Annotated in this window: 49 protein-coding genes, 1 tRNA gene and 2 pseudogenes (2 of these 52 cut by a window edge); 26 read left to right on the top strand and 26 right to left on the bottom strand. The window is 52.1% G+C overall.

Annotation, left to right across the window (positions count from 1 at the left end):
- From ruvB to glnE, 6 genes are all read right to left on the bottom strand, one after another.
- Positions 1-690 carry the 5' portion of a Holliday junction branch migration DNA helicase RuvB gene (ruvB, locus tag E3U44_RS05280; protein ID WP_134356998.1) on the bottom strand. 357 nt of this gene lie to the left of the window's left edge, so only the first 690 of its 1,047 coding nucleotides appear in the window; its start codon is at positions 688-690; its stop codon lies beyond the left edge, outside the window.
- On the bottom strand, positions 687-1,286 hold the full coding sequence (gene ruvA, locus E3U44_RS05275; RefSeq protein WP_134356997.1) for a Holliday junction branch migration protein RuvA: 600 nt from the start codon (positions 1,284-1,286) through the stop codon (positions 687-689). The genes ruvB and ruvA overlap by 4 nt, the downstream gene beginning before the upstream one ends.
- Positions 1,283-1,807 carry a crossover junction endodeoxyribonuclease RuvC gene (ruvC, locus tag E3U44_RS05270; protein ID WP_134356996.1) on the bottom strand — a complete coding sequence of 175 codons (525 nt, stop codon included), beginning with the start codon at positions 1,805-1,807 and terminating at the stop codon, positions 1,283-1,285. The genes ruvA and ruvC overlap by 4 nt, the downstream gene beginning before the upstream one ends.
- 96 nt (positions 1,808-1,903) lie before the next feature.
- Complete coding sequence (locus E3U44_RS05265) at positions 1,904-2,650, bottom strand: YebC/PmpR family DNA-binding transcriptional regulator (protein WP_134356995.1); 747 nt, start codon at positions 2,648-2,650, stop codon at positions 1,904-1,906.
- 31 nt (positions 2,651-2,681) lie between these two features.
- Positions 2,682-3,611 (bottom strand): branched-chain amino acid transaminase, encoded by a 930-nt coding sequence (locus E3U44_RS05260; RefSeq protein ID WP_134356994.1) that lies wholly within the window; start codon positions 3,609-3,611, stop codon positions 2,682-2,684.
- 31 nt (positions 3,612-3,642) lie between these two features.
- Complete coding sequence (gene glnE / locus E3U44_RS05255) at positions 3,643-6,564, bottom strand: bifunctional [glutamate--ammonia ligase]-adenylyl-L-tyrosine phosphorylase/[glutamate--ammonia-ligase] adenylyltransferase (RefSeq protein WP_134356993.1); 2,922 nt, start codon at positions 6,562-6,564, stop codon at positions 3,643-3,645.
- A gap of 626 nt (positions 6,565-7,190) precedes the next feature.
- On the opposite strand from glnE, the gene E3U44_RS05250 reads away from it, so the two are divergent.
- The 3 genes from E3U44_RS05250 to cueR are packed head-to-tail and all read left to right on the top strand — an operon-like array spanning position 7,191 to position 10,367.
- Positions 7,191-9,650 carry a heavy metal translocating P-type ATPase gene (locus E3U44_RS05250; RefSeq protein ID WP_134356992.1) on the top strand — a complete coding sequence of 820 codons (2,460 nt, stop codon included), beginning with the start codon at positions 7,191-7,193 and terminating at the stop codon, positions 9,648-9,650.
- A gap of 42 nt (positions 9,651-9,692) precedes the next feature.
- Positions 9,693-9,902: a heavy-metal-associated domain-containing protein gene (locus tag E3U44_RS05245; protein WP_134356991.1), complete on the top strand. Its 210-nt coding sequence runs from the start codon at positions 9,693-9,695 to the stop codon at positions 9,900-9,902.
- An 18-nt stretch (positions 9,903-9,920) separates the two neighbouring features.
- Entirely contained in the window at positions 9,921-10,367 is a 447-nt protein-coding gene (gene cueR / locus E3U44_RS05240; protein ID WP_134356990.1) for a Cu(I)-responsive transcriptional regulator, read from the top strand.
- A 107-nt stretch (positions 10,368-10,474) separates the two neighbouring features.
- Here cueR and groL read toward each other — a convergent pair whose 3' ends face one another.
- The 3 genes from groL to E3U44_RS05225 all read right to left on the bottom strand — a co-directional run bounded on the left by groL (position 10,475) and on the right by E3U44_RS05225 (position 13,170).
- On the bottom strand, positions 10,475-12,127 hold the full coding sequence (groL, locus tag E3U44_RS05235) for a chaperonin GroEL (RefSeq protein WP_134356989.1): 1,653 nt from the start codon (positions 12,125-12,127) through the stop codon (positions 10,475-10,477).
- A 68-nt stretch (positions 12,128-12,195) separates the two neighbouring features.
- Entirely contained in the window at positions 12,196-12,486 is a 291-nt protein-coding gene (groES, locus tag E3U44_RS05230) for a co-chaperone GroES (protein ID WP_134356988.1), read from the bottom strand.
- 225 nt (positions 12,487-12,711) lie between these two features.
- Positions 12,712-13,170, bottom strand: a complete 459-nt coding sequence (locus E3U44_RS05225) for an FxsA family protein (protein ID WP_134356987.1) — start codon at positions 13,168-13,170, stop codon at positions 12,712-12,714.
- A gap of 133 nt (positions 13,171-13,303) precedes the next feature.
- On the opposite strand from E3U44_RS05225, the gene E3U44_RS05220 reads away from it, so the two are divergent.
- From E3U44_RS05220 to E3U44_RS05210, 3 genes and pseudogenes are all read left to right on the top strand, one after another.
- Positions 13,304-13,379: transfer RNA gene (locus E3U44_RS05220), tRNA-Phe, on the top strand.
- Positions 13,380-13,680: 301 nt separating this feature from the next.
- Positions 13,681-13,974: pseudogene (locus tag E3U44_RS05215) on the top strand (transposase); the annotation flags it as partial.
- Between the two features lie 267 nt (positions 13,975-14,241).
- A complete protein-coding gene (locus tag E3U44_RS05210) occupies positions 14,242-14,454 on the top strand; it encodes a hypothetical protein (RefSeq protein WP_134356986.1) in 213 nt (70 codons plus the stop codon).
- Positions 14,455-14,698: 244 nt separating this feature from the next.
- Here the strand turns inward: E3U44_RS05210 and E3U44_RS20545 are convergent.
- Positions 14,699-14,988 (bottom strand): annotated as a pseudogene (locus tag E3U44_RS20545) (IS982 family transposase); the annotation flags it as partial.
- Positions 14,989-15,120: 132 nt separating this feature from the next.
- Positions 15,121-16,053 (bottom strand): hypothetical protein, encoded by a 933-nt coding sequence (locus E3U44_RS05195; RefSeq protein ID WP_134356984.1) that lies wholly within the window; start codon positions 16,051-16,053, stop codon positions 15,121-15,123.
- Between the two features lie 181 nt (positions 16,054-16,234).
- On the opposite strand from E3U44_RS05195, the gene E3U44_RS20540 reads away from it, so the two are divergent.
- Positions 16,235-16,309 (top strand): hypothetical protein, encoded by a 75-nt coding sequence (locus E3U44_RS20540; protein ID WP_206054956.1) that lies wholly within the window; start codon positions 16,235-16,237, stop codon positions 16,307-16,309.
- Between the two features lie 384 nt (positions 16,310-16,693).
- Here the strand turns inward: E3U44_RS20540 and E3U44_RS05185 are convergent, their stop codons facing one another.
- Together E3U44_RS05185 and E3U44_RS05180 are read right to left on the bottom strand one after the other, a co-directional pair.
- Positions 16,694-17,137: a DUF29 domain-containing protein gene (locus E3U44_RS05185; protein ID WP_134356983.1), complete on the bottom strand. Its 444-nt coding sequence runs from the start codon at positions 17,135-17,137 to the stop codon at positions 16,694-16,696.
- Positions 17,138-17,307: 170 nt separating this feature from the next.
- A complete protein-coding gene (locus E3U44_RS05180) occupies positions 17,308-17,526 on the bottom strand; it encodes a YybH family protein (protein WP_134356982.1) in 219 nt (72 codons plus the stop codon).
- 411 nt (positions 17,527-17,937) lie between these two features.
- Here E3U44_RS05180 and E3U44_RS05175 point away from each other — a divergent pair, with 411 nt between their 5' ends.
- The 7 genes from E3U44_RS05175 (at position 17,938) to E3U44_RS05145 (ending at position 26,163) form a co-directional block, all read left to right on the top strand.
- Complete coding sequence (locus tag E3U44_RS05175; protein ID WP_134356981.1) at positions 17,938-18,231, top strand: RNA recognition motif domain-containing protein; 294 nt, start codon at positions 17,938-17,940, stop codon at positions 18,229-18,231.
- A gap of 265 nt (positions 18,232-18,496) precedes the next feature.
- Entirely contained in the window at positions 18,497-20,356 is a 1,860-nt protein-coding gene (locus E3U44_RS05170) for a peptide-binding protein (protein WP_134356980.1), read from the top strand.
- 18 nt (positions 20,357-20,374) lie between these two features.
- A complete protein-coding gene (locus tag E3U44_RS05165; RefSeq protein ID WP_134356979.1) occupies positions 20,375-21,754 on the top strand; it encodes an ABC transporter permease in 1,380 nt (459 codons plus the stop codon).
- A gap of 3 nt (positions 21,755-21,757) precedes the next feature.
- Positions 21,758-22,942, top strand: coding sequence for an ABC transporter permease (locus E3U44_RS05160; RefSeq protein ID WP_134356978.1), 1,185 nt, complete (start codon positions 21,758-21,760; stop codon positions 22,940-22,942).
- Between the two features lie 23 nt (positions 22,943-22,965).
- Entirely contained in the window at positions 22,966-24,624 is a 1,659-nt protein-coding gene (locus E3U44_RS05155) for an ABC transporter ATP-binding protein (RefSeq protein WP_134356977.1), read from the top strand.
- An 833-nt stretch (positions 24,625-25,457) separates the two neighbouring features.
- Positions 25,458-25,742: a hypothetical protein gene (locus E3U44_RS05150; protein WP_134356976.1), complete on the top strand. Its 285-nt coding sequence runs from the start codon at positions 25,458-25,460 to the stop codon at positions 25,740-25,742.
- A 151-nt stretch (positions 25,743-25,893) separates the two neighbouring features.
- Positions 25,894-26,163, top strand: coding sequence for a hypothetical protein (locus E3U44_RS05145; protein ID WP_134356975.1), 270 nt, complete (start codon positions 25,894-25,896; stop codon positions 26,161-26,163).
- 40 nt (positions 26,164-26,203) lie between these two features.
- On the opposite strand, the gene E3U44_RS05140 is transcribed toward E3U44_RS05145, so the two are convergent.
- Positions 26,204-27,781, bottom strand: coding sequence for a bifunctional GNAT family N-acetyltransferase/carbon-nitrogen hydrolase family protein (locus E3U44_RS05140; RefSeq protein WP_134356974.1), 1,578 nt, complete (start codon positions 27,779-27,781; stop codon positions 26,204-26,206).
- A gap of 339 nt (positions 27,782-28,120) precedes the next feature.
- On the opposite strand from E3U44_RS05140, the gene E3U44_RS05135 reads away from it, so the two are divergent.
- Both E3U44_RS05135 and E3U44_RS05130 read left to right on the top strand, forming a co-directional pair.
- Positions 28,121-28,405 carry a hypothetical protein gene (locus E3U44_RS05135; protein ID WP_134356973.1) on the top strand — a complete coding sequence of 95 codons (285 nt, stop codon included), beginning with the start codon at positions 28,121-28,123 and terminating at the stop codon, positions 28,403-28,405.
- Positions 28,406-28,766: 361 nt separating this feature from the next.
- Positions 28,767-29,930, top strand: a complete 1,164-nt coding sequence (locus tag E3U44_RS05130) for a DesA family fatty acid desaturase (protein WP_134356972.1) — start codon at positions 28,767-28,769, stop codon at positions 29,928-29,930.
- Here the strand turns inward: E3U44_RS05130 and E3U44_RS05125 are convergent.
- Positions 29,902-31,239 carry a thiol-disulfide isomerase gene (locus E3U44_RS05125; RefSeq protein ID WP_166804997.1) on the bottom strand — a complete coding sequence of 446 codons (1,338 nt, stop codon included), beginning with the start codon at positions 31,237-31,239 and terminating at the stop codon, positions 29,902-29,904. The two genes, E3U44_RS05130 and E3U44_RS05125, sit on opposite strands and share 29 nt — an antisense overlap.
- Positions 31,240-31,456: 217 nt before the next feature.
- Between E3U44_RS05125 and E3U44_RS05120 the strand changes: the two genes are divergently transcribed.
- The gene (locus tag E3U44_RS05120) at positions 31,457-32,335 is read left to right on the top strand and encodes an SDR family oxidoreductase (RefSeq protein ID WP_134356970.1); all 879 of its coding nucleotides are present in this window, start codon (positions 31,457-31,459) and stop codon (positions 32,333-32,335) included.
- 143 nt (positions 32,336-32,478) lie between these two features.
- Here E3U44_RS05120 and E3U44_RS05115 read toward each other — a convergent pair whose 3' ends face one another.
- Complete coding sequence (locus E3U44_RS05115; RefSeq protein ID WP_134356969.1) at positions 32,479-33,765, bottom strand: flavohemoglobin expression-modulating QEGLA motif protein; 1,287 nt, start codon at positions 33,763-33,765, stop codon at positions 32,479-32,481.
- Between the two features lie 219 nt (positions 33,766-33,984).
- Here E3U44_RS05115 and E3U44_RS05110 point away from each other — a divergent pair, with 219 nt between their 5' ends.
- Positions 33,985-37,353 carry a hybrid sensor histidine kinase/response regulator gene (locus tag E3U44_RS05110; RefSeq protein WP_134356968.1) on the top strand — a complete coding sequence of 1,123 codons (3,369 nt, stop codon included), beginning with the start codon at positions 33,985-33,987 and terminating at the stop codon, positions 37,351-37,353.
- A 91-nt stretch (positions 37,354-37,444) separates the two neighbouring features.
- On the opposite strand, the gene E3U44_RS05105 is transcribed toward E3U44_RS05110, so the two are convergent.
- A complete protein-coding gene (locus tag E3U44_RS05105) occupies positions 37,445-38,563 on the bottom strand; it encodes a hypothetical protein (protein ID WP_134356967.1) in 1,119 nt (372 codons plus the stop codon).
- 354 nt (positions 38,564-38,917) lie between these two features.
- On the opposite strand from E3U44_RS05105, the gene E3U44_RS05100 reads away from it, so the two are divergent.
- Complete coding sequence (locus E3U44_RS05100; protein ID WP_134356966.1) at positions 38,918-40,588, top strand: hypothetical protein; 1,671 nt, start codon at positions 38,918-38,920, stop codon at positions 40,586-40,588.
- 604 nt (positions 40,589-41,192) lie between these two features.
- Here the strand turns inward: E3U44_RS05100 and E3U44_RS05095 are convergent.
- Positions 41,193-41,651: a hypothetical protein gene (locus E3U44_RS05095; protein ID WP_134356965.1), complete on the bottom strand. Its 459-nt coding sequence runs from the start codon at positions 41,649-41,651 to the stop codon at positions 41,193-41,195.
- A gap of 601 nt (positions 41,652-42,252) precedes the next feature.
- Between E3U44_RS05095 and E3U44_RS05090 the strand changes: the two genes are divergently transcribed.
- The 5 genes from E3U44_RS05090 to E3U44_RS05070 all read left to right on the top strand — a co-directional run bounded on the left by E3U44_RS05090 (position 42,253) and on the right by E3U44_RS05070 (position 45,887).
- On the top strand, positions 42,253-42,717 hold the full coding sequence (locus E3U44_RS05090; protein WP_134356964.1) for a hypothetical protein: 465 nt from the start codon (positions 42,253-42,255) through the stop codon (positions 42,715-42,717).
- 95 nt (positions 42,718-42,812) lie between these two features.
- The gene (locus E3U44_RS05085) at positions 42,813-43,142 is read left to right on the top strand and encodes a hypothetical protein (protein WP_134356963.1); all 330 of its coding nucleotides are present in this window, start codon (positions 42,813-42,815) and stop codon (positions 43,140-43,142) included.
- A 54-nt stretch (positions 43,143-43,196) separates the two neighbouring features.
- Positions 43,197-43,559, top strand: a complete 363-nt coding sequence (locus E3U44_RS05080; protein WP_134356962.1) for a hypothetical protein — start codon at positions 43,197-43,199, stop codon at positions 43,557-43,559.
- A gap of 332 nt (positions 43,560-43,891) precedes the next feature.
- The gene (locus tag E3U44_RS05075; RefSeq protein WP_134356961.1) at positions 43,892-44,578 is read left to right on the top strand and encodes a C39 family peptidase; all 687 of its coding nucleotides are present in this window, start codon (positions 43,892-43,894) and stop codon (positions 44,576-44,578) included.
- Positions 44,579-44,618: 40 nt separating this feature from the next.
- Positions 44,619-45,887, top strand: a complete 1,269-nt coding sequence (locus E3U44_RS05070; RefSeq protein ID WP_134356960.1) for a transporter — start codon at positions 44,619-44,621, stop codon at positions 45,885-45,887.
- Positions 45,888-45,955: 68 nt separating this feature from the next.
- Here the strand turns inward: E3U44_RS05070 and E3U44_RS05065 are convergent, their stop codons facing one another.
- From E3U44_RS05065 to E3U44_RS05030, 8 genes are all read right to left on the bottom strand, one after another.
- The gene (locus E3U44_RS05065) at positions 45,956-46,138 is read right to left on the bottom strand and encodes a hypothetical protein (RefSeq protein WP_134356959.1); all 183 of its coding nucleotides are present in this window, start codon (positions 46,136-46,138) and stop codon (positions 45,956-45,958) included.
- A 6-nt stretch (positions 46,139-46,144) separates the two neighbouring features.
- Positions 46,145-46,750 carry a Uma2 family endonuclease gene (locus tag E3U44_RS05060; RefSeq protein ID WP_134356958.1) on the bottom strand — a complete coding sequence of 202 codons (606 nt, stop codon included), beginning with the start codon at positions 46,748-46,750 and terminating at the stop codon, positions 46,145-46,147.
- Positions 46,751-46,852: 102 nt separating this feature from the next.
- Positions 46,853-47,638 (bottom strand): DUF427 domain-containing protein, encoded by a 786-nt coding sequence (locus tag E3U44_RS05055; RefSeq protein WP_134356957.1) that lies wholly within the window; start codon positions 47,636-47,638, stop codon positions 46,853-46,855.
- Between the two features lie 26 nt (positions 47,639-47,664).
- Positions 47,665-53,226 carry an excinuclease ABC subunit UvrA gene (gene uvrA / locus E3U44_RS05050; protein WP_134356956.1) on the bottom strand — a complete coding sequence of 1,854 codons (5,562 nt, stop codon included), beginning with the start codon at positions 53,224-53,226 and terminating at the stop codon, positions 47,665-47,667.
- Between the two features lie 132 nt (positions 53,227-53,358).
- Positions 53,359-53,964 (bottom strand): DNA-3-methyladenine glycosylase, encoded by a 606-nt coding sequence (locus E3U44_RS05045; protein WP_134356955.1) that lies wholly within the window; start codon positions 53,962-53,964, stop codon positions 53,359-53,361.
- Positions 53,965-54,017: 53 nt separating this feature from the next.
- Positions 54,018-54,566: an IS630 family transposase gene (locus E3U44_RS20295; protein WP_134356954.1), complete on the bottom strand. Its 549-nt coding sequence runs from the start codon at positions 54,564-54,566 to the stop codon at positions 54,018-54,020.
- Positions 54,567-54,571: 5 nt separating this feature from the next.
- Positions 54,572-55,006: an IS630 family transposase gene (locus E3U44_RS20290; protein WP_134356953.1), complete on the bottom strand. Its 435-nt coding sequence runs from the start codon at positions 55,004-55,006 to the stop codon at positions 54,572-54,574.
- A 393-nt stretch (positions 55,007-55,399) separates the two neighbouring features.
- Positions 55,400-56,383, bottom strand: coding sequence for an integron integrase (locus tag E3U44_RS05030; protein WP_134356952.1), 984 nt, complete (start codon positions 56,381-56,383; stop codon positions 55,400-55,402).
- 268 nt (positions 56,384-56,651) lie between these two features.
- Between E3U44_RS05030 and E3U44_RS05025 the strand changes: the two genes are divergently transcribed.
- Positions 56,652-57,257: a hypothetical protein gene (locus tag E3U44_RS05025; RefSeq protein WP_134356951.1), complete on the top strand. Its 606-nt coding sequence runs from the start codon at positions 56,652-56,654 to the stop codon at positions 57,255-57,257.
- 311 nt (positions 57,258-57,568) lie between these two features.
- Positions 57,569-57,671: the beginning of a BrnT family toxin gene (locus tag E3U44_RS05020; RefSeq protein WP_134356950.1), read on the top strand. It continues 176 nt past the right edge of the window; the window shows 103 of its 279 coding nt (coding positions 1-103); it begins with the start codon at positions 57,569-57,571; its stop codon lies off the right edge, out of view.

The following is a 57,671-nucleotide window of genomic DNA, read 5'->3' as shown; positions in this document are numbered from 1 at the left end:
CACCCGCCGCAGCAGGCGATTGGCAATCCGCGGTGTCCCCCGAGAGCGGCGGGCTACCTCCAACGCCCCTTCCGCTTCCATTACCATGCCAAGAATACGGGCCGTACGTTCTACAATCAAGACCAAATGTTCGACCTCATAGAATTCCAGGCGCTGGACGATACCAAAGCGATCCCGTAAAGGAGAGGTCAGCAATCCAGCCCGGGTGGTGGCCCCCACCAAAGTAAAGGGCACCAAATCCAATTTAATGGAACGTGCCGCCGGACCTTCGCCTATCATGATATCGATCTGGCGATCTTCCATGGCCGGATAGAGCACCTCTTCCACCACGGGGCTCAAGCGATGAATTTCATCGATAAAAAGCACATCTCGTGGCTCTAGATTGGTCAGCAGGGCGGCCAAGTCGCCAGGACGCTCCAATACCGGCCCAGAGGTTTGGCGCAGATTGACCCCCAATTCATTGGCAATGATGTGGGAAAGGGTGGTCTTACCCAGCCCTGGAGGCCCAAAAATGAGCACATGGTCAAGGGCCTCTCCCCGAGCCCGGGCAGCAGGAATAAAAATTTTCATCTGCTCCTGCACTTGAGGTTGTCCCACATAATCGGTCAGCTTGGCAGGGCGCAGGGAAGGTTCGATGACTGCTTCATCGCTAGCCCCTTGGGGGGAAACCAAGCCCCGGCTTAGAGTCATGATTTCAGCATCCTCTGTAGGGCCTGACGGATGATCTCTTCGGTTGCCAGTCCTTCGGTATTCAGTTGGCGCACTATTCGGCTGGCTTCTTGGGGTTTATAACCTAGGGCCGTCAAGGCACTGACCGCATCGGATACCGGCGCCTGGCCAGAGCCCACCTGAGAGTATCCCCCTACCAGCCCCTCTCTGGGACCCTCGAAGAGCCGATCCCGCATCTCCACGATAAGGCGTTCTGCCGTTTTCTTACCCACGCCCGGTAACCGTGTCAGACTCGCCGTATCTCCTTCATGAACGCAGCGGGAGAAGGATTCGACCTCAATGCCAGAAAGAATGGCCAATCCCAACTTAGCGCCCACACCATTGACCCGAATAAGATTGCGGAACAGCCCGCGCTCCTTTTCGCTGGCAAAAGCATACAGCAAATGGGCATCATCCCGCACCACCAAATGAGTGTATAGAATCACTTCAGCACCCATTTCAGGAAGAACATAAAAAGTGGACATAGGCGCTTCCAGCTCATAACCCACGCCCTGAACGTCTAATAGCAAAAAAGGGGCCCGTTTTTCCAATAAAACGCCCCGCAAGCGTCCAATCATCGGTAATAGCGCCCCCGCCGCCGACCTCTTACCTGCCCAGCCAATCCAGCCAACAGGGGGCCTGCATGACCATGACAAAGGGCACAGGCCAAAGCATCGGCGGCATCCGTCGCCGGCTCAGAAGGCAGCTTAAGCAATAACCGTATCATATATTGAATTTGAGACTTGGCGGCATCACCCCGGCCCACCACCGCTTGTTTCACCTGGGAGGGCGTATATTCAAAAACCGGGAGCACCACATTCACAGCCGCACAGATAGCCGCACCCCGAGCATGCCCCAACTTGAGGGCAGACCCTGGATTTTGATGCATAAAAACTTGCTCCACTGCCACTTCATCAGGATGGTAGTCCTCGATGACTGCGGTAATTCCCCTAAATATCCGCCCCAGTCGTTCCGCCAGTTCCCCATTCCCCGCCTGAATACAGCCAGCGGTGATATAGGCCGCCTCCTTGCCATTGGTTTCAATCAACCCATAGCCGGTGATACGAGAGCCAGGATCGATACCAAGGATTCGCACCATAAACAGACTAGAGCATTCTCTGAAAAAGAAAAATTTCGCCAGGCGGTAACATCCGTCTTTCCCACCTAATCGCCCCCCCTTTGCAAGGGCCAGGCCCTACCCCAATTGGGCCAGAGTCTCCTCGGAAAAGTCAGCGTTGCTGTAGACCTGCTGGACATCATCTAGATCTTCCAAGGCCTCCAGAAAAGTCAACATTTTCTTGACGTCTTCTAATTCCAAGGACACGATGGTGGAAGCATATTGTGTCACGTCCGCCTGGGCCGGCTTTAGATCAGCCTCCTCTAAGGCCTTCTTGACAGCCGAAAACTCCTCCGGCTCGGTAAACACGTCTATTGAACCATCCTCGTTAGTCACCACATCTTCGACGCCGGCTTCAATCGCCACTTCCATAATGGCCTCTTCATCGCTCCCTTGAGGATAGCTAATAATGCCTTTTTTACTAAACAAATAGGCGACCGACCCATCTGTGCCTAAATTTCCGCCCCATTTACTAAAGACATGACGGACCTCGGCCACGGTACGGTTCCGATTATCGGTCATACAGTCTACCATTACCGCTACTCCATGGGGGCCGTATCCTTCATAACGGATCTCTTCATAGGCCACTCCTTCCATATCGCCGGTGCCCCGCTTGATAGCCCGCTCAATATTATCTTTGGGCATATTGGCGGCCAGCGCTTTGTCAATGGCAACGCGCAAGCGGGGGCTTGCTGCCGGATCGCCTCCCTCCAGGCGGGCTGCCACCGTAATCTCGCGAATAAGTTTGGTAAAGAGTTTGCCACGCTTGGCATCTTGGGCACCCTTGCGGTACTGAATATTGGCCCATTTACTATGTCCTGCCATAGATCTCCTTTCGTTTAATCAATCAACACTCTCAATCGGATATCAGGGTTAACCACTCTGGGTGGGTTTCTCGACGACCATGAACCTGATCGAAATACAGAGTCTGGAGACGCTCCGTAATAGGTCCTCGGGCCCCATTACCAATCCTACGGCCATCCAACTCTCGGATAGGGGTAACCTCCGCCGCCGTCCCGGTAAAGAAAGCTTCGTCCGCCACATAGACTTCATCCCGGGTGATCCGTTTCTCCCGTAGAGGCACCCCAATCTCCCGAGCCAACTGATAAATGGTGTCCCGAGTGATTCCCTCCAGGGCCGAAGTGAGATCCGGGGTATAGAGCACCCCATTGCGGGCAATGAAGATATTTTCCCCACTGCCTTCGGTAACATACCCTTCCGAATCCAACAACAATGCCTCATCGCAGCCGGCAGCCAGGGCCTCTTGCAAAGCCAACATGGAATTCATGTAATTGCCGTTGGCCTTGGCCTTGCACATAGTGATATTTACATGGTGCCGGGTATAGGAGGAAGTTTTCACTCGGATTCCCCTTTCCATATTCTCAGCGCCAAGATAGGCTCCCCAGAGCCAGGCTGCGACTACCACATGGACCCGGAGATTGTCAGCTCGCAACCCCATACCTTCGGAACCATAAAAGCACATGGGACGGAGGTAAGCGGTGTCTAAACCGTTCTCTCGCACCACCAGGCGCTGGACTTGATTCAAGGTTTCCCTGTCATAGGGAATGAGCATATTGAGGATATGGGCGGAGCGGAACAAACGGTCAGTATGCTCCTGCAGCCGAAAGATAGCGGTGCCTTGAGCAGTTTTGTAGGCACGCACCCCCTCAAACACGCCCATTCCATAGTGTAAGGTGTGGGTTAATACGTGGACCCGGGCTTCGCGCCAGGGCACCAGTTCGCCGTCTAACCAGATGACACCGTCGCGGTCATCCATAGTGCTCATTTCATTTTGTCTCCTTCACTGACTTCGTTATTCATTTAGGAGTCATTGGGGCAGCCTCATCCTCTAGCAACACAGACCACAACCTCTGGACGGCGGTACGCTCCTGGCGAAATTGCTCTTCCTCCACCAGAGCCTTCTGCTCCTGTAAGGTGAGTCGATTAGCCGCTGCCCGATAGGCGCGATAGGCATCTGCTAGCAGCAGACTTTCTTCTGGCGCCATCAGCCCAGCCTGGGCACAACCTTCCAAAATCCGAATATTATCCGGGTATTCTAGCAATTGTGGGTAAGCATGGGCCCAGGCAAGTACACCATATTGGACCATAAATTCTATATCGGCGATACCACCCCTGCCCTGCTTAAGGTCAAACCAGCCCGGCCGACTCCGGTCCAGTTGATTCCGCATCTTGGTGCGCATACCACGGACTTCCTCCCGTAACCTTGCCAGATCCCGCTGACGCCCCAAGACTTCCCGCCGCATAGCGGCAAAAGCAGCGCCGAGCCTTTCATCACCTGCCACAAAGCGGGCCCGAACCAGGGCTTGATGTTCCCAAGTCCAAGCTTGAGTGCGCTGGTAATCACTATAGGCCTCCAGGCTACTGACCAGCAGCCCAGAGGCCCCGCTGGGGCGCAGGCGAGTATCGACTTCGTAGAGCTTTCCGGAAGGAGTCAGAGTCTGCAAGATATGAATTAGGCGCTGACCCAAACGGCTATAAAACACAATAGGATCCAAGGTTTTTTCACCGTCAGTGGGGGGATCACTAGATTGGGCAGCGTGGAGGAAAACCAAGTCTAGATCGGAACCATAGCCTAACTCATACCCTCCCAACTTACCGTAGCCAATGACAGCAAAGCCGTATTCTCCTGGCTGGTCTCCGCTACTGCGGTGAGGTCGGCCATAGCGATGGGTCAAGTGCTGCCAGCTAAGCTCCAGGACCTTTTTTAGGATCACCTCCGCCAAATGAGTTAAGCGATCACCCACTTTCATAAGGGGCAGGGCCCCGGTCACATCGGCAGCCGCTACCCGCAATGTCTGGCGCTGGCAAAAGTGGCGCAGCAATTCCATCTGTTGCTCCAAATCATCCTCGGGAACAGCCCCCACTAATCGCTCCATCTCCTTGACCAAGGAATCATAGTCCGGCACTCGGTACAAGGAACGGGGATCCAACAACTCATCCAGCAATAAGGGATAGCGGGTAAGCTGACGTGCAATCAGAGGGCTGGCCGCACAGAGCTTAACAAGCTGGGATAAGGCCATGGGATATTCTGCCAACAAGGCCAAGTAAGCGGTGCGTTGCGCCACGGTCTCCAACAAGGCCACCACCCGCTGCAGGCACTGCTCTGGTTGCTCGGTACGGCCAACCGCTCCCAGTAGCAAGGGCATCAACTGATCCAAACGAGCTCGGGCCTGAGCACTGAGGGTGCGCACCGTATAAGACTGACGTAGATGGGCCAGGATCTGTACCACCTCTTCCGGGGAATCATAACCTGCAGCGTTTAAAGCGCCTAAGACGAGCTCTGTCGGATCACTCCCTGACCAGACCTCGGCAAGCCTTTTCTCCCGCGTCATCTGGCCAGCCGTGTCCATATGGGGCGCGGCGAATAACTGCTCAAAATGCCCTTGGACCCGGCGCCGGTGCTCGTCGAGCTTACTAGCAAACGTTTCCCAGTCCCCATAGCCCATGGCAAAGGCCAAGCGGGCACGCCCCTCCGCTGAGGTTGGCAAATTATGGGTTTGTTCATCCCGATAAGCTTGCAGGCGGTGCTCTACCCGCCGCAGAAACCTATAGGCGGCGCATAGTTCTTCTTTGACATAAAGGGGCAAGTGGCCCTTTTCCGCCAATAAGGCCAGCACCTGGAGGATGCCCCGCTCCTGAAGCACCGGTTCCCGCCCTCCTCGGATCAACTGAAAGGATTGCCCAATAAATTCGATCTCGCGAATCCCCCCAGGTCCCAGTTTGATATTCGCTTTAATCCCCTGCCGCCGCAGTTCCTGGGCAATCATCGCCTTCATGCTGCGTAAAGATTCAATGGCACCAAAATCCAAATAGCGGCGATAAGTGAAAGGCCTCAGCATGGCCATCAAACGGGCTCCGGCCCGGCGATCACCGGCCACCGTGCGGGCCTTGATCATGGCATACCGCTCCCAGTCACGACCCTGATGCTGATAGTAGTTTTCCATGGCATCGAAGTTCGCCACCAGTGGTCCCGAATCCCCATCAGGCCGTAGGCGCATGTCAACCCGAAAGACAAATCCCTCCGCCGTATGCTCTTCAAGGACCCGGATTAAGCGCCGCGCCAGACGGGTGAAATATTCTTCGTTGCTCAAGGTCCGCCGTGCGCCACGGGTCTCTCCCGATTCGGGATAAGCGAAAATAAGATCAATATCCGAAGATAGGTTGAGTTCCCAAGCTCCCAGTTTCCCCATGCCCAGCACCACCAAGGACTGGGGCTGACCCGAAACCGAGCCGAGGGGGATGCCTAGCTCATCGTTTTGCCAGCGATGGAGAAAAGTCAAAGCACTGTCAAGGCACGCCTCAGCTAGCTGGGAGAGCTCCTCCAGTACTTCCTCAAAGCTAGCCCAACCCGCCAAATCACGCCAAATGATACGAACCATCTCGCGGCGGCGAAAACGTCGCAAAGCAACCATCAGCGCTGCTTCGTCAGCAAGATCAGCGAGTTGCCGTTCCAAAGTCTTGGCGTAGTCGTTAGGTTCGTAGGGACGAAAAAGATCGCCACTTTCTTGCAATTCCAGCAACAAAGAAGGCTCACAAATACAAGTATTTGCCACAAATTCACTGGCCGCCCAGACTGGACAAAGGGCTGCTATTGTTTTCTCTTTGAGGACCGCTTCCAGCCCCCTCTGTCCGAGCGCTTCCTGAAAACGAGCCAAACTGTTTTTAACCCGTCCTTGGAGAAGGGAGGGTAACTTATGGATATTGGCTTGCCAGTCCATGCTTACTTGTCAAATCCTCTGCTTCTAAGCAGTCAACGGCCATTTCTAGGTTAAAATATACCAGGGGGTAAGGTTCATATCCTAATTCCAGTCTAATATGCCTCCTTTCAGCACCCTAACCTGAATTTTTCACCACCAAGACACAAAGGACACAAAGGACACAAAGGACACGAAGGTGAGGGAATCTCAGTCAGTGGGGAGAAATTGATGGATAGGCTCATTGCTAACGAAGCAAATTATTTTAATCTATTTAACTTTTTGATTTCTTCGTGATCTTAGTGCCTTTGTGGTGATCTCATGAATTATCCAGGCTAAAGCCCTAAGTAGAAACGTCGTCTCGGCATGAGGAAGTGCTGCCACGAGGAAGAAAATATCTGTCCTATTTCTCCCCCTTGACCTTCCAGTGACTGGAAGGTAGATAGTAATACTCATTCAATCAGGATTTACGCAAAAGGCACGGCATCATCATCCTCGCAAAGGCAGATATCCAGTTTCTTCCGGCAGTGATTAAATTCCCGCCTACCTGGAAACGACAAACATAGATAAGTCCAGTGAGTAAAAGAACGTAATTCATGAAGGCTGTAAGTGATTGTTTATACTAAAACTTATAAAATTGGTATAAGCCTATGCTAGAAATATCAAATTTAGATTCGGTTAACGAGTCCTCCCCCACGGACTCCCTTACCGGGACGGCCCAAACATTGGCTTTGCCCATCAAGGGCATGACCTGCGCCACCTGCTCAACCCGCTTAGAGCGGGTGCTCAACAAAGTCCCCGGGGTGATAAAATCCCAAGTAAACCTGGCCTCGGAACAAGCCAGCATTGCCTTTGATCCGCAACAGGCGTCCCCGGAGCAATTCTACCAGGCCATTGTTCAAGCGGGCTTTACAGTGCCCACGGAAGGGATGGAATTTCGCATCGGAGGAATGACCTGTGCAGCCTGCTCAGCTCGGCTTGAAAAGGTGTTCTCGCGGCTCCCTGGAGTCAACAAGGCAACCGTTAATCTGGCCACAGAGCGGGCGGTGGTTACAGCCCCTGCAGGAGTACTCAGTCCCGCGACTGTTATCGCCGCTGCCCAGCGGGCTGGCTTCACCGCAGAACCCCTCTCTAGCTTGGCAGAGCGGCGCGCCCAAGAAGAAGCTGAGTCCACCGCCCGGGAACGGCATGAGGGGAGGCAGTTGCTGCTGGCAGCCCTGCTTACCTTGCCCTTAGCCCTGCCTATGCTGCTCATGCCCTTTGGTATCCATGTCAGTTTACCTGCCGAAATCCAATTCTTATTGGCCACGCCAGTCCAGTTCTGGATCGGCAGCCGCTTTTATGTGGGGGCTTACAAATCCTTGCGGGGTGGGGCCGGCAATATGGATGTGCTGGTCGTCCTGGGAACCTCCGCCGCTTGGGGGTTAAGCACCTGGAATACCCTCCTGCCCGGCACCGGCAGTCACCTGTACTTTGAGGCCTCGGCCATGGTGGTAACCTTAGTCCTGCTGGGTAAATGGTTGGAAGGGCGGGCGAAACGGAGCGCAGCCTCAGCCATCCGCGCCCTGATGGCACTCCGGCCAGCAACCGCACGAATAGAGCGGGAAGGGAAGGTGGTTGAAATTCCCGCCGAGCAGGTAGCTGAAGGCGATATCGTCCTGGTACGGCCAGGAGAGCGAACGCCTGTTGACGGCTTTATTCTAGAAGGTAGCAGCCAACTGGATGAATCTCTTATCACCGGTGAGAGCCTGCCGGTAACCCGGGGAGAAGGGGAAACTGTCACTGGCGGCTCAGTGAACGGGGAGGGGTTATTGCGTATCCGCGCCACCACCGTAGGGGCTGAATCAACCCTAGCGCGCATTATCCGCCTGGTGGAAGACGCCCAAGCCAGCAAAGCCCCGGTTCAAAAACTAGTCGACCAGGTGGCGAATATTTTCGTTCCGGTCGTGGTGGCGTTGGCCTTCCTGACCTTTGCCGGCTGGTGGTTATTAGATGGCGCTGCCGATACCGCCTTTAAGGCAACCGTCTCAGTACTGGTCATTGCCTGTCCTTGTGCCCTGGGCCTAGCAACTCCTACTGCCCTGATGGTGGGGACTGGCGCTGCCGCTCGCCATGGCATTTTGATCCGTGATGCGGTGGCGTTGGAACGGGCTCAGGACAGCGATACGGTAGTCTTTGACAAAACAGGAACACTCACGGAAGGTCAACCGGCAGTCGCTGAGATACTTCCGCTCAAAATCAATGGTGAGCAATTACTGCAGTTGGTGGCTTCCGCCCAACAGGGCAGTGAACATCCCCTGGCCAAGGCGGTACTGACTAAGGCTCAGGGTCTCCCCTTGAGCCAGCCCCAAAATTTCCGCAGTCTTCCCGGACGGGGTCTCAGCACTCAAGTGGAGGGACAAACCTTGCTCGTGGGCAACCTTCGATTAATGCGGGAAAATCAGGTGGATCTCACCTCTCTGTTAACCCAGGCCCAAACACTGGAGGAAAGTGGTCATACCCTGATGTGGGTGGCAGAGGTGACCTCAGCGCCCCAGCTGCTCGGTGTGTTAGCCGTCACCGATCCCATCAAAAGTGTCACTCCCCAAGCGGTAGCCGCATTACGAGCCCAGGGCCTAACTACGGTGATGCTGACTGGGGATAACCCCCGCGCCGCTAAAGCAGTGGCTGATAAAGTAGGTATCGACCACGTCATCGCCGAAGTATTACCTGAAGATAAGGCGGCGCAGATCCAGGCATTGCGCGCTGAAGGCCGTCACGTGGCCATGGTTGGCGATGGTGTCAATGATACCCCCGCTTTGGCCGCAGCAGACGTGGGGATGGCCATGGGCACGGGGACCGATGTGGCCATGGAAGCAGCGGGGATCACCCTCATGCGCGGCGATCCCACCTTAGTGGCGGAAGCCTTGTCTATTTCTCAGGCCACCTACCACAAGATTCGCCAGAATCTTTTCTGGGCCTTCATTTACAATGTGGTAGCCATTCCACTAGCGGCCTCGGGAATGTTGAACCCGGTGGTGGCAGGAGCAGCGATGGCCATGTCCTCAGTAAGTGTGGTTTCCAATTCCTTACTTTTGCGACGCTGGCGTCCAGGAACCCAACTGAAATAAGCCACTTTACTAAAGCAAATGATGACTGAAAGGAGAGTAACCATGGAAAAAACTTATAAAGTGGAAGGCATGACCTGCGGGGGCTGTGCCCAATCGGTGGAAAAGGCAATCAAAGGGATAGCCCCTACTGCAACAGTTAAAGTGGATTTGGAAAATAAACAGGTTACCGTCACGGGAGTCGAGGACGATGCTTTAGTCGCTCAGGCCGTGGAGGGCGCTGGGTTTGATTACGAAGGCCCGGTCTCACCTTGAATGACGAGGGTAGCTCCAATGATCAATATCAGTAAGGCTTCCAGCCAATCCGGGGTGCCGGCTAAGACGATACGCTATTATGAAGACATTGGCCTAGTCTCCTCTCAGCGGGCAAGCAATGGCTATCGTTGCTATGACCAGGAGACTGTCCGCACCCTCCAGTTTGTCAAGCGCGCCCGCAGTCTTGGCTTCAGTATTGAGGAATGCCGTAATCTGCTGTCTCTCTATAAAGACCAAAACCGCGCCAGCGCCGAAGTCAAACGATTGGCCAAGCAACGAGTTGCGGATATTGATATCAAAATTGCCGAGTTAACCGCTATGCGCGCCACCCTGGTCCAACTCATGGAACGCTGCCATGGCGACCAACGGCCGAGTTGCCCCATCCTAGAGGATCTTGCCCAATCTGTGGCACCTCCCCCTCTTGATAACACCGCAGTAGAGCCCATGGCCAGCGAGGTAACCTAAATTCTAGATAAGCGAGGGGCGACTCTGGTGGTTAATGCTATAAAAAAAAGCCCCGATCTTTAAGGTCGGGGCTTTTTTCTCAATGGTAGAGAGTGGGTCTGGGCGCTTTACATCATGCCCATATCACCCATGCCGCCCATACCCGGCATGCCGCCGCCACCGGCGGGTACGGGCTCCTCTTCCTTCGGCGACTCAGCAATCATGGCTTCGGTCGTGATCATCAGACCCGCTATACTAGCCGCATTTTGCAAGGCCGTCCGGGAGACCTTCGTCGGGTCCAGAATACCCATGGCAATCATATCGCCAAATTCACCCGTCGCCGCATTGTAACCGTAGTTACCTTCTCCTTCTTTCACGTGGTTGACGATGACAGAAGCTTCTGCACCGGCATTGGTCACGATCTGACGCAGCGGCTCTTCCATGGCCCGACGGGCAATGTTAATGCCCACATCTTGGTCATGGTTAGCGCCCTTAAGGTCCTGAATACCCTGTAAAGCCCGGATTAAGGCCACTCCACCCCCGGGAACGACCCCCTCTTCCACCGCAGCACGGGTGGCATGCAACGCATCTTCAACCCGCGCCTTTTTCTCTTTCATTTCTACCTCGGTGGCCGCGCCCACTTTAATGACTGCTACCCCACCGGCGAGCTTGGCCACTCGCTCCTGGAGCTTCTCCTTATCATAATCCGAGGTGGCTTCTTCCATCTGAACGCGGATTTGCTCCACCCGGGCCTTGATGTCCTCAGCACTGCCCGCACCATCCACAAGGGTGGTATTTTCCTTGTTAACGCTAATCTTCTTGGCTCGCCCCAAATCATCCAGGGTCGCTTTCTCCAGAGAAAGGCCGACTTCCTCGGAGATCACGGTACCCCCAGTCAGCACGGCAATATCTTCCAGCATCGCTTTACGGCGATCCCCAAAACCCGGCGCCTTGACCGCGCAAACCTTGACGATACCCCGGATGGTATTGACCACCAGGGTCGCCAGGGCTTCACCTTCCACATCCTCAGAAATAACCAACAACGGCTTGCCCGCTTTGGCCACGTTTTCCAGCACCGGTAGCAGATCGCGGATATTGGAGATCTTTTTATCGTGGATAAGGATATAGGGATCATCCAGCTCCGCCGCCATGGTTTGCTGATCGGTAATGAAATAGGGCGAGAGATAACCCCGATCGAACTGCATCCCCTCAACTACTTCCAGTTCATTCTCCAGGCCAGAACCTTCCTCGACCGTGATCACGCCTTCCTTGCCGACTTTCTCCATGGCCTCGGCAATGATCTTACCCACGCTCTCTTCTGCATTAGCCGAGATAGTCCCCACCTGACCAATGGCTTTGCTATCTTCACAGGGCTTAGACAGCTTTTTCAGCGCGTCAACAGCGCCAACGACGGCTTTATCGATGCCCCGCTTCAGGTCCATGGGATTCATGCCGGCGGCTACCGCCTTCATCCCCTCGCGCAGGATGCCCTGAGCCAATACGGTGGCCGTGGTCGTCCCGTCACCGGCCACATCCGAAGTCTGAGACGCCACTTCCTTAACCATCTGGGCACCCATGTTCTCGAACTTATCCTTAAGCTCAATCTCTTTGGCGACACTGACCCCGTCCTTAGTAATGGTGGGCGCACCAAAGCTTTTCTCCAACACCACGTTCCGTCCTCTGGGACCCAAAGTCACCCGCACCGCATCAGCCAAAATGTTCACGCCATGGATCATGCGATGGCGCGCATCTTCGCTAAACCTTACGTCTTTAGCTGCCATATTATCTCCATCCTCTGTTACTGAATTTGTTGATTGCTTCAAGACCTTGTCGCGTTGTCAGCCGCGTCTTAACCCTCGAGCACTGCCATGATGTCGTCTTCACGCATCACCAGCAGTTCTTCGTCTTCGACCTTGACTTCGGTGCCAGAATATTTGCCAAAAAGCACCTTATCCCCCACCTTCACGTCAAGGGCACGAACTTCTCCACTTTCAAGGGTCTTGCCATTACCGACGGCAATGACCTCACCGCGGATAGGCTTTTCAGCCGCTGTGTCTGGAATCACAATGCCGCCAGAAGAGGTTTTTTCTTCCTCCATGCGACGAACGATAACGCGATCATGAAGTGGGCGAATCTTCATCAACTTCTCCTCGTTACTTTTAATGTTGATATAGGGAAATCTACGAATGCTGTTATGGGGATGACCCCTCTGGGTTTCAAGGGCGATGCCCAAAAAATTATTAGCACTCACCTCTAGTGAGTGCTAATAATAGCAATATCAGCAAGCGAGTCAACAGGGAACCCCTTAGAGACCCGTAAAGGGATTAAGAATTACAGGAGGTTAGCGACGGTAGACTAGAATGCTTTATTCATCTTCCCGTTTGGCGCGGCCTTCAATCACCCGAGGCCGGTGGTGGCGACCTGAGTCATCCGGTCCCTCGCGATATACCGTCACTTCGAATTCATCACGTTGCAGGGCACGCTTTACAGCCCAGAGCACGAAGGCCCGGCGAAGGCTTGGAATAAGCCCTAAAAAGCCCAAAGTATCGGTAAAAAACCCTGGGGTCAGGAGAAAAATCCCGCAAGTCAGCAGCACAGCACCTTCTAGCATCTCCAACGCAGGGACTTCGCCGCGGGCCATGGTTGTCTGAACCCGGCTTAAAGTGGAAAAGCCTTGCTGGCGCAATAAAGCCGCACCCACCACGGCTGTGAGAATACATAGAAACACAGTCAAACCGGGGCCGATGGCACTGCCAACACGGATCAGCAAATAGATCTCAATCAGAGGAAAAGCAAGGATAAGAAAAAAGAGTAAGCGAAACATTCGTAACCGGAATTCTCAAATTCTCAGCAATTCATCATCAGTATACGCGACCCAGCTTACAATGTCGCCTTGACTTATGGTCGCTAAATCGTTTTAATGGCGACCGAAACAAGTTATTATAGACAGTTTTCAAGGCCAGGTAGCTCAGTCGGTAGAGCAGGGGACTGAAAATCCCCGTGTCGGCAGTTCGATTCTGTCCCTGGCCACCAAATAGAACAATAACTTAAGAACACCCCCTCCGATGGGACAAGCTGAACTGAAATGTCCCAATTTTGTCCCACTCACAGAAAAAAAGGCATTCACGGTGCCCTACCGACCTCACCATCACCGACCATCGGAGGGTCAGTCATGGCTACCTTCAAACGTCGCACAAATGCCGCAGGCAAAATAACCTGAGTTCTGGATAAGAGAGGGGTGTCTCCTGGACCAGGGATCTGGGAAACTCCTGGTGATGATGAGAGAAAACAACCAGGAGACACCCGTGATGAGCTTAGAGGCTTTGTTTTGTGATTTGGCGATAAAGGCTACATTTCAACACACTTATTCCAAGTGCTCTTTGAAAAGGGGCTTCAGCTCATGACCCCCATCCGCAAAAATAAGCTCTTGCTGCGCAGGCGCTCTCTCATTGAAACCATCAATGACCCGCTTAAAAATATCTCTCAAATTGAGCACAGCCGCCATCGCGGTATCGCTAATTTCATGGTCAACTTGGTTGCGGGGCTTATCGCCTACACCCATCAGCCGCTTAAGCCCTCACTTAACCTGACTAACCACCCACTCCTGCTCCTGGAGAAGCCCGTGTAATTATCCAGAACTGACGTTTGATAGGCCCGGCGCTTGCCGAAAAGAGTCTGCCCCGGCACGAATTTGCGGGTGAATAATGACTAAGTTTTTATGTCTCATCGTGCCAGGCATTGGCTTGAACCGCTCTAGGCAAAAGGTTTTTAGCACTGGGGCAATATTGACCAGGTGGCAGGTGTAGTTATCGCGCCCCCTGATCACATAGGCGGCAATCATAGGCGCAGATATAAGCTATATTGCTCACTAATAAAGTTTAACGGAGATTTCAATATGCTCGAAATCCACAAACAGATCCTGGTAGACGAAAATCAGAAACCAGTGGCCGTTGAAATTCCCTTTGATGAATTTCAGCGGATCGAGGAAGTCCTCGAGAATTTTGGATTGGCTAAGTTGATGGATGAAACGGAAAACGATGAACGGTTCTCGGGGGATGCGGCCAGGGAATATTATGAATCATTAAAGGCCGGTGATGTGGAGGATTGAATACACCAAGCGTTTCTTGAAAGAACTTGCCTCCTTACCAAACCCTGTTCAACAGCGGGCAGAGAGGATTACTTTTCAAGAGTTGAAGTCCACCCACCCTTTCGAATTGGGATATCTTGAGAAAATGACGGGCTATCCAGATATAAATACAAGATTCGCGTGGGTGATTATCGAATCGGGATTACAGTAAATAAGTAAACCCAAACGATTATTTGCCAGCGAATCAATTTCTCCTTGTGCCAACCAAGTCACTGTACAAGGGAATCAATGCCGAGCCCATCAACTCCACAAAGCGGATATTGCTGACCCGAGTGAGAAACGCTCCCTGCAAGTCTTTGACTACATAGTCGGTGTAATCATGCTTAAACATCCGATAATGGGAGCTGTAAAAAGCAATAATAATTGTCATCATTTCCCTATTTCCCTGAGGGAAAGGCTGGAGCATTTTCGGCGCTTTATTTCGCCTGGGTTTATAAGATTCTGATTCCGCTGGGTTTTAAATGCTTGGCAAAAATCATCCACCTCACAGAAGATTTTTTCTAAATCTAGATCACCAGCGCTCCACTTTCGATATCACACTCTCAAGCAAGCCCATCTTATATCCGGTTCAGCACAACGGGAGTAACCCTTGGCTTATGTCGAACTGACGTTAACAAGAACGTTTGGCTAACGGGAAGCATTTTGGTGCTGTAGCGCTTTTTGCTGTTTATATTCTTGCTGCTTTTGCTGCAAGTAAGTGTTTTCGTCAAGTTCCCGCAGCTGGCGAGGATAGTGCTCGGTAAGGGCGAACCATCGGTGCAACCGCGCTTCAAGACGATGAGCTTGGGGAGTGGAGAGGGTATCCAGGTAAGCCCGAAGCCCCAGGTAGACTCGCATCACGTTGCGTTCCATGATTCCACGCAGGCCGCGCACATAGACGGGATCGCCCGCGCGATCCACACCCTCGACGCTGAAGCCGACCCGGTGGCGGCCGGCCAGGGTAAGATAGAGGCGAAGGGCAAGCCGGGCAAGGCTTCCATAAGTAAGGGAGAAATGCACGTACAGCAAACTTCGGCGCTCGTTGAGCGGCACCGTCTGCATGCGGATCCGATAGTCGCGGCTACGGTAGGGTCCACGATCGGCATGCAACTCCAGTAGAAGTTGATCTTCCCGGCGGGCGATGAGGCGGAACTGGAGATCAGTGCGCTCGGCCTTTTCTGGAGGCTGGTAGCTTTTTTTGCCGAGATAGAGAGTAAGGATAGGGGTTTCCCCCTCATCGCTCAGAATACAAGCCTTGACGTTGAGGTGCAGGAAAATGATACCGCACCAAGCCGAAGCGGTTTGCAACTCTTGCACGAGGCGCTCAAAGGGGTAATCGATGAGAGCGTAGAGGTCGCCCCGGACAGTACCGTCTTCCTCCGTTGACTCGAGATAGATCGGTTCCGGAAAGGGGGAGCGGCGGATCTGTTCCTTAATCTCAGAAGAACGCTCCAAAAGGCTGTCAGTAAGGGGTTCGGCTATTGCCCGCTGCCAGGCAGTATAGCAAAGGAACACCACACTCAGAGTGACGCAAAGGAGGCCGATGGATAAAGCCAAAATGACTTTTCGGGTACGAAACATCGGTGCCTCAAGCGATCCTCAGGCTAGGAAGAAAGGAGCCCTTTCCGGCCATGGCTGCTGAATTTAAGTACCACTGAGCTACTTATTTTTAGCATAGCCCCAGAGAGAGATTCTGTCACGGTGGGCTACAGATCTGCCGAGGCGAGTTCGAGCAGCATCCCGTAAAGACCCACTGTGGCAAATGGCTGTTCAAATTCCCTTTGATGAGTTTCAGCGGATCGAGGAGATCATCGAGAATTTTGGATTACTAAGCTAATGGATGAAACGGAAGACGATGAACGGCTTTCGGGGGATGCGGCCAGGGAATATTAAAGGCCGGTGATGTGGAGGGTTGAATACACCAAGCGTTTCTTGAAAGAACTTGCCTCCTTGCCAAACCCTGTTCAACAGCGGGCAGAGAGGATTGTTTTTCAAGAGCTGAAGTCCACTCATCCTTTTGAATTGGGATCGACATCGCAAAACAAAGTCTCTAAACTCATCACAGCTGTCTCCTAGTTGTTTTCTCTTATTCCACACCAGGAATTTTTCCGAATTCCTGGTCCGGGAGACACCCCTTTCTTATCTAGAACTCAGGTTCTTGTAAGCTAAAAGTAAGCACCAGACGAAAAAAACGGGCTACCCCCCTGAAAGGGTTGTGAAATTATTCCGGCAAAAATTCCGAATTCAACATCTGCTCCCACGTCCAACCGGTTTGCTCGAATGTAGCGGGAAAAATGTCTTCATCTAAGCCGGTTTCCCGTGCCGCGTTAATCACTGCGCTTTGATAGGCGATTTTACCTATTAGCGAAAGTTGCGGTTTAAAACTGGGGTTGTCATTGATGACTTCACCCACATTGAGCCGCTGATCTTTGATAGTTAAACGCCAACGCCAATTCCGACCCCGGCGCTCCGGCTGATATTGCCACTTGAGTAAGTGAATTAGTAGTACGGTTAAGCGGTTTTTAAGCTCCCGGCGCTCGCTTTTTCCCATGTCTTCTATTTCTTCTATCAGGTGGTCAATGTTGATCTCGTTAAATTTTCCCTGGCGTAATTTCTCAACGGTTTCTTGAGTCCAACCATAATAATCTTTGTTGGGGTCAATCATCGTCCTTAACTCCAGTAGAAATCCCACCCAAGCAAACTCAGGCGGAGTATGGGGTTAGTGATCAAGCTTCTGCCGCTCTAGTAAATAATCCCGAAACTCTTCGTCCAACCAGAAAACTTCAATCCCGCCATGCTCAGCAGCCGAATCCTTAAATATTCTCAACTGCAGGATTAATTGAATGCTGCTGGTTGCTGCTCCTTGATGCAGGCTATTTCTGCACGACCAAACTCGATTTTGAACATCTCTCGAATGGCCTCGCACCCACGAAGTGGCTCTGAGAAGACCACCTGGTCGTTCACTGCATCCGGGGCGTACAGTTTAGCGAGACCATCGACATCAGCAGCATTAAATCGGGATATCCATTCGCGGACAAGCGCTTTGGGAGTCATTTCCGTTACCTTTCTTCTTTAGGATCAAACATCTTGCTAAAAATCTATTCCTTCAAGGCGCAAGTCCGAACAGCCAAGCTCACTAGCAGCGATACGCCGCCGGCCGAACGGCTAGGCGTAAATAAGGACTCCTAGGGTGGAATGCTTTTGCATGCCGGAAGATGGCCTCAGCCATGCTTCAGCCTGATTCCAAACTTTGGAGCTTAATCACCGATAAGAAAATATTTTTGCTTCCCTATAGAATTTATTTGGCAACCTTCTTGTCTTAGACTACTATATGTGTAAAGGATAGCCTTGGCGAGCGGAAGTCCTCTGCTTGCCCCCATCAGGTCTTGATTTATGTGCCATTAGTTAAGATTTTGATGATATTACCAATAAATGGCACAGTTTTTGACCTCAGGAATATCTATAGTGAATATTTATGTTGGAAATCTCTCCTATCAAGTAACGGACGAAGACCTAAGAGCAGCATTTGAGAACTACGGTGAGGTTTCCTCAGCTAAGGTGATCGTAGACAAGTTTTCGAACCGCTCCAAAGGATTTGGCTTTGTTGAAATGGTTAGGCAAGAAGATGCCGAAACAGCCATAAAAGAGATGAATGACTCTGATCTCCAAGGACGGCAAATCATAGTCAACCAGGCCCGCCCCCGCAATGAAGGTTTTCGCCGCAACGAAGGTTTTGGTGACCGTCAAAGACGCTTCTAACTAGCAGTTTTATTTAGCTATTTAGAAACAGACCGCCCGCTGCAACCACAGCGGGCGGTTTTTTATGCACGCTTTCATCAGAGCATATCCCTTGCCATCCCTATGGCAATGGGTCACAATCACGCTCAGACAGACAAGAAGATTACTTAGTTTTTTGTGATTTTTAACCACTCTGTATTATCTAATGACTACCCGGCAAAGATAGCGCTAGCGCTGTCTTCAAACTGTCCCATGGTCACCTGAAACCCATCTGCAGAACGCTCTCATGGCACGACGATTCACGGTCAAAGATTTTTTTCTTTTTCTGTTTTTGAGCCTGCTGTTCATTCTTATCCTGCTTGCCATGTACATGGTCGATCGGCAATGGCTTAAGCTTGCCGAAATGGAGCGAACCCTGACCGAGCAGGCCCAGGATTTGCGCGGGCTGCGCGATTTGATACGTAGCACCGGCAGCGGCGGCCTCACTCTCGCCCCTACCGAAAGCGGTGGTACGGCCGATATCCCGCCGGCATTCCGTCGCGCCTATACCGCCACCCAGCAGTCTGACTATCGCCCTGGCGACTGGCTCGTACAGGCCTTCGGCACAGGACTGAAAACCTTGACCCCCCTGGTTTCCACCGACGCCTATGCCGCCGAGGTCCAGGGCTATGTGCTGGAAACATTGCTCACACGCAACCCAGAAACCCTGGAATGGCAAGGCCTGCTGGCCCGGGATTGGGAAGTCAGCGAAGATGGGCTGACTTTCCGTTTCCGCTTACGGAAAGGTATCACCTTTTCCGATGGTGAACCCCTCACCGCCGAGGACGTGGCTTTCTCCTTCGCTTTTATCATGAATCCGGCCATTGCCGCGCCGCGGGAGCGAGCTTATTATGAAAAGATTGAGCAGGTCACTGCCCTCGGCCCCTATCAGGTGGAATTTAAATTCAAGGAACCCTATTTTAACAGTCTGGCCCTGGCAGGGGGCCTGACCATACTGCCCCAACATTTTTATGGACCTTACCTGCAACAACCGGAAAGCTTTAACCAATCCAAGGGGTTGCTGCTGGGATCAGGCCCCTACCGCCTTCAGGACCCCAAGGGCTGGACTCCGGACCAGGGCCTGGTGGAACTGGAGCGCAACCCCCGTTACTGGGGGCCGATACAACCCTCTTTCGATAAACTGCTATGGAAGGTCATCGCCAATGACAGCGCCCGCCTGACCACCTTCCGCAATGGCGACATTGATATCTACGGCGCCCGTCCCCTGGAGTATCATCGGTTGCTGGAAGATCAGGCCCTTGGGGAGCGTACTCAACACTTTGAGTATATGAGCCCCACGGCCGGCTACAGTTACGTGGCGTGGAATCAGGAACGTGATGGTAAACCCACCCGTTTTGCCGACAAGCGGGTACGTCAAGCCATGACTTTTCTCACCGACCGCGCCAGCATTATCGAGCAAATCATGCTAGGCTACGCTGAGCCGGCGGTCAGTCCCTTCAGCCCTCGCAGTCCTCAGCACGACCCCACCTTGACTCCCCGGCCTTTCGATTTGGCCAAAGCCAAGGCACTGTTGGCGCAAGCAGGCTACGCGGATCGGGACGGGGATGGAGTCTTAGAGGATGCCAACCACCAACCCTTCCGCTTTGAACTGGTGTTTTTCCAGGATGCCGATGACACCCAGCGCCTGGTGCTATTCCTCAAGGATCTATACGCCCGCGCCGGAATCCTGCTAGAGCCTAAGCCCACGGAATGGTCGGTTATGTTGGATCGGATTAACAAAAAGAACTTCGATGCCATTGCCCTGGGCTGGACCAGTGGGGTCGAGATCGATATCTATCAGATGTTCCATAGCAGCCAAACCATCCCAGGCGGCGATAATTTCATTGCTTACCGTAATCCAGAACTCGATGCTCTGATCGAGGAAGCCCGGGCGACGGTGGATGAAAACAAGCGCATGCCCCTGTGGCAAGCCTGTGAGCACATCTTATATGAAGACCAGCCCTATACTTTTCTGATGCGGCGGGAATCACTATTGTTTGTGGATCAGCGCATGCGCAACTTGGAAATCACTCGCCTGGGCTTGAATTTAGGCGTGACCCCGGTGGAGTGGTACGTCCCGGAACCTGAGCAGAAATACACCTATTAATTCAAGGCACCCGTCGCGATGTCTACTTATGTCATCCGCCGCCTGCTCTTGATGATCCCCACCCTGCTGGGGATCACTTTAGTGGTATTTACTGTCATGGCGGCTTCCCCCGGTGGCATCAGCGCCCAAAGCCTCATCGAGGGCCAGAACCTAGAGCCCCAGGCCAAGAAGGCATTGGAAGATTATTACAATCAACTTTACGGCCTGGACTCGCCACCGGCCGTCCAGTATCTGCGGTGGCTGAACAATGTCTCTCCGGTGGGGTTCACCTTTGATGAGGAACGTCACATTAGCGGCTTTTCCTTCTGGAAAGGCTCCGATTTAGGTACCAGCTTCCGCTACGGCCGCCCGGTACTGGACCTGCTGGAAGAGCGGGTCCCCCTCACCTTGCTGCTCAATGCCCTTTCCCTGCCCCTTATCTATACTTTGGCGATTGCCGTCGGGGTGCGCGCCGCCACCGAGCGGGGCAAGGTATTCGATGTGAGCTCGAGCGCCCTGATGTTAGGACTATGGTCAATCCCCACTATGTTGGCCGGCGTCCTGTTGATTGGCTTTTTTGCCAGCGATCAATATTGGCACTGGTTTCCCACTGCTGGCCTCAACACTCGCGAAGCCCTGGATATGCCCTTCCTGCCCCACTGGGGCTCCCTACAGGAAGTGGCCCTCCTGTTCGGCACCGGTGCGGTAGGCACTATCATGGGAATAGGATTGGCCCTGAAAGTCCCCCGTCTACTCCGAGTCGGCTTGCTGGCCGGGTTAGGCTTGAGTCTAGGTCTCTGGATGGGGGCTAACTTACCTGGCCCCCATCTGGGGGTAACGGTCCTCCTTAGCCTGCTCCTCATCGTGGCCGTCGGGGGACTAGGCTATACAGATTACACCGGCTTACGGGTAAGTCTGCTGGGGTTGTTGGGCGCAGGGCTGGGCCTAGCTGTGGGCACCCACTGGGGAGGCGGGGAGTTTGTCCGCGGCTTTCTGCTGGACCGGCTCTGGCACCTGGTGCTGCCTGTCCTCTGCCTGACCTATAGTGGTTTTGCCTTCCTCTCCAAGCTTACCCGCACTGCTGTGCTAGAAAACCTTATGGCTGACTATGCCCGCACCGCCCAGGCAAAAGGCTTGGCCGAAAAGGTAGTCCTTTGGAAGCACGTATTCCGAAATAGCCTCTTGCCCCTGATCACGGTCTCGGCGACTCTCCTTCCTGGCCTATTGGCCGGTTCGGTCATCGTGGAATCCATCTTTTCCATTGAGGGGATGGGCAAGCTGGCGGTGGAAGCGGTACAGACTCGAGACCGGGAATTGGTACTCTCGATTACCCTCATCAGCGGCCTATTGACTCTGGTCGGCTATCTTATCGCCGACCTTTGTTATGCGATCGCTGATCCCCGCGTGAGTTATGACTGAACCATGATCCGCACATTGTCACCACCACGGCGGGGCCGCAGCTATGCTGTCCAAGTAGCACGGGAGGTGCTGACCCAATGGGGCGCACGACTGGGGTTGGCTTGGATTGGGTTGTTGGTCTTTCTGGCCGTGTTCGCTCCTTTCTTGGCCAACAGCCACCCCTTGTTGCTTAGCCAAGACGGTCAGCTCGACAGCCCTCTGGTGCGTTATCTCACTCCCGCCGATGTCACTTTGTTAGCCCTATTTTTCACCGGCCTGCTTCTGGCCCTGAGCCGGGCTTCGCTCCGAACCTGGCTGGGGGGACTAGGGAGCGTGTTGCTCCTGGCCGGGACCCTTAGCGCCGCGTGGGTACAGCCGCCAGCCCTGGCTATCTATGAGCAGTACCGGCAGCAGGAAGCGGCTGGAGAATACGATTGGGTGGTGTACGCCCCCATCCCCTATTCCCCCAAGGACTATCAACGGGATCGGGGCGAGACCGGGCTACAACCGCCCCTGGCTTCCCCTAAAAAGGATCACTGGTTTGGCACCGAGGAAAACGGCGCTGATGTTCTGGCGCGGATGGTCCATGCTTCGCGGATCGCCCTCGGGATTGGCTTTATCGCCACCGGCATTGCCCTGGCCCTAGGGATCCTCATTGGCGGCTTGATGGGCTATTTTTCCGGGGCGGTGGATATCATCGGCATGCGCCTGGTGGAAATCTTTGAGGCGGTGCCCACCCTGTTCCTGTTGCTCACCTTTGTGGCTTTCTTCGAGCGTAGCCTGTACCTACTCATGGTGATCATTGGCATCACCAGTTGGTCAGGTTATGCCCGCTACGTGCGGGCCGAGTTCTTGCGCCTACGGCAGCAGGACTTTGTCCAGGCCGCCCTGGCCTGTGGACTGCCCCTACATTCCATCCTCTTTCGGCACATGCTGCCTAACGGTATCGGCCCCATTTTGGTGGCCGCCAGCTTCGGCGTAGCCTCCGCCATTCTTGCGGAGGCCGTGCTGAGCTTTCTGGGTCTAGGCCTGGTGGATGATCCCTCCTGGGGCCAAATGCTCAACCAAGCGGTGAGATCCTCCACCTTCAACTGGTGGATGGCGGCCTTCCCCGGTGGGGCCATTTTTCTCACCGTGTTTGCCTACAACCTGGTGGGTGAAGCCCTCCGTGATGCCATCGATCCCTACCTAAAAAAATCCTTAAGATAGAATTTCAGAACTGACTGAGAACCGTGCTACTCCAAGTCGAAAATCTGAAGACTTACCTCCAAGCCGGCGGCGAAACCGTCAAGGCAGTGGATGGAATAAGCTTTGCCATCGGAGGGGGGGAAACCTTCTGTTTGGTAGGCGAGTCGGGTAGCGGCAAATCGGTCACCGCCCTGTCGGTGATCCAGTTACTGCCCCGAGACATCAGCAGCCATCCCCAAGGACGCATTTTGTTTGACTGGCGCCAAGATCACCGCCATGAACAAGTGGACCTGTTGCGCCTGCCAGAAGCCCGCCGGCAGGAAATCCGCGGTGCCCGCATCGCCATGATTTTCCAGGAACCCATGACCTCCCTCAATCCCGTATTCACCGTTGGCGAGCAGATCATGGAAACCCTGCAGCTCCACTTCCCCGGCATGGATGAGAGTGAGGCCCGAGAGCGCACCGTGGCAGCCCTGGCCCAGGTACAAATTCCTGAGCCTGAACAACGGGTCGACGAGTACCCCCATCGGCTCTCCGGCGGCCAACGCCAGCGGATCATGATTGCCATGGCCATGGCCTGCGAACCGGATCTACTCATTGCCGATGAGCCGACCACGGCCCTAGATGTCACCGTTCAGGCCGAAATCCTGCGCTTGATGCGCGAGTTGCAGGCGCGACGGGGCATGAGCATACTCTTCATCACCCACGACTTCGGGGTAGTCTCCCAGATGGCCCACCGGTTGGCAGTAATGCGGCTAGGGCAAATCGTCGAATCCGGCACCCTAAACGAGATTCTGCACCGTCCGCAGCACGCCTATACCCGCCAGCTCCTGGCTGCCCTGCCCGAAAATCTCAAGCGCCAACGAACCGCAGCAAAGGGAGGCCCACCCCCCAAGACCGGCATCCAGCAGCCGCCACTGCTAGAGCTGCGCAACCTGGAGGTGCACTTCCCCATTCGCAAAGGGGTACTGCGGCAGGTGGCTGGCTATGTACGCGCCGTGGACGGGGTCGATATGGTTATTCCAGCAGGACAGATCCTAGCGTTGGTAGGCGAATCGGGCTGCGGCAAAACTACCCTGGGCCGAGCCATACTCCGCCTAGTAGAGCCTAGCGGTGGCCAAATCCATTACGCGGGCACCGATCTGACGACATTGAAGCATAGGGAATTGCGCCGCTACCGGCGAGAGCTGCAAATCATCTTTCAGGATCCCATGTCGTCGCTCAACCCGCGCCTTTCCATTGCCGCGACCCTGACCGAACCCATGGCGGTTCACGGCATCGGTCACTCCCGCGAGGAACGCCTTGAGCGGGCCAGGGCCGTGCTTGAGCGGGTCCAACTCGAGGCCGATTATCTGTGGCGCTACCCCCACGAATTCTCCGGCGGCCAACGCCAACGTATTGGGATTGCCCGAGCCCTGGTGCTGGAACCCCGCTTCCTGGTCTGCGACGAAATTACCAGCGCCCTGGACGTATCCGTACAAGCTGAAATCCTCCAGCTACTGCTAGATCTGCAACGGGAACATCATCTCACCTTGCTGTTTATCACCCATAACATTGGTGTGGTGGAATATCTCAGCAATGAGATCGCCGTCATGCATAATGGTCGCATCGTTGAACAGGGCCCCACAGACCACGTCTGCCGAGCCCCCACCCACCCCTATACTCAAAAACTGCTGGCGGCAGTGCCCCGAGTTCCCTTATAAAACTAGCGGGGGGGCTTAGGCCCCCCTCAAGGTGTTCCACAAACCCCTTTTTCCTCCCTGAAAAAAGGGTTTGTGGGGACTTCCCTGTCCCCTGGCTCCACGCCACCGGCTCGCTCCAGAAATACTGCAAAACTTTTACTAGCTACTTATCCTCCCCCGAGGTGCATTCGTGGTTCACAGCAAGCAGAGCACGGGAACTTTGCCACTGAGGCAAACGAGGAAGCATCATGCCGAGCATAAATGGGGCCCAGGGGCCTAACTCTGCCCGCCACCTAGATTGACTGCACGTTGAGCGAAACTTGGCAGAGGGTACCAAAGCACAAGGTCACAATTGAAACCGAATTGCTTTGACTGGGCGGTTGGAGTTTGATTATCAACATCAATAGGACAAAAAAATGGCCCGGTAGACTGACCAGGCCGTGTGCCAAGTGGAGAAGAACGCCACAATCTGCTGTGGCTTGCTGGCTTAAAAGTGCTAGAGGTTCAAACCATCTTTAATTGCTAATGATAATTATTAACATTAATAATTATTTTGTCAACTTTCTGGGCTTTCTATTGACAACATTAACTCCCTTCAGGTGCCGGAATTAAACCAACATCCTTATTTTTTTTGTTGCTTCATGACAAACTTCAGAGGCCGCTTTTTTCCATGAAACGGCACAATAATCCCTGAGAGAAAAAATATGATTTTTAAAATCAAAAGATTGAAATTTTAATTCTCCTCAAGTACCCACTTGGCACGGCACCTGCAATCTGTTAGGCGAGCACCGAGAAAATTTCGGTTCCCAATTCAAAATTGAATGACCAACTTAACTTAACGAGGAGAAAACACCATGAGCAAACTCATCATCACTGACCTAGCCGAGAACAAAACCCTAGACCGTGCCGCCATGACCTCCGTCCGCGGGGGAGTGCGCGCCTACCGCTCCCTCTCCTGGGGATCTATTGGCGACCAATTTTTAACCGTCAATCCGGCCCAGTCCATTGAACAGTTCCAGGGCATTGAAAATGCGGTGGGCAACAACGTGGCCAACTTTGGGTTCTCGGATCTCCGCAACACCAATACCCAGAACCAAAGCGCCCAGAACAATGTGAATGTAGGTGGGTTTATCCTCTAATTCCCCTTGATACCCCTTCCCTTCCTTCTCCCAGGGCGGGAGAAGGCGAGAATGAGGGGGAAAACCTCAAGGAAGGAAATAGACTACTTCACCACTTCACCAGCATCCACCGGGGGGAACATTCAGCCCCTATTGGTAAGAGGAAAGAAACATGGCATCGATTACTATTGCCGATTTACCCGAAAGCAAGACCTTGGATTCCCAGCAGATGACCACTCTGCGGGGCGGTAAAGCCCTCAGTCCTTCCGGCTTGAGCTTTGCCAACGTGGCCATTGATATTAATCTGAATCAACAAATTAATCAGTTTCAGTCCCTGGATATCAAAGCGGCCAATAATGTAGCCAACTTTGGCTTGTTTGCCCCCAACATCAGCCCTAAGCTGAACCAAAATGCCCAATTGGATACCAACCTTTTTACCTAACCTCCCCCACCGCTTAGCCCCCTCCGGGGGCTTTGCTTTTCTATGATGCTAACTTGCCGTTACCTACTTTCTTACGGGTTTTCTCCGCCACCCAACGCAATTGGTAGAGATCGGGGCGGCGATCCTTGCGATTGGTGACTGAGCCCTCGTATCGCAGCTGCATTAACTTGTCGAGATCCAGATCAGCAATCAACGCCATCTCGGTATTAGGAGTGCTTTCCGCGATGATGGCATCGTGTGGAAAAGCAAAATCCGAGGGCGAATAGATCGCCGACTGGGCATATTGAATATCGACATTCTCCACCTGGGGCAAATTGCCAACACTGCCGCCGATAGCCACATAGCATTCATTTTCAATGGCACGCGCCTGGGCGCATCGCTGTACCCGCAAAAAGCCATTCTTGGTATCGGTCCAAAAAGGCACAAAAAGAATTTCCATGCCTTCTTCCGCAAGTAGCCGTGACAACTCTGGAAATTCCACGTCATAGCAAATCAAAATACCAATGCGTCCCGCATCAGTATCGAATACCTGCAGGGTATTTCCCCCTTGAATCACCCAGTCACGGCGTTCATGGGGGGTGATATGGATCTTGGGCTGCATATCCACCGTGCCATCACGGCGACATAAGTAGGCATTGTTATAAAGCGTATCACCCTCCAGAACCGGAAGACTGCCAGCAATGAGATTGATATTATAGGTAACGGCGAAATGGGATAGAGCTTCCAAACTGGGCGCAGCATACTGGGCCAGGAACCGAATGGCACTAAATTGATCCTTCTGATCCCCCATGCCCATAAGGGGAGCATTGAAGAATTCCGGAAAAAGCACAAAATCGGCTTGGTAGTCCGCCATGGAGTCTACGAAAAACTCCACCTGATCCAACCAAGCTTGGAAAGAATCGGTCAACCGCATTTGCCATTGCACGATCCCGATCCGCACCACCGACTTGCGGATCTCCTCCGCCGCTAATCCCTCGGGCTCATAAAGAATATTATTCCATTCCAGCAACGTAGCAAAACCGCAGGATTTCTCGTCCTCGGGCAAGTAGTTCTTCATCAACCGCTTGACTTCAAAGTCATTGGCAAGCTGAAAACTTAAGATGGGATCGTGAACCTCCTTCCGACGTACCGCCTCGATATATTCCGTAGCGGTCAGTTTTCCTGCGTAGCGATGGTAGTTGATGATACGCCCACCCGCCAAAATCGCACGCAGATTTAAGTTTCGGCATAACTCTTTACGGGCATCGTAGAGTCGACGACCAAGTCGCAGCCCCCGGTGGTCAGGATCCACAAATACATCCATGCCGTAAAGGGCATCCCCTTTTGGATCATGGCGAATGCGCTCTCGCCGCCCAATTAAGTCCTGGTAGGTATGGGCCCGGCTGAAACGCTCATAACTACAGCGCACAGTCAAAGCGACAGCAATGACTCGGCCATTACCCTCGATGCAAATTTGGCCCTCAGGGAATTCTCTAAACAAAGCCAGGAGGGTTTTCCGGGGCCAGGCACCGCCAATGTCGGAATAGACCTTTTCCATCAGCTCCTCAAGCTGATCGAGATCATCCACTCCAAGATTACGCAACTTAAGATGGAGATCAGAGGAAATTTCAGCGCTCATGGGATTAGTAGCCAATAGTCAAGTGATTAAAGCCAGTAGGATGACAATCCAACGAATACGAAGCTATTAGAAATTTAGTTTTTTATAAGCCAACATTTTTCCTATTTTGTTCCCCAAAAACATTCATAAAAAATACCTGCTTTTAGAAAAAAGTTGATAGCCAGTCCCAACTCAAAAAGATAATCATTATCAAATCATAATGTTACAAACTCCATACTACTTTATCCACTCGTTTGGCACGGGAGATGCAATATATCGGGCAAGCACCGAAAAAAACTTTCAGTTCTAAATTTAAAGCTTAATAAACTACTTAACTAAGTTAACTAAGGAGAAAACACCATGAGCAAACTCCTTATTGCTGACCTGGCCGAGAGCAAAACCCTGGACCGCGCTGCCATGACCTCCGTCCGCGGCGAAGTACGCGCCTACCGCTCCCTCTCTTGGGGACCTATCGGGGATCGCTTCTTAGAGGTTAACCCGACTCAGGCAATTTCCCAATTCCAAGGCATTGAAAATACAGTAGGCAATAACGTGGCTAACTTTGGCTTCTCGGATCTCCATAATACCAATACTCAAAACCAGCATGCCCAGAACAATGTCAATGTCGGTCGGTTTATCGGCTAATTCCCTTTAGCGTACCCATCCTCACCTTCTTCCCTAGCGGAGAAGGTGAGGATGAGGGGGATAAACATTTCCTCACCCCACCAGCATAAACCTGGGCTTCAAACCCACTTTTTAACTCCAATCCCTCAAATGCCCCATATCATCTGCCAATTCCTACAGGACTTACGCAAAAGGCCTGGAGTCATCATAGCCGGGAAGGCGAATATCCAGGCTGAGCTTTATAACACTGGCGAACTCCTACTTCATACCCCTGAAAAACTCGTCTATTATTTTTAATAATAATAATGAATTTATTTTTTGACTTTTCCTACCAAAAAAGGGGCCAATTGCGAGTATCACATCAAAGCGGAGAATTAATTCCATGTTTTTGGGTCTTTTCGAGTTATCTTTTTGGGGTTACCTCGCGGTCATCCTGCTGTTCACTCATATCACGATAGTAGGCGTTACCATTTATCTTCATCGCCATCAAGCCCACCGGGCATTGGATCTTCATCCGGCACTCAGTCACTTCTTCCGTTTTTGGCTCTGGTTGACCACCGGGATAGTCACCAAGGAGTGGGCTGCGGTGCACCGCAAACACCACGCCAAATGTGAGACGGGGGAAGATCCCCATAGCCCGCAAATGATGGGCATTCATAAGGTGTTATGGCAGGGCGCTTCCCTTTACCGGGTTGCAGCGAGAAACCCGGAGGTAACGGAAAAATATGGTCATGGAACCCCTGATGATTGGATAGAACGCAATTTATATAGTAGGTACAGTAACCGCGGTATTGTGCTCATGTTACTAATTGATTTGGGGCTGTTTGGAGTTCCTGGGTTGTTGATATGGGCTGTTCAGATGCATTGGATTCCCTTCTTTGCAGCGGGGGTGATTAACGGGCTTGGCCATTACTGGGGCTATCGCAATTATGAAGTGGCCGATGCCTCCACCAATCTTTTCCCCTGGGGCATTCTCATTGGCGGTGAGGAGCTGCATAACAACCATCACGCTTACGGCAGTTCGGCCAAGCTCTCCTCCAAGTGGTATGAGTTTGATATAGGGTGGATGTACATTCGGGTATTTCAGGCATTGAAATTGGCCCGGGTGAAAAAGGTCGCCCCCAAGCTGCTCATCAAGCCCGAGAAGCAGTGGGTGGATTTGGACACTGCCCGGGCGGTGGTGGCTCACCGCTTCCATCTGATGGCTTCCTATGGCCGGAAGGTGATGCTGCCGGTGCTGAAAGAGGAAGCGGCCCATTTTTCAGGCAACGAGCTGTATCAACGGGCCCAGAATTGGTTGATCCGCCATGAGGCTTTAGTGGATGCTAAAGCCCGGCAGGAATTGAACGCTCTCTTGGAAGAAAACCATCGATTGGAGACGGTGTATCAATTTCGCCAGCAGTTGCAAGAAATTTGGTCTAAGGCTTGGGCTAGCCAGGAGGCGTTATTACAAGCCCTGCAGGATTGGTGTAAGCGGGCCGAAGAGTCCGGCATCAAGGCCTTGCAGGATTTCGCCTTTACATTGCGGGGATATTCCCTCCAGTAACTGCTGGAGTCCCCTTATTCACTGGCTTGTTTGAAACAAATACTGATTCTGGGTTCTGATCAGCATCGATAGCCAAGCTAATAAAACCAATCATCATTTCCTCCCAGTTCTGATCGCCCCAGCGAACCTCCTGGGTAGGGTCGGGGTTATGTGGATTGCTCCAAGAGTTATCGAAGTACGCTGTACATTCGATGCGAGTCCCCTTGGGCAGGGTTAAAGGCTCTTCGAGCACATAGCTGAGTTGCCAATTAAAGTTGTATTTTGGCACCCGCAAGAGCAATTCAGATTTGCCATTTGGATAGACCGCGCGATATTCAAATGATTTTCCGCGAAGGTGCATATGAGGCATCATGTCGAGCAATATCGCTTTGGCACTCATGGTAAGGCTTGCCTCAACCCGGTGGTTGGAGGCGTTGGGGGGAATGACAAATTTACTGTTTAGCGCTGCTGTCGTGAACACCCTTTGACGAGGTGGGCCGTCTGAAAAAACGAGGCCTAATTGGGGTCTGTCAGTTCCAGCCGTCCCATTAGCCGTATAATGGAGCTCAAAGATAAAATCAGACCCGGCAGGAATTAGCCTTGCCTGACCCGCTTCCAACCGATTTGGAATTCCTCCGGGGGCATAACTCGCAAGGAGTTGGCGCCTTTCGAACTTGCCTTCGCCTTCTCGCCTACGCTCACGAATCTTAACGCTGGGAACAAAAAAATCCCCAACTGAATATTCCTCAAAATAACTGGAACCAGGAGGGCGCACCCAGGCGATCAAATGATGAACATGCTCACGCTTAGAAGGCTTCAGTTCAACCTTTGACACCCATTTATCCTCGGTAAACCCTGAAGGGACAATGACATAAGTGTATTCAATCACCCCTTTAGAGGGAATCCGGTAGGGCTTCGGAGGGCGAACAATCAGATCGGGCTTGCCGATCGACCAGCTATCGGCAAACTTGGCCGGAGGAGGAGCCGCGGCCAGATCTCCTTTCTTAGCTCCCGTATCCGCCCAGGCAACTAGAGTTCCGATTTCCTCTTGACTAAGAGAGCGATCATTGGAAAACTTTTTACCCACGCCTTTCTCGGCATACCAGGGCGGCATCTTCTTAAGCAACACGGCTTCCCTTATGGCCTTTGCCCAAGGAAGAACTTCCTTATAATTAAGGAGCGACATGGGCGTACCTTCACCAGGATGATGGCATCCTTGGCAATGGCTCTGAAGAATGGGGAGAGCGTCCTCATAAAACGTTACTTCTGCAGCATATGTTTTGGGTCCCACGGCTAGAAGCGCAGCCGCCGCAAATAATAGGATTCGCATGTTGCAACTCATCGAATGGGATTGGGAAACGTTATAAAAACGTTATAATATAAGCTGCTAGAATACAAGGACCAACATTGCCGCGCTTCTGTTCTTTTCATCTTCAATGCTATTTTTCCTCACTCTTGATGGGCAGGAACGACTTTCATCTGCACCGCTTTCGTGCCCATAGCAAAGAATTAAAGTACTTCCCAATATGGCAGGATCCACTACTTAGATGACTTCCATCCCCTCTCAAGTTTCCGCCTTCATAGTTGGCTTTGGCGATATCGGTCGCCGAGTCGCTGCTTTGTGGCAAGCTGATAGAGGCGAGGTGGCAGCGCTGCTCCGAACCCCTTGCGACCTAGCAAGCTATCACGCCATTCCTGGCGATCTGGATCATCCTGAAACTTTGCATGCTATACCCCGAAACAGGACCCTTCTATTCCACTTCGCCCCACCCCCCCTTTCTGGGCCTTCCGATACCCGAACCGCTCATCTGCTGGAAGCCTTGGAAAAGGTTCCACCCCGGCGTATCGTTTATATCTCCACCTCCGGCGTCTATGGCGACTGCGGAGGGGCCTGGGTCGATGAATCTTTTCCGGTCCATCCTGGCAACGATCGTTCCCGCCGTCGAGTTGATGCTGAGCGGCAACTAACGGCCTTTGCCCGCCGTCACACCCTCCCCCTTGTCATCCTGCGCGTGCCTGGTATCTACGGCCCCGGCCGCCTGCCCCTTGAGCGCTTGCGCCGGGGCGATCCGGTGGTCTGCCCGGACCAGGCCCCCTGGAGCAACCGCATCCATGCCGATGATCTAGCTGCCCTTGCCCTGCGCGCCGGTCAAGACGACACACCGGCCGGGATCTACAATGTCAGCGACGAGCAGCCTAGCAGTATGACCGATTACCTCTACCGCCTGGCTGATATCGCCGACCTACCCCGCCCGCCCTGTGTTAGTTTGGCCGAAGCGCAGCGAACCTTCTCCCCGAAGTTGCTGGAATATTTAAATGAATCCCGTCGCTTGGACAACCGGCGGATGAAAACGGTGCTAGGCATACGGCTCCACTATCCGACCTTGGAGGAAGGACTGCCCGCCGCCTTAAAGACTTCAATTTGACCGCCTTTTCCAAGGGGAATCACTAACAGAAAGAGAACTAGGCGGGGATCAGCCCCACTTCTTTGGTTAACCTGGATAATTCATGAGATCACCACAAAGGCACTAAGAGCACAAAGAAATCAATTGGTGGTGAAAAATTCAGGTTAATCCAGTATCGGCGCAAAATCCGCGTCGATTTGAATCAGATCAATTTGGTTCAAAAAATTCGAATAGGCCATCCATGCCGTCAGCGCATTCAGATCCACCAAGGGAGGTGGCAGATATTTCGGAGACTTGACTAACCCTGCCTCAGCCAACTGGGCAAGAGTGCCCATGTCTTCGATGGCGAGCTTACCGCAAAACAGTAACGGAATCCGATCCAACCGCCCGCGCCGCACTGCCAACCGGAAAAAGTTATACACCAGCACAAAGCCTTTGCTATAGGCCAAATCTTTGGTAAACGGGCCCTCTTCCGGCGTACTGCCCCGAAAAATTCGCACCGTGGCGGAATAAGCTTCCTCCGCCGACCGGCCTTCATCACGGAGCAGGGTAAAGATGTCCAGAAAGGTTGCTCCCTGTTCAGCCAGGTGAATTGCGCGAATACGGTCCGCGATACGCCGCAGGCGAGCGGGATGGGAATTGAAGGACACCACTTCGATAAACACCGCTAGCCCTTCCTGGGTGATGGTATCTGCGGGCGTGCCCTTGCTCAAAAAGGTACAGGTGGGCTGCAGACTCCCATTCAAGGTGGTGCCCACATGCACCCAGCCCTCATGGGCTTCCAAGGCCCGTAGATCCCGCTCACTGAAGCAGGTATTAGCGCGCAGTTTGATGTAATCCGATCCCGCGGCTGCATCGGCCACAATCCCGTCGCTCTCCATCACCCGCACCCGCGCCGCAGGGTCCGTAAACACCCGGTCCAGCCACTGCTGTAACAGCGTCACCGCCGCCCGGGTGGGGATGTCCTTAGGATTTTTTTCCAGAAATACCCCCTCACCGATATTGCGCAGGGATCCGTCCAGCAACATCCCCAAATCCGCTACCGTGGGGCCACCCACGTGAAAAACATCAATCGAACTCCCATACAACTCCCGGGCAATTTCGGCAAATGCAGGGGTACCCCGGGCCGCCAGCATATCCAGCACCCGCCGGTATTCACGGCACATACGACACATAATATTGCCTGCCGCCTCGGACTGCCCGAGCTTTGCCACCACATCTGCTTCGATTTCCCGAAAGGTTTTGCGCAGTGCGTTAATATCGTATTTGAGGGGATTACGGTCGTAATAAGCAGCATTCACTTCCGGCTGGCAACGGCCGCCGTGGGCAAAGAACGCCTGCTGAACACTATCGTCCCATTTGATCGCATCCAGAATCCGGATGGGGGCCTGAGCCGTGACGATCCGATCGGAGAGCTGGCGAATTATCTCACTGTGTTTTTCTTTGTTCACAAGTTTCAAGAAATCGGTAATAAATGTTTGATCTAGGTCATGCCACAGGAGCCGCCGTGAAATCAATATTTTGAGGTGCTATTATGTTATAAATAAACAGTATAATGTTTACAACATTTATAAGCTAAGTTGCTTTCCTACAGGTTTGTTAGCTGGCTAAAGGCGTTATCGTGCGCCCACGACAAGGATGCAAAGAGTAGGATAACGCTGTCATCTGCTATGTATGCTTACCTCTTCTCCATTCTCGTAACGGCGGCGGCAGTCGGAATCCGCTGGCTTCTCCATCCGTGGCTGGGTGATCACCTGGTCTTGGTTACCCTATTTGGAGCTGTGGCAGCCGCCGTCTGGTTTGGCGGCTACCGTCCTGCTCTCTTGGCCGTCATCCTCGGCTATCTGGCGTGCAATTATTTATTTATCGAACCGCGGGTCAGCTTTGGCTTTAACAATGAAACCCTCCCCGCGCTGATCGCTTACCTCGTATCCTGCACGTTCATTATCGGCTTTGGGGAGGCGATGCGGCGAACCCAAGCCCAGACCCAAGCACAGCAGGAGTTATTGCGGATCACGCTCACCAGCATCGGGGATGCGGTCATTACCACCGATACGGAAGGCCGCATCCTCTCCCTAAACACCGTGGCCGAATCCTTGACCGCCTGGACGCAGCATGAGGCGGCGGGACAACCGCTCAATACCGTATTTCGCATCATCAACGAACAGACTCGCCAACCGGTCGAAAGTCCCGCGATGCGGGCACTCCAAGAAGGCACCGTCGTCGGGCTGGCGAACCATACTCTCCTCATTGCCAAAGATGGCACCGAGCGAACCATTGACGACAGTGCCGCGCCGATCCGCGATGAGCATGGGCACCTCGCCGGATGCGTGCTAGTTTTTCGCGATGTCACGGAGAAGCGGCGGGCGGAGAAAGCTCAGGCGTTACTTGCTGCTATCGTTACCGCATCTGAGGATGCGATCATTAGTAAGACACTGGAGGGCATCATCCTTTCGTGGAACAGGGGGGCCGAGCGCCTTTTCGGATACACTGCTGCCGAGGCGGTGGGGCAATCGATCACCTTGATTATCCCGCCCGAGCGGCAAGAAGAGGAACGCTTGATTCTAGAGAAATTGCGGCGGGGCCAGCGGATTAAACACTTTGAAACCGTGCGTGTTTCCAAAGAGGGCCGACGCATTGACATTTCCCTAACCATCTCGCCCATCCTAGACGATACGGGGCGAATCATCGGCGCATCCAAAATTGCGCGCGATATCACCGGGCGCAAGCAGGCTGAAAAGGCGCTACGCGAGAGTGAGGAACGCTTCCGCACACTTAGTGAGAATATTCCCCAATTGGCGTGGATGACCCAACCCGACGGCTGGATTTTCTGGTACAACCAACGCTGGTTTGATTACACCGGCACCACGCTCGAACAGATGCAAGGCTGGGGCTGGCAGGCGGTGCATCATCCCAATCATGTTGCTCGTGTGACGGAGAAAATCAAGCGCGCCTTCGAAAGCGGCGAGCCTTGGGAAGACACCTTTCCCTTGCGGGGTAAGGATGGCCAGTACCGGTGGTTTCTCTCCCGTGCATTTCCCATTCGCGACGCGAGCGGCAATATCACGCGCTGGTTTGGCACCAACACCGACATTACTGATTTACTGCAAACACAGGAGGCGTTGCACCAGTCCCAGCAGCGGCTTGAGCTGGCCTTGCAAGCTTCGCAGGCAGGGATATGGGGCTGGACAGTATCAGAAAATCGGATTGATGGTTGGAATCCGCAATACCGGGAACTCTATGGCTTCACGCCCGATGAAACGATCAGCTTTAAGGCGTGGCTGGCGCGGGTGCACCCGGACGACCGCGAGCGGCTGTCCGCTCGTTTTCAACAGATGCTAACCACCCCTGACGATAATGTTTGGGATGAAGAGTTCCGCATTCTTCACCCGCAACGTGGTGAGCGATGGCTGGGGGGATTGGGCCGCTGTTTTCGCGATGAAAGGGGCCAAGTGCCGCGCATGGCCGGCGTGAATTTTGACATTACCGAACGTAAGCGGGCCGCGGAAGCCCTGCGGGATAATGAGCAGCGGCTCCGGTTGGCCCTGGAAGCGGGCCGCATGGGAACGTGGGAATGGCACATTCCGACGAACACAGTCACCTGGTCGGCTAGTCTTGAAGCCCTCCATGGGCGCACGCCGGGCACCTTCACGGGCACCTTCGACGCCTACCAGCAGGACATCCATCCCGATGACCGGGAGCAGGTCATAAACTCAATCACGGCAGCACTGGAGCAAGGCAAAGAGCACCATATCGAGTACCGCATCGTCTGGGCAGACGGCAGCGTGCACTGGGTCGAAGGGCGGGGCAAGTTATTCCAAGATGAGCAGGGCAAACCTCTGCGCATGATCGGCATATGCATGGATATCAGTGACCGGAAGCGTTACGAGCGAGAGCTCCAGGAAGCGGATCGTCGCAAGAACGAATTCCTGGCCACGCTCGCCCATGAGCTTCGCAACCCGTTGGCCCCGATCCGCAACGCTGTGCAAATTCTCTTAGTGAAGGACTCTCCCGACCCTGAGCTACAATGGGCCCGGAAAATAATCGACCAGCAGGCGCAGCAGATGGCGCGGCTATTGGATGATCTGCTCGACGTGTCCCGCATTGCCCATGACAAGCTGGAACTCCGCAAAGAGCGGATTGAACTAGCGACGGCGATTCACAACGCCGTTGAAATAAGCCGCCCGCTTATTGACAGCGGCGGACATGAACTCACCATCGTCCTACCCCCGAAGCCGGTTTACCTCAATGCAGACCCCGTGCGGTTGGCCCAAATTTTCTCGAACCTACTCAATAATGCTGCCAAGCACACGGAAGAGGGCAGTCATATTCAACTTATCAGCGAGCAGCAGGGGAGTGAGATAGTGATATCGGTGAAGGATGACGGCATTGGCATCGCCACCGAGGTATTACCGCGCATTTTTGACATTTTTTCCCAAGAAAAAAGAGTATTGGAACGCTCCCAGGGTGGCCTCGGAATCGGGCTGTCACTGGTGCGCGGGCTGGTTGAGTTACACGGCGGCAACGTTGAAGCGCGCAGTGAGGGGCCGGGCCAGGGAAGCGAGTTCATCGTGCGCTTGCCATTGCTCGTTCAGCCAGCGGTTGAGAGACCACAACCACAGAGCAAAGAAAGAAAACAAGCATACGTGACGAAGCGTCGCCTCTTGATTGTGGATGACTGCAAGGACAGCGCCGATAGCTTGGCAATGTTGCTGAAAATGATAGGGCACGAGGTGTACACGGCCTACGAGGGGGAGGAAGCCATCATGGCGGCGGCAAAACTCAAGCCCGAAGTGCTTCTGCTTGACATTGAGATGCCGAAGCTGAGCGGCTATGATACCTGTCGGCACATCCGACAACAATCTTGGGGCAAGAAAATGCTCCTTATCGCCATGACCGGCTGGGGCCAAGAAGATGACCGCCGCCGCACCAAGGAGGCTGGGTTCAATTACCATATGGTCAAACCGGTGAACCCTGATGCCCTCACGAAATTGCTTGCTTCTCTACCCCCGGAGGAGGGAGACCAGCTCATCGCCTAACCAGTGGGCTACCAACCTCCTTCATTTCCCTGCGGTCCTTAAGAAGGGTTGATACGATGCGCCGTCTCCCTTATGGGACATCCGCACTAAGCTAAAGAGAATCTATACCCAAGTAATCGTAATCCGGCGCGGACTCTAGGGTACCAACCACATTCTCTCCCCATACTTCAATGTAGCCACTGATAGGGTTGTCCGCGAAGACGCGGTTACCCATCACTATTCCCGATTCTTGTGCTGCAGCACCGAAGCGGATCCCTCGAGCGCCACCATAAATAGTATTATCGTAAACATGTGCTATCTTGACCGGCTTGCCCTCATGGGGCCTAACAAGGATCGCAGTTTGTTCCTCCCCTGCGCCAGCGAAAGTATTATCGTGGATGAGTATTCGCCCCGTCCCTTGAAATAAGGACTCTCGAGGATTGTGATAAAACAGATTACCGTAGATTTCATAGTGATCGTCAGAACCGGGACCTTCCTCCGGAAACCCACCCACTAGCAGATTTGGCCGATTGCCATCCGGACTCTTGCGATCATCCTTGATGAAGACATTGTGACGAATGAGGGTAGTGTGGGGTCCTAGTTCCAGCTCCTTCGGCGGCTGGTAAGAATTTTGGTGCTTGATCTGCATGCAGTATCCAAGCGGCTTAACCACAATATTATTCTCTACCCTTCCCGCTATAAACGGAGCATTCCCGTTAGAATTACCCAAATAAATCCCAGTTCCCGCCTCTATAATCGTGTTCCCTCGGATGGTCCAGTTGAATGCTGTCGACTTCGTATTGATACCTACTACCTGTTGATTAATGGGAAATCCTCGCAGAATATTATTCTCAATCAGAATATGGTGGGAGATAGACTGTTTTGCATTGATTGCATCCACAGGAAGCCCATTAACATTGACGGTGAGATTCTTAATGGCAACATAACTCGAACCATAGAGTTGAACCGTATTGTAGCCCGCTTCTCCTATAATCACCGCCGGCTCTCCTTGAGTAGGCCCGGTGATAGTGATCCATTCCTCGGGCGTTCCGTGAATGTTTCGAAGTGTCAGTCTACGGTATGTACCGGCCTCAAGTTTCAACACATCCCCTGGTTCAAGTTGACGGAGAAGCCTTTTGTAATTATCGGGCGTGGCCGGAATCACATCAGCTTGGACAACCGCGCAGAACATAGTCACCGCGATGGTGAATAGTAGTGTTCGAAAATTCATGGAAAGGTCCCCTTGAGAATTTAAAAATATGAGTTATTTTCGTCAGTTCTTGGGCATACTTTAATATATTTATAACTTTATATATACCCGCGGGTAAACCCGTGGTGTTCTGTCTTGCGACCGCATAAATTCTTAACATTGAACGCTTGCTTGTGCAAAACATAGGGTCAGTTCTCACATCACAACCCTATTTTCGATAGTGATAATGTGAGAACTGACCCCTATTTCATCATCTGCAAACCAGTCTTAGTAATCTGCAATAGTATTATAACTAGTCGGCTAGTTCTCAATTCATACTGACGGTTAATAGGCCTAGAAACAGGTAGTACATTTATAAATACCGTAAGTAAGAATATGAGCACTTTAACAAAGAGCACAATCTTAACAACCATCCTATTTACAACTTTACGTCTCCTTTTCCATAGGAACATACAGTATTTAATTTATAAAAATATTTTTATATTAAATATTGCATTAGTAATTCTAGGAGCACCTAAAACAACTAACGCGGTATTAATTTCTAGCGCAGAAACTGAAAGCAAAACCACAATAACTGCTCAGCTTATAGGGGGTGGACCTTATATAATTAGAAATAGTGATGGTAATCTCAACATAGAAAATGGCATTTATTTTCCACCCAATTCATCCCCCCTATTGAACGCAGGGACAGCCTCTTATACAAATGCCGTTAGCACTTATCCCGGTTATTCTAAGTCGGAGATAAATTTTGCAGATTCAGGGGAAATTATAAATTCACATTTTTCTTCTGGCAGGGTGTTTTTAAACCTAGATGCAAATATCTCAAACAATGTAAACTTCAATAATCCAGTTACAGTGGCAACTTTTCAAAGCGAACACCGTACAACTGCAGAAAGTTCTTCACTAAAACCATTATTTTCAAGATCTGCTACAATTAGTGAGGGTTTAGTCTCAAATTTTTTGATGCAAAATGCTTTCACTACGAATACTTTTCTGCCATTCAAATCTTTTAGCCCTTTCCTTAACCTAAATTGGGACATTGATAGATTAAAAATAAAATCAGAACCTACTTCTGCTCTCTCTTATATGCGAGACACTGTTGAAGTTGTACAGCAGTCTGGAGAACAAACAAAAACAACGACTATTGGATTTATCTCTTTTTTGGAAAACGGAAAAGAATCAACGATATATTTTGAAGACCCTACTTCTAAAATAATAGAGAACTGGTTCAATACAAATATTGACAGAGACGATAACCAATTAATATTAAAAAGAAATCCAGATAACCTCAGTGTTTCAGTTCCATTATTAGATGATTTTCTTTCCCCCCAACAAAACCTAATATTAAATTTAAAAAACACACATATTGAATTATCCTATGAAGCCCCTCCTAGAGCCGCACTTCAAGTGGGCCAATCAATAGGCCACAAAATTGTTGGCGAATCTGAAGAATTCCAAATGCATTGGGATAAAACAGAAAATATATTATATTTTGATAGATTACCCATAAACATAACAAAGAAATATAAAAAGGATCCATTAAATGGAGGTTATATTGAGATAGATCCTTTAATTCATTTTGCGAGTTTAGATGGACGTGAATATTTTTCAGGTACAGAAATAAGGCTTGTAGATAGGATGGGGAATGTGCTTTATAGGGCTAGTTTGCCGACATTAGTTTTCGAAGATGAGATATTCCAATCTCAAGGCTTTAATATGTTCGCGCCAATTCTAAATATATCAGAAGCTAATCTAAATCTTTCCTCTTGGCTTCAAGATTATTTTAAAGAAATCACTTTTGATTCTATGCTTTTACCAGAATTGTTCTTAGGTTTTGATCAAACAAAAATAGGTTCCGATATTTGGAATCAGAATTTTAATACGCCAGTAAGTGCAATACTCTCGTTCAGCGGACCAGAACCATCAACGGTTCCCGAGCCTACTACCTTACTGCTATTTAGCTTAGGGTTTATATATTTGATCTTTATGGAAATGAGAATGTTATTCACAGACACTCCTAAAAACATCCCAAAAAGGCTCGCATAAGCCCTGCTAACTTTTTATACGCTCGCAATATAGAACACCACGGGCTTTACCTGCGGATAAGTGAGTCCGGCGGCGGTATGTTGTGGACTTATGGAGGTCATGACCACCGGGCACAGCGCTTATCGATTGTAATATCATGCGGTTTGGGTTTGTAAATACCGCCGCCGGATCCTGAAATCCGGCGTTGTGCTTATCTTCATAAGATTCTTCTCAAGCTATGTCGAGGTAGGCTCGGCATAGCGATAAGGATGATTGGTTTTGATCGGGATCACTTGCAGAGGGTGATGGTATACCACCGAGATAGACGATAACCGCTGTGATAGGGAGAATAAAAAATCAATGTTTATGCATTATTGCTTACATCTAAGCCTATAAGATGAATTAGGCTATAACCTGATACTAATTTGTAGCCTATAAATTAGAATAAAAAAGCCAAGGGTATTTGCGCACAGGCTTTCTTTATATGAAAACTACTGCTTGTAATGCAATTGGTATGGACTAGGCAAACAAAAAACAAAAGCGGGAAGGTTTCCCGCTTTTTGATATTAAATTTATATCTTATATTTCAGATGTGAGCACAAATAATTTCACCGTTAGCAAGCGGTTAAAACCTAAAATCGCAGGAATATACTAAATTATTTGGAGATGAAGATACGCTGCAGTCTGGATCTGAAGTATCTAATATAGTCGACATTCCTGATTTAAAATCAGCACAAGCCGACGCATTTTCAAACCTTGACAAAAGCCCATCACGAATATTGGAGGGCATATTAGAACTCATCTCAAGAATCATGGAATCTTCTTCTTCAGAATCTCCAGATGAACTTTCTGAAGAACTACTCGAACAAGAGCTTGAATCACTACCAGAAGAATCACATAAAGATTGATTTGGAGAACCAAATCTACCAATAGAATTTATGTTGCACATAAAAATGACTGTTGCAGTCTCTGAGTTTTGAAATTTATTCCCCCCAGAGAGTGTAATTTGAGCTAATAGTTTATTCGATAAAAGAACACCAGCACTGGTTGCACATATTATAAGAAGCCATTTTTTTATACTCATATTAAACCTCTTTCTAGTAAAAAATTAAGATATCCGCCTATTAGAATATCCGCCTCCTAAGAAACTAAACTTAAGGAGCAACAAATATGCCAATAAATTTTACTACTTTTGATTACATCTATTAAAAGAATTATCTTTTTTATAAAAGAATGTCTGTTTATTTCCGCATTAAGTATAAATTTATTGTCATCTATCTATGGTTGGCCAAAGATAATAGCATCATATCTATCATATTTTATAAGTTAGCAAAATTAATTTTTTATTATTTTTACAACTACTGATAGCAATAACCGCGAGGGTCACTTTATAATAAATGCCTGCTATAGCACTCCACTATCTAAGCCCTATATTTTTAATAATTATACTTGTAATTAAGTAAGTCTTAACCCAAGTGTTTCATTTTTTTTACAAATAACAAAAATTAAAATAATTTATTAATATCAATCGGATACCTAAAAAACAATCTCTAACTCCATAAATTCGTCAATTTTTTGAGGCAATTTTTATTGCTTTATTTTTTCTAAACTTTGCTTGCTATTTTTACAGCAATCACTACCATTAAGCGTGTGCCTTAGTTCAAATATTAATGAAGAGGCCACTTATGATGAAAAATGTTTTCTACGCATTAAGTTTTTTTTGTATAACAGTATCTACTGCTGTGGCAGAATCCACTAGCCAAGGTCCTTTGATTTTATCTACAGCCCAAATGGATTATGTCACAGCAGGAACTAATGCTGATGTCATTGTTAATGCAGATGCGACCTCAAGCCATCTTGCTTTTACCTCTACATTTGGTTCGGCAACAGCTACACAGTCAGACGCAGATAATCCTGCCCTCAGGAGCTATATAGGTATTGCTGGCGGAAGTGCAGGAGCTGTTGCAGTAGGGGAAGGTTCATCCACGGATACAACTGTTATCCCAACTGCTGATGTCCCTGGGACGAATGTCCAAGTACACGAAATCAACATTCACTCAAAAGTGCTTGGGGTTGAGATTAATGCAGCTTCAGTGGTGAAAGTTGGCTCTTTTGTCAGTCCACTTTCAACAAATCTACCTGGGCGTTAGTTAAGAAATTTAAGATTTTTCAGCTTGCAGATTTTCTGCAGGCTGAAAATATCTCAAACCTCATGAACAATAAATTCAGAGGGGAGAGGTTTTTCATGAAACTTAAGAATAGTAATCTCGCTAAGGAGGAAGGATCAATGAAAAAATTATCGAGCATTCTTGCTACGGGAGCATTTCTTGCCATGACAAGCGTTGCTGTAGCAGATGAACCTGTCATGCTAAGCGAAACCGAAATGGATGCCGTCACGGCTGCTGGTACAGCCGATGCCATTGCCAATGCTTTCGCAACCGGTGTCATCTTTTCAGCCACCACGACTCTGACTCAGAGCGACGTTGTAGTTCTTGATATTTTCCCAACACAAGGAGGGCAGCTCGTTTTGACTCAATCGAGTTCATCAGCCCAGTCTGCTGCAAGCGCGTTCTAAATTCATGACAACGAAGATGCAAAAAAATCAACTTATTGGAAAGGAGATCGAATCATGAAAAATATTTTTTCCATTATGACGTGCGCCCTAATGCTCGCATTTGCCGGCACTAGCAATGCTAAAGAGCCCGTCAAACTAACCGATGTCCAAATGGACAACGTAACCGCTGGCGCTATTGTCCTGCTCGTAGGTCAGGCTGCTGCAATTGCAGAAGGAGCAGGTGCTGGCACTGTACTCTCTCAAACCTTATCACAGAGTGATGCTCAGGTTGACACTATCAATTCCCCTGCGTTTGCAACCGCCGCATCACGCAATGATAGCATTGGTCAATCCGTATTAACCGGCACCTCTGGAGGACTGAATTTTACGGGTGCTGCAGCCGCTAGTGCCTCACAAGCAACGGCCCAGTTGCACTAAAATTACTAGGAAAACAGGATTACGCCCCATGCGAAAAGCGCATGGGGCGCTTTTCTTTGTTTTATAGCAAGTATAAAACTAGGAAAACAGGATTACGCCCCATGCATTTTTAGCATAGCATAAAACTATTTCCTTTTATGAATACTTTTGTAAATGAAAAGAGCCAAACATCATCACCTACCCCCTCCCTCAGAGTCGTTAACTGTAGCCAACCCCCGCTTCTTCCCATAGAAAATTTTGTAATACGCTTTAAACTTATGAAGTAATGCAATTACTTAATATTCTCCTTGGCCAGAATTTATCTTCCTATCCCTAATAAAGATAAGCCCACTATGTATAAGCTTACATTAATCACTCCTTTTAATACTTTATTTCAAACATCAGCTATGATTGGTAAACAATGGTGCTCACCTATCTATGCTGTACTCTTAATAGTCTTGCTACTAACAAATTTTGCTGAGACAGCAGAGGGCCGGCAGGTCAAGTCTCTTTTAGAAATGCGTCGCGAAAACGTTATTTTACAACAATGGGATCTCAGTTGCGGAGCAGCAGCTTTAGCAACATTATTGAATTATCAACATGGGGATTCTGTGACCGAGAAAGAGGTTGCCAAAGCTCTCATGACGCGGGAGGAATATCTCAAGAATCCAGCAATTGTCCAAATGCGGGAGGGCTTTTCCCTCTTGGATCTTAAACGTTTTGTGGACTCGAGAGGGTATAAGGGAATCGGCTATGGCAAGCTAGCATTAGAAGATCTTATCGAGCGGGCGCCGATATTAGTTCCCATTAACACCCATGGTTACAACCACTTTGTTATTTTCCGAGGTATGCAGGGTAACCGGGTGCTGCTGGCGGACCCAGCATGGGGCAACCGTACTATGCTTGTAAAAAAGTTCAAACAATTTTGGATTGAATATCCGCAATTTGGTAAAGTGGGATTTTTAATCGCGCGACAGGATGGGATAGAACCGCCTAATCGCCTAATACCCAAAACGAGTGATTTTGTCATGTTGCGATAGTGGACGCAATTACAATAACCATAATAATTTAGGGGGAATAATGAAGTTGGCAGCATTCTTAAACCTGCAAAATAAAAGCGGGTTATTGACTGCATTTCTGGTAACAAGCCTCTTTATTGTTAGTAATCAGCTAGGATACGCTCAAGAAACGCCGGAAATTACCCAGCAATTGCTGGAAAAACTTGAAAAGCGGGACCGGAAAATTGCAGAGCGCGATGCGCTGATTGAAGATCTCCAGAAACGGGTAGAGCAACTTGAGCATCTTGTCGGCACAACACCGCCATCCTCTCCATCACCTCAGATGAAGGAGCCTCCGAGGCATCCCCTGCCCAAAACCGCCGTTCCGGCAACCCAATCAGCCCAACCAAAGAATCCCATACAACAGGCCCAAACCCAGGAAAAACCCCCAAAGAAAAAGGCGAAATCATCTGCCCCTGGCACATTCGAGGTGGACGAGGATGCAGCCGAGCGAGCATTAGAAAGGACTTTAACCCAGGTAGGTGCTTTGCTCTTGCCAGTTGGCCTCATGGAAGTCCAGCCTTTTGTGGTCTATAGTCGGCGGGAGCAATTCTCACCCACACTTGTCCTCGGAGAGGGTGGTCAAGTATTAACAAGAAACGCGGAGCTCCGCCGCAACGAATTTGATGCGGGTTTCTTTACCCGCTTTGGCTTGCCTTTCGAGTCCCAACTAGAACTCAGTCTTCCTGCCCGGGTGGTGGACCAAACTTTGGTACAACCGGCAGGGCAGTTTTCATTTAGGGAAACGGACGATCTAGGCTCATCCATAGGGGACATCACCGTCGGTGTCGCTAAGACGGTGTTCCGTGAACGGGGTTGGTTACCAGACTTGATAGCCCGAGTCACTTGGGATACGGACACAAGCCAACGGTTTAGCAACGGTGTTGCACTGGGAGGCGGCTTCCATGAGATCCGGGGATCCCTTACGGCCCTTAAACGCCAAGATCCACTGGCCTTTACCGGCAACTTCTTCTATGAATCTTCTTTCGAAAAGGACAACATCGATCCAGGCGACAAGTTTGGTTTCTCAATCGGCGCGCTTTTAGCTGCCAGTCCAGCCACGTCTCTACGCCTAGAGCTACAACAGGTCTTCTCTCAGGAGTTAGAGGTCAACGGCGGCGATATTCCCGGTAGTAATCAAGTGAGTAGCTCCTTTATTTTTGGAGCCTCATCCGTGCTGGGTCGCGGGATTTTGTTGTCTATATCGGGCGGGATCGGCTTAACAGATGACGCCCCGGATTATTTTATAAACTTTGCCCTTCCCATTAGGTTTGGCATACCGTTTAGATAATGCTTTAGCCTATTGGATTGTGCCTTTGCAAAAAACGGGCTAAAAACTAGGCCGTAGGGGAGCCTTTTTTAACTCGGACAACGGCCTCGGGCGTTCCTTGGGCGACAAACTGCCCCCCCGCTGTCGCCCCCTTCTGGACCCCGGTCAAGGAGCCAGTCCGCCTCAGCGATAATGTCCAGATTGTGCTCAATGACCATGACGGTATTGCCCACTTCCACCAGTTGATGGAGGACCCGGATGAGTTTTTCCACATCCGCTCAATCCACGGGAGGCGGATGCCCTGGCCCGTGGGTTTCCAGGGGTACCTTGTCGTAGACCTCGGCCAACACTAGCCGACAATCGATGGCCGGAAACTCAATCACCGCCTCCAGCCCACTAGCGTCGGAAAACAACCACTGACCGTCAGGATGGCGGCGGTAGTGCTCTAAGTGGGGTCTCTCCTGGGCGACCAACAGGTATTCCACTAGGGTATCGAAACTGCGGTAGTGCTCAAACTTCTCGCCCCGGTCATAACTTTCAGTGGTCTTGGAGAGCACTTCAATGATGACCCGTGGATTCAACAAGGTGTCCCTATCGTTCTCGTCGAAGCGTTCGTCGCCGCAGGTAACCACGATGTCCGGATAAGTATAGAGGCCCGTGGGGCTGACCTTGACCCGCTGATCGTTGGCGTAGACCCGGCAGGGGCGTCCTTTAAGCTGCTGCCTTAGCTCACCGATCATATTGGCGGCGATCAGGTTGTGCGCCGGGCTTGCGCCGACCATGGCGAAAATCTCGCCGGCAAAGTATTCGCTCTTGGTGTCGGTCTGACACTCCAGGGCGAGGTATTCTTCGGGCGTGTAATCGTGTTTGGCTTGCCAAGACATGGACGACTCCAGGTTCAGTCTCGATAACCAGAAAGTAGCACTAAGTCTTTATGGTGTCACTCCAGACTTTACAAGACAAGATGAACAACCTGCCGCTTAACTCTATCCCCAGGTACGCTGTAATTCCTCATCCACATAGAAGGCCTCCACCTTTTCCTGATAGAACGCCAGGTAGTTCTTTACCTGGCTTGCCTCCGGCAGGGGGTCCGGGTAACTCCAAACCAGATCCTTAAAATATTGATCTCCAATCCGCACCGACCAGTAGCTTGCCTTTCCCTTATAGGGGCAAGCCGTATGGGTTTCAGAAGGCTCTAGCCAGTCCATCTGGACATCTTCCTGGGGGATATAATAACGGGTGGGCAGGCCAGTCTCGAATAGAAATCGGGCTCGACAGGTTTCAGCCACGACTTTACCCCCTAAAACAACCCGCACCGGGCGAAAACTCTCCCGTACGTCTATCCGGACATAGGGATCGCAAGGATGGACAAAGACCGGTTCATCCTCTTCGTACCAAGCATCCATTTTATCCCAGTAGAAAGCAATATGATTGTTGATAGGGGCCACTTGTTCAAGGGGTTCTGGATAGCTCCAAGCTCCATTCTCAGCGCTTCGCTCTCTCACGGTGACGCTCCAGTAGGCGGCTTCGCCTTTAAAGGGACAGTGGCTGCTATGGTCCGTCCGCTGTAGCCACTCCATGCGCACATCCTGAGGAGGAAAATAATACACCGGCGGCAAATAAGTCTCGCGCAAGAGCAATACCTGAGTGCTGTCTGCAATCGTCTCCTGATTAAAGAGCACACGGACCCGTTTCGGAATTGGCACCACTTCAACCCGGTGGGCTGGCCCTTGCTGAGGATGGGGTTTTTCTTTTGACTGTCGTACTGACATCCTGGCTCTCCTATAGTGAAAGTTATTTAATTAATTTTTAGGCGCCTTTCCCGCAGAAAGCCAGCCAGAAACTTGGCCGTATGGGAACCTTTTTTGACTTGGGCAACGGTTTCCGGCGTTCCTTGGGCGACAACATGACCCCCGCCCTCGCCCCCTTCCGGGCCCAGGTCAAGGAGCCAGTCCGCCTCAGCGATAATATCCAGATTATGCTCAATGACCATGACGGTATTGCCCACTTCCACCAGTTGGTGGAGGACCCGGATAAGTTTCTCCACATCCGCCATATGAAGGCCAATCGTCGGCTCATCCAAGAGATACAGGGTATGGTGATTTCCGGCACGGCCGGGAGTAGAGCGGGCCTTGGCCAGCTCCGTCACTAGTTTGATCCGCTGGGCTTCGCCCCCGCTTAAAGTAGGACTGGGTTGGCCGACGCTGAGATACCCCAACCCCACCGCTTGTAGCAGCTGCAAAGGCCGATGAATTCGGACATGGGCGGAGAAAAACTCGGTCGCCTCATCTACGCTCATGGCCAGGATCTCACCAATATGCTTATCCTTGTAGCGGATCATTAAGGTTTCGGGGGTAAAGCGAGCTCCATGGCAGACCTCACAGGGAACGGTGACATTGGGCAGAAAACTCATCTCAATCTTCTTGACTCCCTGGCCCTCACATTCCGGACAGCGGCCTTCTTTGGTATTAAAGGAAAATCGACCTGGCCCATAACCCCGGATTCGGGCTTCCGGCGTCTCGGCAAACAAACGCCGGATAGAGTCCCAAAAGCCCACATAGGTGGCCGGACAAGAACGGGGCGTTTTGCCAATGGGGGTTTGATCCACTTCAAGCACCCGCTGGATGGCCTCCCAGCCCCGGATCCCTGCACACCCCTGGAAAGCAGCATTCTTGCCCTGGGTCTTCCCCTTGGCACCTAACAACCGTTGTAGATTCCCATGGATCACCTGCCGCACCAGGGTACTCTTACCGCTGCCGCTGACCCCGGTCACTCCTACTAGCCGACCCAAGGGCAGGCAGAGATCCAGATGTTTCAAGTTATGAAGGGAGGCCCCCTGAAGCTCCAACTGACATTCAGCGGTCTCAGAGCGCCGCTTTTCCATGAGAGGATGGAGCAAGGGATGGGCCAAACAACGTCCGGTAACCGATTCCGGATGATGGAGCAACGCCTCCACCGTGCCCGCGGCCACCACCCTGCCCCCATTCACCCCGGCTCCCGGTCCCAGGTCAATGACATGCTCGGCTCGCCGAATAGTGTCCTCGTCATGCTCCACCACCACAATGGTGTTGCCCTTGCCTTCCAATTTGCCCAAGGTATTGAGGAGCATTTTATTGTCCCGAGGATGGAGGCCGATGGTGGGCTCATCCAGGATATAACACACCCCCCGCAGGTTGGAACCGAGCTGGGAAGCCAAACGGATGCGCTGAGCCTCCCCCCCGCTGAGGGTCGGGGCGGCCCGATCCAAGGTTAAATAAGACAACCCCACCTCTTGAAGAAATTTCAGGCGGGACCGCAACTCGGGCAGGAGATCCCGGGCAATTGCCGCCTCCCGCCCTTGCAGCTCCATGGACCGGAATGTGGTCTCTGCCGCTGCTACCGACATCTCGGTAAATTCGGCAATATTCCGCTCCTGGAAATACACCGCCAGGGCTTCGGGCCGTAAGCGCCGCCCCTGGCAGGCGGGGCAAATCCGAGCAGAATTTTCTTCCCCCACGGCCCATTCCTTTTCCTCCCCGGTTTGCGACCCATCAAAACCAGGCAGCACCTGCCCGGTGCCATAGCAGCGGGGGCACCAACCCTGTGGGGAATTAAAGGAGAACAGGCGAGGATCCAGCTCCCCGAAGCTGCGACTGCAACTGGGGCAAGAACGCTTAGTAGAGTAGAGGGTCTTCTCCCCCTTTTTGGGAAGGAGAATTTCCACCCTTCCCTGGCCCAGACTCAAAGCCCGCTCCAATAACGTCCCCAGCACCTTTTCCTCCCCAGGGGTGACTTTGATCTCCCCTACCGGCAATTCAATGGAATGTTCCTTGAACCGATCCAAGCGGGGCCAAGGGTCCGTCGGGACCAATATTCCATCCACCCGCAAATGGGTAAACCCCTTGGCGGCGGCCCACTTGGCCAGATCCGTGTAATAGCCTTTGCGGGCCACCACCAGGGGGGCCAATACACTCAGGCGGCGGCCCCGGTAGTTACGCAGAATCCGGGCCTGGATGGCCTCCAGAGTTTGGGCTTCAATAGGAATGCCGCAGTCGGGGCAATGCTGTTGGCCTAGTTTAACGAATAGCAAGCGCAGGAAATGATAAATCTCGGTGAGGGTGGCCACTGTGCTCTTGAGTCCCCCCCGGCTGGTCCGCTGCTCGATGGCCACCGTGGGGGGAATGCCGAAGATGGCGTCCAGATCAGGGCGGGCGGCCGGTTGGACAAACTGCCGGGCATAGGCATTGAGGGACTCCAAATAGCGCCGTTGCCCCTCGGCAAAAAGGATATCGAAGGCCACCGTGCTTTTCCCGGAACCGGAGATGCCGGTAATGACGGTGAACCGCTCCCGGGGGATTTGAAGTTCAATGCCCTTTAAATTGTGCTCCCGGGCATTATGGATGCCAATAACCCCCTTCCCTTCCTCTCTTGCCTGCTCCTGGGGTGCAGCCCCGTAGGCCGAAGGGACTTCGCCAATGACCGGCGTTGTCAAAGTAATTAAGTTCAGGGCCTGGGCATGGTCCTGTAAGGCTTGGCCGGTATGGCTGCCCTGGAATTGAACTACTTCCTGGGGGGAACCGACAGCGATCACTTCGCCCCCGGCCTCACCGCCTTCAGGGCCCAAATCGATCACCCAATCCGCCGCCTGGATCACCTCCAGATTGTGCTCTATCACCACCAGGGAATGACCTTCCGCCAGCAAACGCTGGAAGGCCTGGAGCAAAGTGGCCATATCATCAAAGTGCAGCCCGGTGGTCGGTTCATCAAATAAAAATAGGGTGCGGTGGGCTTCCTTGCGTCCCCGTCCTTTGGCCAAATGGCCGGCCAATTTCAGCCGTTGGGCCTCCCCCCCGCTCAAGGTGGGCACCGGCTGGCCCAATTTCATGTAACCGAGCCCTACCGCCTGAAGGGGTTCGATTCCCCGTGTCACCTCCGGATAATCCGCAAAAAACTCCAGGGCCTCGGCCACCGTCATCTCCAGCACCTCAGCAATAGACTTCCCCGGACTATGGGCTGAAGGTTGCAGTTTGACTTCCAAGATTTCCGGCCGGTAACGCTGGCCGTTGCAATCGAGGCAGCGCAGATAGACATCGCTGAGAAACTGCATTTCCACCTGTTCAAAGCCACTGCCGCCACAGGTGGGACAGCGCCCATTGCCGCTGTTGAAACTAAAGGTGCCGGCGCTATAGCCCCGCTCCTGGGCTAAGGGCTCGGCGGCAAAGGCTTTGCGCAGACCCGCCAAGGCCCCCACGTAGCTGACCGGATTGGAGCGGGCGGTTTTGCCAATGGGAGATTGATCCACCAGCACCACCCCCTGGATCGGCCCATGGCCCTGGAGGGCCTGATGGCGGCCGGGAATGCCCACCGGCTTGCCCTTAAGTTTCCGCAATCCCTTGTATAGGACCTCTTGAACCAGGGTGGATTTGCCCGAGCCGCTGACCCCCGTCACGCACACCAGGCGGTTCAAAGGAAAACGGACCGTAATGTTTTTGAGATTGTTTTCCGTGGCCCCCAGAATCTCCATCGAGGCCGTGGCCGGGGGCTTTCCAACGCGGCTAGGCTCGGTCACCACCTGCTTTTTGCCCACCAAATACTGGGCGGTGAGGGAGTTCTTGGCGTGCAACAATTCTTGAGGAGGGCCGAAAAACACCCGCTGGCCGCCCCGCTCCCCCGGCCCCGGTCCCAAGTCCAGCACCCGGTCGGCGGCCAGCATTACTTGGGGATCGTGCTCCACCACAATCAGGGAATTGCCCCCATCCCGCAGCCGTTGCAGCACCCGGATGATCCGCTGCAAGTCCCGGGCGTGCAAACCGATGCTCGGCTCATCCAAGACAAACAAGGTATTGACCAGGGAGGTGCCCAGGGCGGTGGTCAAATTGATCCGCTGCACCTCTCCCCCGCTTAAGGTCCGGGATTGCCGGTCCAAAGTGAGATAGCCCAGCCCCACCTCCACCAGGTAATTGAGGCGGGAGCGAATTTCCCCCAGCAGCAATTCGGCGGCCTGGTCCAAGGGGGCAGGCAGGGTGAGCTGAGTAAAAAATTGCCGGCAGCGCTCCAGGGGAAGCCGCATCACATCATGGAGGGTCAAGCCCGGCAAAGCCGCCAATTGCGGTTGGGAAAACTGGACTCCTGAGGGCTTAAACCGTTGCCTTTCCGGCAACACCCTATCGGCGTCGGCTTTGGTTCCCAGCCGCCACAGCAAGGATTCGGGTTTGAGGCGCGCTCCGTGGCAGGCGGGACAAAGATGATAGGCCCGGTATTTGGACAGCAACACCCGAATGTGCATTTTGTAGCTTTTACCTTCCAGCCAATCAAAGAAACGCTGGACCCCATACCATTTGTTTTCTTCCCACTCTCCCTCTCCTTCTAATACCCAGCGCTGCTGGTCAGAAGTGAGTTCGCGCCAAGGCCGTTGAGTGGGAATCCCCCGCGGGCGGGCAAATCTCATCAGATCCTGCTGACATTCTTCATAGCTTGCGGTCTGCCAAGGTTTGATGGCTCCCTCGGCCAGGGTTTTACGGTCATCGGGCACCACCAAGTCATAGTCAATCCCCATGGTCCGGCCAAAGCCCCGGCAAGTCTCACAGGCCCCCAAGGGAGAGTTAAAGGAAAACAGGTTGGGGAAGGGGTCCCGGTAAGCCAGATCACACTGGGGACAGTGGAGATCGGAGGAAAAACGCCAGGGCGGCTGGGGCTGGCGGTCCTCATCCAAGGGATAGACAGCAAGGCGGCCACGGCCGTATTTGAGGGCCGTTTCCAGGGCTTCCACGATCCGCTCCCGCTGGCTGGGCTCCAAGCGCAGCCGATCCTGAATCACCTCCAATACCTGATCATTTTGGTGGTGGAAACGGGTATACCCTTGCCGCAGGAGCTGCTCTTTCACCTCCTGGGGGGAAAAGTTGGGAGGAACAGCAATCTCAAAAGTCATTAAAGCCCGAAGACCCATTCCCTGATCGAGAAGCTGGTCATAAATGCTATCCGGCGTATCCCGCCGCACCGGTTGCCCGCAACCCTGGCAGTAGAGTTTCCCCGCCCGGGCGAAGAGGAGCTTGAGGTGATCATTCAACTCCGTCATGGTCCCCACGGTGGAGCGGGAAGTCCGGACCGGATTAGTCTGATCGATGGCAATGGCCGGTGGAATCCCCTCGATTCGGTCCACCTGGGGCTTGTCCATCCGATCGAGAAACTGACGGGCGTAGGGGGAGAAAGTCTCCACATAGCGCCGTTGCCCTTCGGCATAAATAGTGTCGAAGGCCAGGGAGGATTTACCGGAACCGCTGACCCCGGTAATCACAATCAGCTCATTGAGGGGGAACTTGAGATTGAGCCCCTGCAGATTATTCTGCCGGGCTCCCTTGACCCAAATAAATCCTTTAGACATGAAGACATCCTGGAAGCCAAACGGAATATTCCGTTGATATTTTAACCTGGACTTTTCACCACCACGTGGGTTTCTTTGCGTTCTTCGTGCCTTTGTGGTGAGCTTATGAATTATCCGGATTAATAAGTTCTGCTAGCTTTCCTCGCTAGGCTGGAGTTGGGAACGGCAACTGACCCAAGGACTATCCGGAATGGCCAACCGCCAAGGGGCATCCCGATGCTCGGGACGGGCATAGGCGATCCCCACCCGCGGTCCCGCCAATCGGCTTTTCACCGGCGCACCCCGCCGGACCTCAAGCCCCCCCGGCTCATAAAGAGGGTGGTGATTCCAGCTCAGATCCAGTCCCAAAGCCGCGCCTACTTTTCCTGGACCGGTGAGCAAGCTCGGCCCTATTTTACCCCGACGGCGGCGTTGGATGAGATCAAGACCCGCCACCGGCTCGCAAGCGCGAATCAACACCGCGGCGGCCTGCCCCTCTTCCCCCGTCACCAAGTTAAGAAGATGATGGATGCCATAACACAGATAAAGATAAACGTGACCCGGCGGCCCCCACAGGGCCTCATTCCGCAAGGTCCGTCCATGACGGCCATGATTGGCGGTATCCTCCGGCCAACGATAGGCTTCCACCTCCGTAATCCGCAATACCACTTGCTCTCGGCAAAGCAAGGCCCCCAACAAATCGGCAGCCACTTCCAAGGCATCGCGGGCATAGAAGCTGGGAGGCAATAAATCCGTCATGTCCAAGACACAAGCACCAAGACCACCAAAACAACTAATACCATTCCTAATAATTAGGGCTCCAAAGTCGCCCACGAGCGCGTGCCCAATCGTTGGAGCGTACCGGGGAGAGCCGTGAACGCATTCCATGCCTCGCAACAGGCCTGCACAAGGTCCTCATTATCCTTAAAGCACCGGTTAGCGAGGTCACGCTGGCGAAGTGGTTGCCACAGCAACTCCACGGGGTTGAGTTCCGGCGAAGCGGGCGGAAGTTTTAGCAGCGAAAGGTTGTTCCTCCCCTCGGCCGCCCGCTCACCATGCCAGCCCGCCCCATCGACCACAACGACCGCATGACGACCTTCAGCTACCCGCTCCGAAATCGCCTGCAAGGGGAGGGCCATCGCCTCGGTGTTTGCCACCGGCAACACGAGCCCCACGGCTTCATCACGGGCCGGGCACATCGCGCCAAAGACATAGGTGTAAGCGGACTGCTGTTGACGGACCACCCGCGGGCGGGTGCCACGGGGCGCCCAAAGGCGGGTGAGCGTGCCTTGCTGGCCTACCCGCATCTCATCCTGAAACCCAATATCGACCTGGGTCCGTTCCACACCCTCGGGCAGCACCGCGGCTACCTGCTCAGCGAAGTTTTTTTAAACCTCTCTTGTGCCTGGGGATTTCGCTGGGGGTGCTTGGAGCGGGCGCTGATCCAGGACAACCCGGCCCGATGCAGTACCACATCCACCCCGCTAAGCGAGTACTCCACTCCAAAGTGTTCAGCAAGTAAGGCCCGGATCTCCTCTCCCCTCAGCCGTCCGCCTGAGCGCTTCGCCTGCGCTTGGGCAAGAAGCGCCTTCAATTGGGGCTCCTGCTCGGCTTTCAACCGCCGTTTTGCTCCACCACCCGGCTGCTCGGCCATTCCTTCTACACCCCCGGCCCTAAAACGCCTGAGCCATTTTAGCACCGTCTTCTCATGGACCTTGAGCATCATCCCCACTTCCCGAGGGCTTCGCCCCTCCTGAAGATGCGCCAAGGCCAACCATCGTACCCGGACCCGACCGTCCAACTCCCCTCAAGCCAATTCAGCAAAATCGTGCGCATATAATCTCTCAGGCAACTCTATCAAAGCAGGCATCGTTCTAGGTCTCCAGTTCCTCCTCCCTTTGTCCTACCACAATACCTTGTCACCACCCTCCTTGGAACTACAAAATTTAGAATTGGTATAAATATTACGGCCAAGGGGCCGAAGGAGAAAGGAATACTTTAACATTTGGAAGCGATCGAGCGATCATTCTCAGGTGTGCATGGCGTTATTCCTTTTGAGGGTAGAGGGGTTCGATGGTAGAGGAATGAGATGCGGAGGAAGGGTTTGTGAGGGGGCACTATGAAGGGAGGTGGAATGGAGGGAATGGATTACCCCCTAAGCAGCCAGGGGATGGAGTTAATTTTTGCCTGCCGGCTATCCAGAGTCATCTAGCGGACTGCGTACACCCCTGCCACCCCGCTCAAGAACATGGGTGTAGATCATCGTGGTATTCACATCCTTGTGCCCCAGTAGTTCTTGTATGGTTCGGATGTCATAGCCATTTTCCAGCAGGTGCGTTGCGAAGCTATGCCGGAACGTATGGCAGCTGCCCGGTTTATTGATCCCTGCTTTGCGGATGGCATTCTTAACAGCCTGCTGCAGTGCAGTTTCTGAGAGATGATGGCGACGCTCCACCCTAGAACGAGGATCGATGGCCCGTTTACTGGCAGGAAACACATACTGCCAGCCAAATTCACGATTGGCGTTGGGATACTTTTTTTCCAGGGCATAAGGCAGATAAACCGCACCGTAACCTTCCTTTAGATCCTGTTGATGTAGGGACTTAACAGTCTCCAACTGAACTTGCAGCGGTTCGACAAGCTTCTTCGGAAGCACCGTGACTCGGTCCTTGCGGCCTTTACCATCCCGAACCGTGATCTGGCGATAGTGAAAATCCATGTCCTTGACGCGCAACCGAACACACTCCATCAAACGCAGGCCGGAACCATACAGAAGGCTGGCCATCAACCCTTTGTCCTTCGGTAACAACGCCAAGACTCTTCTCGCCTTGTTGGGCGTAAAAACCACCGGAAGACGCGACGGCTTTTTTGCCCGTTCTACCTCATCCAACCACCCGACATCCTGCTTCAAAACCTCGCGATATAAAAACATGATGGCATTGAGCGCCTGATTCTGCGTGGAAGCAGCCACATTTCCGCTGATGGCAAGATGAGTCAAAAAAGCACTGATCTCCGCCTTACCCATATCGCCAGGGTGACGCTTGCCATGGAAAAAAATAAAGCGTTTGATCCAACCAAGATAGGCTTGTTCTGTGCGGATGCTGTAGTGCCTAACACGAATAGCCTCCCGCACTTGATCGAGGAGCTTAGGTTGGGACTTGGGCTTTGAAATACTCATGCGTATATCACCGATTACAATACTGAACAACTCAGTTTTATACATGATATCGGGGATTTTTTGCTCCATTTTAAGAAATGAGATGCGTCTTATAAGACGCAAGTCACAAAACAAAAAAATAGAGTTGATGTGCGTATTTTCCAAAATTAATATGGGCTGACAGAATGGATAATTGTTTGATATAAGGGTAGAAATAGATATTAGCCAGTGAACGGTTGCGTGTGATAAGACGCAGGTTAGTCAGGCTATTTCATGTTAGATTTGTGTTATGGAAATTTCCTGGATTCTAGTAAAAGAGGTGTTCTTCTCGCTTGGCTCCGCGGCTGGCGTACTAGCCTTACTTCGACCAGTTCTTGAGAGCAAGCACCAACGCGATCTAAAGCGCGCTCAGCGTATTTTGGATCTGCTTCCCGAGCAGAGAATCATCGACCTGGAACCGTGTCTGTACCAATTACGGGAAGTACCGAAGTCGTTTTTCGACCCGTTTGATCAGATCCTGCACGAAGTGAGAACGAATCAAGAGGGAGTGCGCTTTTCCGGTCCTGTTCGAAAACACCTCAGTCGTGAACTAGTAGCAATTCAAACCGGCTACCAGCGTTTACGAACGCTTGTTCAGGTTCCGGAGTGGGAGCCTTACAGCAGAACTGAAGATGGCATGGAAAGATATTACTGGCGATTCAACAAGGACGCGTTCGCAGATGAAAGTGGCATCCCGAAGAACTATGCACAGCATCTCGATGAGTGTGTAGATCATGCGCGCGAAATCACCCGCGCATATCAACGCTTTCAGATCGCCTCAGAGATTCATCTTCTGGAAACTCCGGTTGCACGCTACCTATTGTCGCGTCGCTTCCGGGAACATGGCGTCGGATAGATCTAACAATTCGCTCAACCGGACGCTGTAGTTCCCCCGCTTTAGTGGACACCTTCTGATAACTCAGGAGGTGAATAAAAGGGTCAAGTCTTGTCTATTGCTATTTTTAGAATATCAGCTTATGAGGGTGTATTTACTTGAGAATAAATTGTTCGCGCCGCTTCGCGTCGCGAACAACCGTTCGACTAGCAGAACCTCCCGCATAATCAGACGCTGTGCCTCTATGTATGCAGAAGAACCCGCCTGTCAACTCCCCGATTAGCCGAAAGAAAAGATGCCAATAAGCACACATATATGCTAAAATTGGCCCCATGAAGCCTTTCAACTGGAATCATGTTAAAAATCAGCAACTTATAGAAGATCGTCAAATATCTTTTGAAGATATCTTATTCTTCATACAAAAGGGCCGGTTGC

This window comes from Nitrosococcus wardiae (genome assembly GCF_004421105.1).
Taxonomy (GTDB): Bacteria; Pseudomonadota; Gammaproteobacteria; order Nitrosococcales; family Nitrosococcaceae; genus Nitrosococcus; species Nitrosococcus wardiae.
Note: the sequence above shows the minus strand (reverse complement) of the source record. Positions and strands in the feature narration are given on the sequence as shown.

What these genes read in the sequence shown, in the direction of transcription:
- E3U44_RS05135 (WP_134356973.1), top strand. Translation starts at nt 28,121, where the DNA reads ATGAGCAAACTCCTTATTGCTGACCTGGCCGAGAGCAAAACCCTGGAC.
- E3U44_RS05130 (WP_134356972.1), top strand. Translation starts at nt 28,767, where the DNA reads ATGTTTTTGGGTCTTTTCGAGTTATCTTTTTGGGGTTACCTCGCGGTC.
- E3U44_RS05250 (WP_134356992.1), top strand. Translation starts at nt 7,191, where the DNA reads ATGCTAGAAATATCAAATTTAGATTCGGTTAACGAGTCCTCCCCCACG.
- E3U44_RS05160 (WP_134356978.1), top strand. Translation starts at nt 21,758, where the DNA reads ATGATCCGCACATTGTCACCACCACGGCGGGGCCGCAGCTATGCTGTC.
- E3U44_RS05045 (WP_134356955.1), bottom strand. Translation starts at nt 53,964, where the DNA reads ATGACGGATTTATTGCCTCCCAGCTTCTATGCCCGCGATGCCTTGGAA.
- E3U44_RS05085 (WP_134356963.1), top strand. Translation starts at nt 42,813, where the DNA reads ATGAAACTTAAGAATAGTAATCTCGCTAAGGAGGAAGGATCAATGAAA.
- E3U44_RS05060 (WP_134356958.1), bottom strand. Translation starts at nt 46,750, where the DNA reads ATGTCTTGGCAAGCCAAACACGATTACACGCCCGAAGAATACCTCGCC.
- E3U44_RS05180 (WP_134356982.1), bottom strand. Translation starts at nt 17,526, where the DNA reads ATGACTCCCAAAGCGCTTGTCCGCGAATGGATATCCCGATTTAATGCT.
- E3U44_RS05120 (WP_134356970.1), top strand. Translation starts at nt 31,457, where the DNA reads ATGACTTCCATCCCCTCTCAAGTTTCCGCCTTCATAGTTGGCTTTGGC.
- E3U44_RS05090 (WP_134356964.1), top strand. Translation starts at nt 42,253, where the DNA reads ATGATGAAAAATGTTTTCTACGCATTAAGTTTTTTTTGTATAACAGTA.
- E3U44_RS05025 (WP_134356951.1), top strand. Translation starts at nt 56,652, where the DNA reads ATGGAAATTTCCTGGATTCTAGTAAAAGAGGTGTTCTTCTCGCTTGGC.
- ruvA (WP_134356997.1), bottom strand. Translation starts at nt 1,286, where the DNA reads ATGATTGGACGCTTGCGGGGCGTTTTATTGGAAAAACGGGCCCCTTTT.
- E3U44_RS05165 (WP_134356979.1), top strand. Translation starts at nt 20,375, where the DNA reads ATGTCTACTTATGTCATCCGCCGCCTGCTCTTGATGATCCCCACCCTG.
- E3U44_RS05055 (WP_134356957.1), bottom strand. Translation starts at nt 47,638, where the DNA reads ATGTCAGTACGACAGTCAAAAGAAAAACCCCATCCTCAGCAAGGGCCA.
- E3U44_RS05185 (WP_134356983.1), bottom strand. Translation starts at nt 17,137, where the DNA reads ATGATTGACCCCAACAAAGATTATTATGGTTGGACTCAAGAAACCGTT.
- E3U44_RS05125 (WP_166804997.1), bottom strand. Translation starts at nt 31,239, where the DNA reads ATGCGAATCCTATTATTTGCGGCGGCTGCGCTTCTAGCCGTGGGACCC.
- groL (WP_134356989.1), bottom strand. Translation starts at nt 12,127, where the DNA reads ATGGCAGCTAAAGACGTAAGGTTTAGCGAAGATGCGCGCCATCGCATG.
- E3U44_RS05260 (WP_134356994.1), bottom strand. Translation starts at nt 3,611, where the DNA reads ATGAGCACTATGGATGACCGCGACGGTGTCATCTGGTTAGACGGCGAA.
- E3U44_RS05170 (WP_134356980.1), top strand. Translation starts at nt 18,497, where the DNA reads ATGGCACGACGATTCACGGTCAAAGATTTTTTTCTTTTTCTGTTTTTG.
- ruvC (WP_134356996.1), bottom strand. Translation starts at nt 1,807, where the DNA reads ATGGTGCGAATCCTTGGTATCGATCCTGGCTCTCGTATCACCGGCTAT.
- E3U44_RS05145 (WP_134356975.1), top strand. Translation starts at nt 25,894, where the DNA reads ATGGCATCGATTACTATTGCCGATTTACCCGAAAGCAAGACCTTGGAT.
- E3U44_RS05100 (WP_134356966.1), top strand. Translation starts at nt 38,918, where the DNA reads ATGAGCACTTTAACAAAGAGCACAATCTTAACAACCATCCTATTTACA.
- E3U44_RS05075 (WP_134356961.1), top strand. Translation starts at nt 43,892, where the DNA reads ATGTATAAGCTTACATTAATCACTCCTTTTAATACTTTATTTCAAACA.
- E3U44_RS05110 (WP_134356968.1), top strand. Translation starts at nt 33,985, where the DNA reads ATGTATGCTTACCTCTTCTCCATTCTCGTAACGGCGGCGGCAGTCGGA.
- E3U44_RS05080 (WP_134356962.1), top strand. Translation starts at nt 43,197, where the DNA reads ATGAAAAATATTTTTTCCATTATGACGTGCGCCCTAATGCTCGCATTT.
- groES (WP_134356988.1), bottom strand. Translation starts at nt 12,486, where the DNA reads ATGAAGATTCGCCCACTTCATGATCGCGTTATCGTTCGTCGCATGGAG.
- E3U44_RS05265 (WP_134356995.1), bottom strand. Translation starts at nt 2,650, where the DNA reads ATGGCAGGACATAGTAAATGGGCCAATATTCAGTACCGCAAGGGTGCC.
- E3U44_RS05210 (WP_134356986.1), top strand. Translation starts at nt 14,242, where the DNA reads ATGCTCGAAATCCACAAACAGATCCTGGTAGACGAAAATCAGAAACCA.
- glnE (WP_134356993.1), bottom strand. Translation starts at nt 6,564, where the DNA reads ATGGACTGGCAAGCCAATATCCATAAGTTACCCTCCCTTCTCCAAGGA.
- E3U44_RS05225 (WP_134356987.1), bottom strand. Translation starts at nt 13,170, where the DNA reads ATGTTTCGCTTACTCTTTTTTCTTATCCTTGCTTTTCCTCTGATTGAG.
- E3U44_RS05095 (WP_134356965.1), bottom strand. Translation starts at nt 41,651, where the DNA reads ATGAGTATAAAAAAATGGCTTCTTATAATATGTGCAACCAGTGCTGGT.
- E3U44_RS05140 (WP_134356974.1), bottom strand. Translation starts at nt 27,781, where the DNA reads ATGAGCGCTGAAATTTCCTCTGATCTCCATCTTAAGTTGCGTAATCTT.
- E3U44_RS05195 (WP_134356984.1), bottom strand. Translation starts at nt 16,053, where the DNA reads ATGTTTCGTACCCGAAAAGTCATTTTGGCTTTATCCATCGGCCTCCTT.
- E3U44_RS05070 (WP_134356960.1), top strand. Translation starts at nt 44,619, where the DNA reads ATGAAGTTGGCAGCATTCTTAAACCTGCAAAATAAAAGCGGGTTATTG.
- E3U44_RS05030 (WP_134356952.1), bottom strand. Translation starts at nt 56,383, where the DNA reads ATGAGTATTTCAAAGCCCAAGTCCCAACCTAAGCTCCTCGATCAAGTG.
- uvrA (WP_134356956.1), bottom strand. Translation starts at nt 53,226, where the DNA reads ATGTCTAAAGGATTTATTTGGGTCAAGGGAGCCCGGCAGAATAATCTG.
- E3U44_RS05245 (WP_134356991.1), top strand. Translation starts at nt 9,693, where the DNA reads ATGGAAAAAACTTATAAAGTGGAAGGCATGACCTGCGGGGGCTGTGCC.
- E3U44_RS05105 (WP_134356967.1), bottom strand. Translation starts at nt 38,563, where the DNA reads ATGAATTTTCGAACACTACTATTCACCATCGCGGTGACTATGTTCTGC.
- cueR (WP_134356990.1), top strand. Translation starts at nt 9,921, where the DNA reads ATGATCAATATCAGTAAGGCTTCCAGCCAATCCGGGGTGCCGGCTAAG.
- E3U44_RS05150 (WP_134356976.1), top strand. Translation starts at nt 25,458, where the DNA reads ATGAGCAAACTCATCATCACTGACCTAGCCGAGAACAAAACCCTAGAC.